The sequence below is a fragment of the Paenibacillus sp. FSL R5-0490 genome, from assembly GCF_001956215.1.
Lineage (GTDB): Bacteria > Bacillota > Bacilli > Bacillales > Cytobacillaceae > Cytobacillus.
Genome location: NZ_MRTQ01000025.1, coordinates 1 through 57,157 on the forward strand (window position 1 = coordinate 1; position 57,157 = coordinate 57,157).

The 57,157-nt window shown below is 42.3% G+C and carries 59 protein-coding genes, 1 riboswitch and 1 other annotated feature; of the genes, 40 read left to right on the forward strand and 19 right to left on the reverse strand.

Annotated elements, in window-relative coordinates; genetic code table 11:
- Positions 1 to 150: 150 nt before the first annotated feature.
- On the reverse strand, positions 151 to 1,599 hold the full coding sequence (gene cls / locus BK139_RS18720; protein ID WP_076261826.1) for a cardiolipin synthase: 1,449 nt from the start codon (positions 1,597 to 1,599) through the stop codon (positions 151 to 153).
- An 87-nt stretch (positions 1,600 to 1,686) separates the two neighbouring features.
- A complete protein-coding gene (gene ytzI, locus BK139_RS18725; RefSeq protein ID WP_076261828.1) occupies positions 1,687 to 1,869 on the reverse strand; it encodes a YtzI protein in 183 nt (60 codons plus the stop codon).
- 126 nt (positions 1,870 to 1,995) lie between these two features.
- Between ytzI and BK139_RS18730 the strand changes: the two genes are divergently transcribed.
- A complete protein-coding gene (locus BK139_RS18730; RefSeq protein ID WP_076261831.1) occupies positions 1,996 to 2,433 on the forward strand; it encodes a Dps family protein in 438 nt (145 codons plus the stop codon).
- A 111-nt stretch (positions 2,434 to 2,544) separates the two neighbouring features.
- On the opposite strand, the gene BK139_RS18735 is transcribed toward BK139_RS18730, so the two are convergent.
- Entirely contained in the window at positions 2,545 to 2,802 is a 258-nt protein-coding gene (locus tag BK139_RS18735; protein WP_076261833.1) for a DUF6154 family protein, read from the reverse strand.
- A 279-nt stretch (positions 2,803 to 3,081) separates the two neighbouring features.
- On the opposite strand from BK139_RS18735, the gene BK139_RS18740 reads away from it, so the two are divergent.
- Positions 3,082 to 3,411 (forward strand): hydrolase, encoded by a 330-nt coding sequence (locus tag BK139_RS18740; protein WP_076261835.1) that lies wholly within the window; start codon positions 3,082 to 3,084, stop codon positions 3,409 to 3,411.
- A 25-nt stretch (positions 3,412 to 3,436) separates the two neighbouring features.
- Here BK139_RS18740 and BK139_RS18745 read toward each other — a convergent pair whose 3' ends face one another.
- Positions 3,437 to 4,306, reverse strand: a complete 870-nt coding sequence (locus BK139_RS18745; protein WP_076261837.1) for a DUF6612 family protein — start codon at positions 4,304 to 4,306, stop codon at positions 3,437 to 3,439.
- A 164-nt stretch (positions 4,307 to 4,470) separates the two neighbouring features.
- Between BK139_RS18745 and ytkD the strand changes: the two genes are divergently transcribed.
- Positions 4,471 to 4,938, forward strand: a complete 468-nt coding sequence (gene ytkD, locus BK139_RS18750) for an RNA deprotection pyrophosphohydrolase (RefSeq protein WP_076261839.1) — start codon at positions 4,471 to 4,473, stop codon at positions 4,936 to 4,938.
- Between the two features lie 25 nt (positions 4,939 to 4,963).
- Here the strand turns inward: ytkD and BK139_RS18755 are convergent, their stop codons facing one another.
- Genes BK139_RS18755 through BK139_RS18765 form a run of 3 tightly spaced genes read right to left on the reverse strand, consistent with a single transcriptional unit; the run spans position 4,964 to position 7,548 of the window.
- Positions 4,964 to 5,773, reverse strand: a complete 810-nt coding sequence (locus tag BK139_RS18755; protein WP_076261841.1) for an ABC transporter permease — start codon at positions 5,771 to 5,773, stop codon at positions 4,964 to 4,966.
- Positions 5,751 to 6,530 (reverse strand): ABC transporter ATP-binding protein, encoded by a 780-nt coding sequence (locus BK139_RS18760; RefSeq protein WP_076261843.1) that lies wholly within the window; start codon positions 6,528 to 6,530, stop codon positions 5,751 to 5,753. Before BK139_RS18760 ends, BK139_RS18755 begins: the two co-directional genes overlap by 23 nt.
- 22 nt (positions 6,531 to 6,552) lie before the next feature.
- Entirely contained in the window at positions 6,553 to 7,548 is a 996-nt protein-coding gene (locus BK139_RS18765; RefSeq protein WP_076261845.1) for an ABC transporter substrate-binding protein, read from the reverse strand.
- A gap of 155 nt (positions 7,549 to 7,703) precedes the next feature.
- On the opposite strand from BK139_RS18765, the gene BK139_RS18770 reads away from it, so the two are divergent.
- Together BK139_RS18770 and BK139_RS18775 are read left to right on the forward strand one after the other, a co-directional pair.
- Entirely contained in the window at positions 7,704 to 8,489 is a 786-nt protein-coding gene (locus BK139_RS18770) for an alpha/beta hydrolase family protein (protein WP_076261847.1), read from the forward strand.
- Positions 8,490 to 8,574: 85 nt separating this feature from the next.
- Entirely contained in the window at positions 8,575 to 8,817 is a 243-nt protein-coding gene (locus BK139_RS18775) for a DUF2584 domain-containing protein (RefSeq protein WP_035330406.1), read from the forward strand.
- A gap of 272 nt (positions 8,818 to 9,089) precedes the next feature.
- Here the strand turns inward: BK139_RS18775 and pckA are convergent, their stop codons facing one another.
- Positions 9,090 to 10,676, reverse strand: a complete 1,587-nt coding sequence (gene pckA, locus BK139_RS18780; RefSeq protein ID WP_076261850.1) for a phosphoenolpyruvate carboxykinase (ATP) — start codon at positions 10,674 to 10,676, stop codon at positions 9,090 to 9,092.
- Between the two features lie 218 nt (positions 10,677 to 10,894).
- Between pckA and BK139_RS18785 the strand changes: the two genes are divergently transcribed.
- The 3 genes from BK139_RS18785 (at position 10,895) to asnB (ending at position 15,190) form a co-directional block, all read left to right on the forward strand.
- Positions 10,895 to 11,269: a thiol-disulfide oxidoreductase DCC family protein gene (locus BK139_RS18785; RefSeq protein WP_048007828.1), complete on the forward strand. Its 375-nt coding sequence runs from the start codon at positions 10,895 to 10,897 to the stop codon at positions 11,267 to 11,269.
- Positions 11,270 to 11,374: 105 nt separating this feature from the next.
- Positions 11,375 to 11,490, forward strand: a riboswitch (SAM riboswitch).
- Between the two features lie 309 nt (positions 11,491 to 11,799).
- Entirely contained in the window at positions 11,800 to 12,993 is a 1,194-nt protein-coding gene (gene metK / locus BK139_RS18790; RefSeq protein ID WP_009333385.1) for a methionine adenosyltransferase, read from the forward strand.
- A 292-nt stretch (positions 12,994 to 13,285) separates the two neighbouring features.
- Positions 13,286 to 15,190 carry an asparagine synthase (glutamine-hydrolyzing) gene (gene asnB, locus BK139_RS18795; protein WP_076261852.1) on the forward strand — a complete coding sequence of 635 codons (1,905 nt, stop codon included), beginning with the start codon at positions 13,286 to 13,288 and terminating at the stop codon, positions 15,188 to 15,190.
- A gap of 41 nt (positions 15,191 to 15,231) precedes the next feature.
- On the opposite strand, the gene BK139_RS18800 is transcribed toward asnB, so the two are convergent.
- Complete coding sequence (locus BK139_RS18800; protein WP_076261854.1) at positions 15,232 to 16,080, reverse strand: C39 family peptidase; 849 nt, start codon at positions 16,078 to 16,080, stop codon at positions 15,232 to 15,234.
- 74 nt (positions 16,081 to 16,154) lie between these two features.
- Positions 16,155 to 16,676, reverse strand: a complete 522-nt coding sequence (locus BK139_RS18805) for a gamma carbonic anhydrase (RefSeq protein ID WP_076261856.1) — start codon at positions 16,674 to 16,676, stop codon at positions 16,155 to 16,157.
- Between the two features lie 172 nt (positions 16,677 to 16,848).
- Here BK139_RS18805 and BK139_RS18810 point away from each other — a divergent pair, with 172 nt between their 5' ends.
- A complete protein-coding gene (locus tag BK139_RS18810; RefSeq protein WP_076261859.1) occupies positions 16,849 to 17,652 on the forward strand; it encodes an alpha/beta hydrolase in 804 nt (267 codons plus the stop codon).
- A 52-nt stretch (positions 17,653 to 17,704) separates the two neighbouring features.
- Positions 17,705 to 18,799: a tetraprenyl-beta-curcumene synthase family protein gene (locus tag BK139_RS18815; protein WP_076261973.1), complete on the forward strand. Its 1,095-nt coding sequence runs from the start codon at positions 17,705 to 17,707 to the stop codon at positions 18,797 to 18,799.
- Between the two features lie 39 nt (positions 18,800 to 18,838).
- Here the strand turns inward: BK139_RS18815 and mnmM are convergent, their stop codons facing one another.
- Both mnmM and mnmL read right to left on the reverse strand, forming a co-directional pair.
- Positions 18,839 to 19,411 (reverse strand): tRNA 5-(aminomethyl)-2-thiouridylate-methyltransferase MnmM, encoded by a 573-nt coding sequence (gene mnmM / locus BK139_RS18820; RefSeq protein WP_076261861.1) that lies wholly within the window; start codon positions 19,409 to 19,411, stop codon positions 18,839 to 18,841.
- Positions 19,408 to 20,376 carry a tRNA modification radical SAM protein MnmL/YtqA gene (gene mnmL, locus BK139_RS18825; protein ID WP_076261864.1) on the reverse strand — a complete coding sequence of 323 codons (969 nt, stop codon included), beginning with the start codon at positions 20,374 to 20,376 and terminating at the stop codon, positions 19,408 to 19,410. Before mnmL ends, mnmM begins: the two co-directional genes overlap by 4 nt.
- Before the next feature lie 203 nt (positions 20,377 to 20,579).
- Between mnmL and BK139_RS18830 the strand changes: the two genes are divergently transcribed.
- From BK139_RS18830 to BK139_RS18840, 3 genes are all read left to right on the forward strand, one after another.
- Positions 20,580 to 20,843 carry a YtzC family protein gene (locus BK139_RS18830; protein WP_076261866.1) on the forward strand — a complete coding sequence of 88 codons (264 nt, stop codon included), beginning with the start codon at positions 20,580 to 20,582 and terminating at the stop codon, positions 20,841 to 20,843.
- A 17-nt stretch (positions 20,844 to 20,860) separates the two neighbouring features.
- Entirely contained in the window at positions 20,861 to 21,040 is a 180-nt protein-coding gene (locus tag BK139_RS18835) for a glycogen biosynthesis protein GlgD (RefSeq protein WP_175609158.1), read from the forward strand.
- A gap of 206 nt (positions 21,041 to 21,246) precedes the next feature.
- Positions 21,247 to 22,428, forward strand: a complete 1,182-nt coding sequence (locus tag BK139_RS18840; protein ID WP_076261871.1) for an MDR family MFS transporter — start codon at positions 21,247 to 21,249, stop codon at positions 22,426 to 22,428.
- 64 nt (positions 22,429 to 22,492) lie between these two features.
- Here the strand turns inward: BK139_RS18840 and BK139_RS18845 are convergent, their stop codons facing one another.
- Positions 22,493 to 22,828, reverse strand: coding sequence for a hypothetical protein (locus BK139_RS18845; RefSeq protein WP_286149057.1), 336 nt, complete (start codon positions 22,826 to 22,828; stop codon positions 22,493 to 22,495).
- Between the two features lie 161 nt (positions 22,829 to 22,989).
- Between BK139_RS18845 and BK139_RS18850 the strand changes: the two genes are divergently transcribed.
- The 7 genes from BK139_RS18850 to BK139_RS18880 all read left to right on the forward strand — a co-directional run bounded on the left by BK139_RS18850 (position 22,990) and on the right by BK139_RS18880 (position 31,261).
- Positions 22,990 to 24,351 (forward strand): sigma-54 interaction domain-containing protein, encoded by a 1,362-nt coding sequence (locus BK139_RS18850; protein WP_076261873.1) that lies wholly within the window; start codon positions 22,990 to 22,992, stop codon positions 24,349 to 24,351.
- Between the two features lie 326 nt (positions 24,352 to 24,677).
- A complete protein-coding gene (locus BK139_RS18855; RefSeq protein WP_076261875.1) occupies positions 24,678 to 25,997 on the forward strand; it encodes a GntP family permease in 1,320 nt (439 codons plus the stop codon).
- A gap of 57 nt (positions 25,998 to 26,054) precedes the next feature.
- Entirely contained in the window at positions 26,055 to 26,831 is a 777-nt protein-coding gene (locus BK139_RS18860) for a 3-hydroxybutyrate dehydrogenase (protein ID WP_076261979.1), read from the forward strand.
- 137 nt (positions 26,832 to 26,968) lie between these two features.
- Positions 26,969 to 27,487 carry a CBO0543 family protein gene (locus BK139_RS18865; protein WP_076261878.1) on the forward strand — a complete coding sequence of 173 codons (519 nt, stop codon included), beginning with the start codon at positions 26,969 to 26,971 and terminating at the stop codon, positions 27,485 to 27,487.
- A gap of 154 nt (positions 27,488 to 27,641) precedes the next feature.
- Positions 27,642 to 27,865, forward strand: a binding site (T-box leader).
- A 219-nt stretch (positions 27,866 to 28,084) separates the two neighbouring features.
- Entirely contained in the window at positions 28,085 to 30,502 is a 2,418-nt protein-coding gene (gene leuS / locus BK139_RS18870; protein WP_076261881.1) for a leucine--tRNA ligase, read from the forward strand.
- Between the two features lie 167 nt (positions 30,503 to 30,669).
- Positions 30,670 to 30,975 carry a rhodanese-like domain-containing protein gene (locus BK139_RS18875; protein WP_076261981.1) on the forward strand — a complete coding sequence of 102 codons (306 nt, stop codon included), beginning with the start codon at positions 30,670 to 30,672 and terminating at the stop codon, positions 30,973 to 30,975.
- Positions 30,976 to 31,078: 103 nt separating this feature from the next.
- Entirely contained in the window at positions 31,079 to 31,261 is a 183-nt protein-coding gene (locus BK139_RS18880) for a sporulation protein Cse60 (RefSeq protein ID WP_076261883.1), read from the forward strand.
- Between the two features lie 30 nt (positions 31,262 to 31,291).
- Here the strand turns inward: BK139_RS18880 and BK139_RS18885 are convergent, their stop codons facing one another.
- Positions 31,292 to 32,560, reverse strand: a complete 1,269-nt coding sequence (locus tag BK139_RS18885; protein ID WP_076261886.1) for a BaiN/RdsA family NAD(P)/FAD-dependent oxidoreductase — start codon at positions 32,558 to 32,560, stop codon at positions 31,292 to 31,294.
- A 229-nt stretch (positions 32,561 to 32,789) separates the two neighbouring features.
- Between BK139_RS18885 and BK139_RS18890 the strand changes: the two genes are divergently transcribed.
- Together BK139_RS18890 and BK139_RS18895 are read left to right on the forward strand one after the other, a co-directional pair.
- A complete protein-coding gene (locus BK139_RS18890) occupies positions 32,790 to 34,406 on the forward strand; it encodes a putative polysaccharide biosynthesis protein (protein ID WP_076261888.1) in 1,617 nt (538 codons plus the stop codon).
- Positions 34,407 to 34,497: 91 nt separating this feature from the next.
- Positions 34,498 to 35,217, forward strand: a complete 720-nt coding sequence (locus tag BK139_RS18895; protein WP_076261890.1) for a pseudouridine synthase — start codon at positions 34,498 to 34,500, stop codon at positions 35,215 to 35,217.
- A 64-nt stretch (positions 35,218 to 35,281) separates the two neighbouring features.
- Here the strand turns inward: BK139_RS18895 and BK139_RS18900 are convergent, their stop codons facing one another.
- A complete protein-coding gene (locus BK139_RS18900; RefSeq protein ID WP_026041817.1) occupies positions 35,282 to 35,503 on the reverse strand; it encodes a DeoR family transcriptional regulator in 222 nt (73 codons plus the stop codon).
- A gap of 455 nt (positions 35,504 to 35,958) precedes the next feature.
- Here BK139_RS18900 and BK139_RS18905 point away from each other — a divergent pair, with 455 nt between their 5' ends.
- The 5 genes from BK139_RS18905 (at position 35,959) to dat (ending at position 41,694) form a co-directional block, all read left to right on the forward strand.
- The gene (locus BK139_RS18905) at positions 35,959 to 37,233 is read left to right on the forward strand and encodes a M48 family metallopeptidase (protein WP_076261892.1); all 1,275 of its coding nucleotides are present in this window, start codon (positions 35,959 to 35,961) and stop codon (positions 37,231 to 37,233) included.
- A 106-nt stretch (positions 37,234 to 37,339) separates the two neighbouring features.
- Entirely contained in the window at positions 37,340 to 38,056 is a 717-nt protein-coding gene (locus BK139_RS18910) for an ABC transporter ATP-binding protein (RefSeq protein WP_076261895.1), read from the forward strand.
- A complete protein-coding gene (locus tag BK139_RS18915; RefSeq protein ID WP_076261897.1) occupies positions 38,046 to 39,224 on the forward strand; it encodes an ABC transporter permease in 1,179 nt (392 codons plus the stop codon). Before BK139_RS18910 ends, BK139_RS18915 begins: the two co-directional genes overlap by 11 nt.
- A 97-nt stretch (positions 39,225 to 39,321) precedes the next feature.
- The gene (gene pepV, locus BK139_RS18920) at positions 39,322 to 40,740 is read left to right on the forward strand and encodes a dipeptidase PepV (RefSeq protein ID WP_076261900.1); all 1,419 of its coding nucleotides are present in this window, start codon (positions 39,322 to 39,324) and stop codon (positions 40,738 to 40,740) included.
- Positions 40,741 to 40,824: 84 nt separating this feature from the next.
- On the forward strand, positions 40,825 to 41,694 hold the full coding sequence (gene dat, locus BK139_RS18925) for a D-amino-acid transaminase (protein WP_076261903.1): 870 nt from the start codon (positions 40,825 to 40,827) through the stop codon (positions 41,692 to 41,694).
- A gap of 49 nt (positions 41,695 to 41,743) precedes the next feature.
- Here dat and cysK read toward each other — a convergent pair whose 3' ends face one another.
- Entirely contained in the window at positions 41,744 to 42,676 is a 933-nt protein-coding gene (gene cysK, locus BK139_RS18930; RefSeq protein ID WP_076261906.1) for a cysteine synthase A, read from the reverse strand.
- Positions 42,677 to 43,158: 482 nt separating this feature from the next.
- On the opposite strand from cysK, the gene thpR reads away from it, so the two are divergent.
- The 5 genes from thpR (at position 43,159) to BK139_RS18955 (ending at position 49,173) form a co-directional block, all read left to right on the forward strand.
- Positions 43,159 to 43,737, forward strand: coding sequence for an RNA 2',3'-cyclic phosphodiesterase (thpR, locus tag BK139_RS18935; RefSeq protein ID WP_083675412.1), 579 nt, complete (start codon positions 43,159 to 43,161; stop codon positions 43,735 to 43,737).
- Between the two features lie 65 nt (positions 43,738 to 43,802).
- On the forward strand, positions 43,803 to 44,780 hold the full coding sequence (locus BK139_RS18940; protein ID WP_076261908.1) for a nuclease-related domain-containing protein: 978 nt from the start codon (positions 43,803 to 43,805) through the stop codon (positions 44,778 to 44,780).
- The gene (locus BK139_RS18945) at positions 44,770 to 45,738 is read left to right on the forward strand and encodes a diacylglycerol/lipid kinase family protein (RefSeq protein ID WP_076261910.1); all 969 of its coding nucleotides are present in this window, start codon (positions 44,770 to 44,772) and stop codon (positions 45,736 to 45,738) included. The genes BK139_RS18940 and BK139_RS18945 overlap by 11 nt, the downstream gene beginning before the upstream one ends.
- Positions 45,739 to 45,801: 63 nt before the next feature.
- The gene (gene pulA, locus BK139_RS18950) at positions 45,802 to 47,952 is read left to right on the forward strand and encodes a type I pullulanase (RefSeq protein WP_076261912.1); all 2,151 of its coding nucleotides are present in this window, start codon (positions 45,802 to 45,804) and stop codon (positions 47,950 to 47,952) included.
- Positions 47,953 to 48,399: 447 nt separating this feature from the next.
- A complete protein-coding gene (locus BK139_RS18955; RefSeq protein WP_076261915.1) occupies positions 48,400 to 49,173 on the forward strand; it encodes a phosphotransferase family protein in 774 nt (257 codons plus the stop codon).
- A gap of 3 nt (positions 49,174 to 49,176) precedes the next feature.
- Here BK139_RS18955 and BK139_RS18960 read toward each other — a convergent pair whose 3' ends face one another.
- Positions 49,177 to 49,455, reverse strand: coding sequence for a YtzH-like family protein (locus BK139_RS18960; RefSeq protein WP_076261918.1), 279 nt, complete (start codon positions 49,453 to 49,455; stop codon positions 49,177 to 49,179).
- 224 nt (positions 49,456 to 49,679) lie between these two features.
- Between BK139_RS18960 and trmB the strand changes: the two genes are divergently transcribed.
- Together trmB and BK139_RS18970 are read left to right on the forward strand one after the other, a co-directional pair.
- Complete coding sequence (trmB, locus tag BK139_RS18965; RefSeq protein ID WP_076261920.1) at positions 49,680 to 50,318, forward strand: tRNA (guanosine(46)-N7)-methyltransferase TrmB; 639 nt, start codon at positions 49,680 to 49,682, stop codon at positions 50,316 to 50,318.
- Between the two features lie 143 nt (positions 50,319 to 50,461).
- Positions 50,462 to 51,304, forward strand: coding sequence for a YtnP family quorum-quenching lactonase (locus BK139_RS18970; RefSeq protein WP_076261922.1), 843 nt, complete (start codon positions 50,462 to 50,464; stop codon positions 51,302 to 51,304).
- Positions 51,305 to 51,350: 46 nt separating this feature from the next.
- Here the strand turns inward: BK139_RS18970 and BK139_RS18975 are convergent, their stop codons facing one another.
- The gene (locus BK139_RS18975) at positions 51,351 to 51,665 is read right to left on the reverse strand and encodes a PepSY domain-containing protein (protein WP_076261924.1); all 315 of its coding nucleotides are present in this window, start codon (positions 51,663 to 51,665) and stop codon (positions 51,351 to 51,353) included.
- 220 nt (positions 51,666 to 51,885) lie between these two features.
- Between BK139_RS18975 and BK139_RS18980 the strand changes: the two genes are divergently transcribed.
- Positions 51,886 to 52,959 (forward strand): M42 family metallopeptidase, encoded by a 1,074-nt coding sequence (locus BK139_RS18980; RefSeq protein WP_076261927.1) that lies wholly within the window; start codon positions 51,886 to 51,888, stop codon positions 52,957 to 52,959.
- A 54-nt stretch (positions 52,960 to 53,013) separates the two neighbouring features.
- Positions 53,014 to 53,526, forward strand: coding sequence for a DUF84 family protein (locus BK139_RS18985; protein WP_076261930.1), 513 nt, complete (start codon positions 53,014 to 53,016; stop codon positions 53,524 to 53,526).
- A 20-nt stretch (positions 53,527 to 53,546) separates the two neighbouring features.
- Here the strand turns inward: BK139_RS18985 and BK139_RS18990 are convergent, their stop codons facing one another.
- On the reverse strand, positions 53,547 to 53,993 hold the full coding sequence (locus BK139_RS18990; protein ID WP_076261932.1) for a YtoQ family protein: 447 nt from the start codon (positions 53,991 to 53,993) through the stop codon (positions 53,547 to 53,549).
- A gap of 162 nt (positions 53,994 to 54,155) precedes the next feature.
- Between BK139_RS18990 and BK139_RS18995 the strand changes: the two genes are divergently transcribed.
- The 4 genes from BK139_RS18995 to BK139_RS19010 all read left to right on the forward strand — a co-directional run bounded on the left by BK139_RS18995 (position 54,156) and on the right by BK139_RS19010 (position 57,147).
- Positions 54,156 to 54,668, forward strand: a complete 513-nt coding sequence (locus tag BK139_RS18995) for a hypothetical protein (RefSeq protein ID WP_076261935.1) — start codon at positions 54,156 to 54,158, stop codon at positions 54,666 to 54,668.
- A gap of 175 nt (positions 54,669 to 54,843) precedes the next feature.
- Positions 54,844 to 55,866, forward strand: a complete 1,023-nt coding sequence (locus tag BK139_RS19000; protein ID WP_076261937.1) for a PTS sugar transporter subunit IIC — start codon at positions 54,844 to 54,846, stop codon at positions 55,864 to 55,866.
- The gene (locus BK139_RS19005; RefSeq protein WP_076261939.1) at positions 55,863 to 56,180 is read left to right on the forward strand and encodes a thioredoxin family protein; all 318 of its coding nucleotides are present in this window, start codon (positions 55,863 to 55,865) and stop codon (positions 56,178 to 56,180) included. Before BK139_RS19000 ends, BK139_RS19005 begins: the two co-directional genes overlap by 4 nt.
- A gap of 166 nt (positions 56,181 to 56,346) precedes the next feature.
- Complete coding sequence (locus BK139_RS19010) at positions 56,347 to 57,147, forward strand: DUF1444 domain-containing protein (RefSeq protein ID WP_076261941.1); 801 nt, start codon at positions 56,347 to 56,349, stop codon at positions 57,145 to 57,147.
- The last annotated feature ends 10 nt before the right edge of the window (positions 57,148 to 57,157 follow it).

Consider the following 57,157-nt stretch of genomic DNA (forward strand, 5'->3'; position numbering starts at 1 on the left):
GGCTTATGACCTCGAGCCCCTAGGAGCCGCAGCTAGATCGGGCAGTTTGACCCCCACTTATCCTCCTTTGATTCCTCTGAGTCTTGAAGTGGGGGGCTTACTGCCCGTTAGACTGCGATAAAGAAAACGGGCTGATTTTTTCAGCCCGTTTTATAATATTGGCGAAAGCAGCCTTGAAATGGATTCTTTCAACTTTATTTTCAAGGACCTATTTCTGTAATCTCCTGCAGACAGGTTTGTTGAAAGCTGGACATCTTCCTTAAAGCTCTCAGTCAGTTCTTTTGAAACATCCTGATCGTAAATAAAAGCATTTACCTCAAAATTGAGCCTGAAGCTTCTAACGTCTATATTTGCAGTTCCTACCGATGATACTTTTTCATCCACAATCAGGGTTTTTGCATGTATGAAGCCATTTTCGTATATATAGATATTTGCATTTACTTTTAGCATTTCCCCAATATAGGAGTAAGTGGCCCAATAAACAAACATGTGGTCAGGTTTATTCGGAATCATAATATTTACTTCCACCCCTGACAATGCAGCTATTTTCAAAGCATCCAGAAGGCTTGCATCAGGAATGAAATATGGGGTTTGGATATATATGGACTTACGTGCAGATGAAATCATTTTAATATAACCATTTTTAATTTGTTCCCATTCAGAATCCGGACCGCTTGTAACAATCTGCATCCCTACACTATCCTGAGACCCGCACAGCGGAAAAAACTCAGGAGCATAGAAAATGTCATGGCGGTGGGAAGCCTGGTTCCAGTCCAGGATAAAGCGGGTCTGCAGAGAATGGACAGCACTTCCTCTAATTCTTAGATGGGTATCACGCCAATACCCGAACTTTGGATTCAGCCCGAGATATTCATCCCCGACATTGAAACCGCCAACATACCCAATCCGTCCGTCAATGATGGCAATTTTCCGGTGGTTCCGGTAATTGATTCTTAAATTGATAAAATGCAGCCGCGAAGGGAAAAAGGCCTCAATTTCTCCCCCTGCAGCAATCAGCTCTTTAAATGCCCTTTTATGCAGGCTCCTTGAGCCAAGTTCATCATAGAGAAGCCTGACTTTAACACCTTCCCTGGCTTTTTCCGTTAAGAGAGTGATTAAGCTTTTCCCAAGATTGTCTCTCTTGAAGATATAATATTGCAGGTGGATATGATCGGTTGCACTTTTTATATCCTCTACAAGCGAATTGAACTTATCTTTCCCATCTGTAAAAATTCTGACCTCGTTATCCTGGGTCAATACCGCATCATTGTTGACAAGGTGCATATAGATGAGGTCTTTGGAGTTTTCAATGACTTCATTGCGAAAATGGAAATCCTTTTCCTTAATTCCTCTGATTTGGTTGTTCAGCAGTTCATCAATTCCAATTTTTTTGCGGTCTTCCCACTGGAACATCTTTCTTCGGGTTAAATTCTGTCCAAAAAAGAGGTACATGAAAAAACCAAGAAGAGGAAGAAAGAACAAAACCATGAGCCATGCCCAAGTGGCACCTGCATCCCTTCGTTCCAGAAAGATAACAAATACAGCCAGAATAATATTTAAAACTAGAAATACTGTAAGCATCATGGAGTATATATCCATCTTAATGTCCTCTCCACATGTATTTTTCCGTCCATTTAAAAAGAAAACCTCCGGCTGTACGGAGGCTGTTTATATAATAGCGTATGCTTACGAACGGTTTTGGTTATCTTCTTGCTCCTCTGTAGCCTCTTTTTGTTCCTTCTCGCTGTCAGGAAGCGGATCAATCGGGTCTACCGTATGCTTGAATTGGTAAGCCTTTGAAGTAGTAATGACGCTCAGCAGCAGAACCACAATCACGATAATGATCGATATGACTAATACCGTATACATATTTCTCCCCCTTTTCACTCAATATTCTACCATGAAAGCAGCCCAGTAATGAAAAATTTCGCCATGGTCTTGTACAGGTTTTAATCCTCTCAATGTGGGTATTCTATTGTTGGGAGGATGATTATTATGAGTAAAGAATTAGTAAAAGCTGTTAACCAGCAAGTAGCAAACTGGACAGTCTTATATGTAAAGCTTCACAATTACCATTGGTATATTAAAGGGAAAAACTTTTTTACCCTTCATGCAAAATTTGAAGAGCTTTATAATGAAGCCAACGTACATGTAGACGAACTGGCTGAGAGAATCCTTGCTCTTGAGGCTAAACCGGTTGCAACGATGAAGGAAGTTCTGGAGACCAGTTCCCTTAAAGAAGCGACAGGCAAAGAAAACGAAGAACAAATGGTTCAGTCTGTTGTTGACGACTTCGAAAAAATGGTAGACGAGCTTCAGGAAGCAATCGAACTTGCAGAAGAAGCCAAAGATGAAGGAACAGGCGACATGCTGATTGCTGTAAAGCAAAGCTTGAAAAAACATATCTGGATGCTTAAAGCATACCTTGGATAATAAACAAAGACTGGCTGCAAAGCTGGTCTTTTTATTTTATAATAAAATAAAAAAGCGGCTTCACGCCGCCTTCGAGTATGGATCGTTATTCTAAATTCGGATATGTATAGGTTAGTGTATGTTCCGGTGGTGAATGATCGGGCTTCTGCGCTGACCGTAATTTTCACTGGCAAATTTCCCTTTTAAGCTCTCGATCAAATAAAGCCCCATTAAATCATATAACTCCTGATTATCAAGGTCCTTGATAATATTCAGCAGGTCTTCTCTGTTCATTTCTTCTAAGAAGGCAAAAGCGAGCATATCGATGTCTTCTTCATCACCAGTCAGCTTATTCCTGTAAAGTTCATATAGTTCATCAATCAGTTTCATGATAACACCTCCTTAAAACTCTCCGGTTTTCTATAGTATACTTAATTTAATACCCCTGATGCAGAAAAATATTCACCCCATGACAATTGGAAAAGCTGACTTCCAATTTGTTTAACTTAGTATATGTCAGCTTCAGAAGAATGATCGTAATTTTGTATAATTTTATCATAAATGTGGGATACGATAACTATAGAAATGAAAAATATTGTGATATGTAAAGAAAAACTAACCGGTGTTGAATCTGCGTCACAGCAATGAACAATAAAGGGGCTGACAGGATTGGAAGGAAATAAAAAGACATATTATATAACGCTTGGTTCGGGTGAGATATCTCAAAGTGCCACTGGCTCCACCTGGAATTATAAAATTGAGGCAAATGATGATGAAATTATTGCACTAAGAGAATATTTTGACCAGAACTATTCAACAGAATGGCAAAACTTTTTCAGAGCCCATGTTCCTTATGTTCAATACCATTATGACCGTGAAAACGATGCCTATGACGAAACAATGAAAAGAATATATGGAATGATATATGATCTTGGGGATGATGAAGCAAGAAAGCATATTGAAAGCATGGGAATCCTGACAGAAGAGGAACATAAATAAAAAGCTGAGGCGCACCTCAGCTTTTCTACATTTCCATTTCTACAGCTGTATCAAGAACTTCCTGTGGAACGGCAATAGCCTCAACTTTATTATAGTTTGAGTATTGTCCGTTCATGTTCTGCTTCATGGAGATTTTCTGGCCTTCAGCCGTGATTTCCATGTCCATAATCATATTCAGCACGCTCGGGTAAAAAGTTTCTTTATCAATCACAATCTCATATTCCACGCCCTTGATGTTCATGTTTTCAAGCATTTCCCCATTGGCGGCCAATTCAGGCGGGAGTGTTTCTGCTGCCGTTTCCTTCACGAAATCATTGAATTTTTCTCCATCGGCTTTCAATTTCAGGATATAGCTTTTTGCATCCTGTTCAAAGGTGAAATCGTCCACAAATTCCTGCAGTTTCTTCAATTCCTCACCAGGATTTGTCTGCTGTCTGGACATTTGAAGCAAATCATCAGACATTTCTTTAGGGAACTTCATCCACTGCTGTCCGGCAGCATCATAAAGAAACATGCCTTCTTCCGTAAAATAGCTTTCAATATCATAGGATTCTTCTGCTCCTGCCATGGACATAGTCATTTTTTGATAAAAAGCCATCGGGTCTGTTGTGACATTCATGTCAATGACAGAATCGATATTCATATTTTCCCCTTCAGCACCAGAGCTCATTTCCTGGCTCATATCCATTTTTACTGAGAAGCTTTTTAGCTCTTCCGAAGCCTCCGTTGATTTCTTTAAAACTTCCTCCAATGTCATTTCAGAAGCTTCTTCTGTTTTTGCTTCTTCCTTTTCTGTGCCGGCTGCTGATTCATTAACAGGTTTGGCCGTTTCATTGCATGCAGTCAGCATTAAAATCATGAAGAAGCCGGTAAGGATTGCGAGAGATTTTTTCAAGATATACACTCCTCTATTTATGTTAGTCACCTAATTTTACGGGAAAAAAAGGAGAAAAGTTTCAAAAATATGTAATTTAATACTTTAGCCCCAGAAGTTTTTAAAAACTAGATTTACCTTTATAATGGAAACATCAACATTAATTTATTGAGTGAGGGAATAGCATGGAAACCTTTTTGGATGAAAACGGCGGGAAAGTGCGCTTTTCTTTTAATAAAAGAGCATTCGAAACCGAGCCTGAACATGTTTTGGTCATTTGCCGCTATGGTGATCAATGGCTGCTGACGAATCATAAAAAAAGGGGATGGGAATTTCCTGGCGGTAAAAGAGAACAGGGTGAGTCTCTGGAAGAGGCAGCCAGAAGAGAAGTATATGAAGAAACCGGAGCAGACTTATTTAATCTGAATTTTATTGGTGAATATGAAGTTAACCTGGGCAATGAGCGTTTTGTCAAAGCTATATTTTTCGCAGAGGTGAAAAGCCTCAACAATACAAATCAATATTTTGAAACAAACGGTCCCATCCTGACAGGGGAAAACCTGCTTGAAGACAGGTGGAGCAGTCAATACAGTTTCATCATGAAGGATAAAGTAGTTGAAAAGAGCCTCGAAAAAATTTTGAAGAAAAAATAAAAAACGGCATGCGATTTGCCGTTTTTTATGAACCATTCTTAATTAGTTTTCTCTCCAGGAGTTCAACCAGCTGATACATTACTGTTGCGAAAACAGCAATCACAAGCAATGAAAGCATAACAAGGGTGAAGTTAAATACCTGGAATCCGTAGATAATCATGTATCCAAGACCTTTTGAGGATACAAGAAATTCACCGACTATTACTCCGACCCAGGATAACCCCACATTCACCTTTAAGGTTGAAATGATGGTCGGAAATGAAGCGGGCAAAATGGCTTCCCTGAAGGTTTGAAATCGACTTGCCCCAAAGGTTTGAAGCACTTTAATATAATTGGGGTCTACTTCTTTGAAAGATGTATACACGACAATGGTTGTGATGATGATCGAGATAATCGCACCCATTGCAACGATCGAAGTAAAGCTCGGGCCTAAAGCTACGATTAAGATAGGGCCAAGAGCAACCTTTGGCATTGAATTCAGGACAACCAAATAGGGATCCGCTATTTTTGAAAGCATGGGTGACCACCAGAGGATGGCTGCCAGAAATGTGCCTAAAAAAGTGCCTAAAATGAATCCAAATACGGTTTCAGACAAAGTGTAGCCTAAATCCACCATCAAGGTACCATCCTGTATTTTGGTTAAAAACAATCCCCATACTTTAGAAGGCGCACTGAAAATCAGCGGGTCAATCCATTGCTTTTGGCTTGCCAGCTCCCATCCTGAAAAAAACACGATAAAGATGACAGCCTGATAGAAGCGGACCCACTTCTTCTCGCGGTTCAGCGACCGGATATACTTCTGGTGGAGGAATTTAACGTTCTCCTGCGGGCTCAAGGGACTCCAGCTCCTTCCATATAGTTTGAAAAATCGCTGGATATGCTTCATGATTTCTTGCGTTAAAAGGGGTTTCATCTCTTAATTCTTTTGGTATTACAAATGTCTTATGAAGCTGTCCGGGCCTTGCGGAGAAGAGAAAAACACGATCACTCATGCTGATTGCCTCACCAATATCATGTGTAACCAGTATGGCTGTTTTTCCGAAAGATTTAAGCGTGTCAGAGACCAGATCCTCAAGCTTAAGTTTGGTTTGATAATCCAATGCGGAAAAGGGTTCATCAAGCATAAGCAGCTTTGGGCCGGTTGCAAGTGTTCTTACAAGGGCAACCCGCTGGCGCATTCCCCCTGAAAGCTGTTTCGGAAACTGTGACTCTACACCTTTTAGTCCCATCTCCTGAAGGAGCTTAAGTGCATAAGCTTTTTTGTCCGGAGTGAGGCTATTCCCGATTTTCAGCCCCAGCAGTATATTTTCTTCAATGTTCTTCCAGGGAAAAAGATAATCCTGCTGAAGCATATAGCCTATTTCTTTTTCTGCTGTTTCAACCCGCTTTCCTACAAGTGTGACAGTGCCTTCTGTGGGTTCAAACAGGCCTGCTATGATAGAAAGCAATGTTGTCTTACCGCATCCGCTTGGACCGAGGAAGGAAACAAATTCTCCTTCCTCCACTTCAAGCGAAACATCGGAGAGGGCCGTGACAGCAGAGGTTTTCGTAAAATAAGTGTGGTGGACAGCATCAACTTTCAGAAATTCCATGTCGGCCTCCTCTTTCGTTTAGTTATTTCATTACCCCTTCAGCAATCTCTGTGTTGACAAGTGTGCCATGCTCTAAGCGCTTAGGGAGCTCTCCTGCTTCTTCCATAATGTTCTGCAGGTTATCCCATTCTTCCGTATCCAGTATTGGATCTGTTGCAAAAGATCCCTGGCTCTTATATCGGTCTACTACCATTTCAATGATTTCAAGCTCAGTGTTGTCAAAATATCCTTGAATAGCTTCTGCCGTTTCTTTCGAGCTATGCTGCTCAACCCATTGCTGTGCTTTATAAATCGCTCTTGTGAATTTCTCGACTGTTTCCTTATTTTCATCAATATAGCTTTGTTTCGTCATGAATGTGGTATAAGGTATATGTCCGGATTCGGTTCCAAAGGAAGCAACAATATATCCTTTTCCTTCTTTTTCAAATACACTTGCAGTAGGTTCAAAAAGCTGGACAAATTCACCGGTGCCGGAAGCGAAAGCCGGAGCAATATTGGCATAATCAATATTTTGGATTAAATCCAAATCCTGGTGCGGGTCAATGCCATGCTTTTTCAATACAAACTCGCCGGCCATCTGCGGCATGCCGCCTTTACGCTGCCCGAGAAATGTTTTGCCTTCCAGCATATCCCATGAAAAGTTATCGATTTTATTGCGTGAAACCAGGAATGTTCCGTCCGTTTGGGTAAGCTGTGCAAAGTTAATGACCGGATCATTGGAGCCCTGTGCCGAAACGTAAATGGAAGTTTCTGAACCTACTAGCGCAATATCAGCGCTATCCGACAGGAGCGCGGTCATTGTTTTATCTCCTCCGGCTGTTGTTGTAAGCTCTACTTTAAGTCCTTCCTCTTCAAAGAAGCCTTTCTCAAGGGCTACATATTGTGGGGCATAGAAGATGGAACGTGTCACTTCAGCAATACGGACGGTTTGCATTTCATCCTTTCCGCAGGCTGCCAAAGGAACGATCAGTATCACTGCAAGCATAAGCAACATGCTTGTTTTCATCCATTTTTTCATAAGTCATAAGACCTCCCTTATGCTAAAAAGTCAGATTAAAAAGCCTAGGATATCGTATGAAAATCAAAAAAATGTGTGAATGCCCATGGAAATATTTTTAGAGGAAGGTCTAAAAGCTCAGACTAAAAGGAAGCCTCAAGAGGGAGGATGAGAAAATGGAATTCAGTAACGGCCAAATCATCAATAAACAGAGATTCCCTTCGCCAAATCCGGCAATTGAATTATCTGTTGTTACTTATCAGGCAAATGGATTACATATAAAAGGGCTGCTGGCAGAGCCAAAGGGAGAGGAGCTATATGATGGATTCCTTTACCTGAGAGGAGGCATCAAAAATGTCGGGAAAGTACGGCCTTCCCGGATTGTCCAGTTTGCCTGTGAAGGTTTTATTGTATTCGCGCCTTTTTACAGAGGAAATCAAGGGGGAGATGGAAACGAAGACTTTGCAGGGGAGGACAGGCAGGACGCGTTTGCTGCGTTTACCCTTCTTCAGGAGCATGCCCGGGTAAAAAGAGTTCATATATTTGGTTTTTCCCGTGGCGGCGTAATGGCATTGCTAACTGCAATCGAGTTTCCGCAAGCCGCATCCATTGTAACATGGGGAGGAGTCAGTGATATGTTTCTCACCTATGTGGAGCGCAAGGATCTCCGGAGAATGATGAAACGGGTAATCGGCGGAACTCCGGTAAAGTTTCCGGAACGGTATAAATACCGTACCCCGCTTTTTCAGCTGGAGCAGCTGCAGTCGCCTGTCTTAATCATTCATGGAGAACAGGATCACAATGTTTCGGTGGAGCATTCCTATCGCCTCGAAAAAAGACTGAAGGCTCTTAATAAAGAAGTGGATAGCTGGTACTTCCCTGAATATACCCACTACTTTCCTCCAGCCGTGAACCGGAAGACGGTAGAGGATCTAGGTGCGTGGATGAAAAGTCATGAATGACGAATGATTTTCGCTTAAAGGCTTTCAGAGCATGAAAAGCTGGGGTAAAATAGAGGAAAGTATAAAGAATGAAGGAGAGATACCAATGGGTATGCCTTTAGAGCTGAACACAATGATCGTGACAAAGGGAAGGGAAAAAAGACTTGATGAGAATTACTTTTCACTTGTCAAAGAAGGGTACAGATTATATCCCCTCGATATCCCGGTCGAAGTAAAAAGAACAATTGACGGCGACCTGAACGGAATGGGAGTCATCCGAAAAGTGGAATGGGAAAACAGCCGGACACTCATTACTTATCAGCTTGTTTCCTTAAACTCAACAAACTAGAAGAGCGCGCCTGGACAGAGTCCGGCGTTTTTTTGATTTGGAATGTTTTTGAAGACTGCATTCCTAATACTAAAAAAGAATTGCCGCGCAAACGGCAATTCTTTCTCTAAAATGATAAGAAAGTATTAATTTTAACTTTGAGAACTGTCTAGCTCCAGCGCCTACCCCCTCGAGGTCACAAGCCAATCCTCCCAAAAAGGCGAAGAACGCCTTTCTGTGAGGCTCGTCTTGTGCTTGTCGGGGGTGGGCAAGGCGCTTGCGCCTTTCTTATATTATGCGATTGGTCCGCCTTTTTCTTCAATGTCAGATGAAACGCTTGTGAATTTCTTGAAGTTTTCACGGAATTTAGCAGCAAGCTCTTTTGCTTTCGCTTCATAAGCAGCCTGATCTGCCCATGTTTTGTTTGGCTGAAGAACTTCATCAGGCACTCCTGTAACGTGCTGAGGAATTTCCAGACCGAAAATTTCGTCCTTGATTGTTTCTACGTTGTTTAGTTCACCTTCGAGTGCAGCTTCCACCATAGCACGGGTGTAGGCAAGCTTCATGCGTTCGCCGACTCCATACTCTCCGCCAGTCCATCCTGTGTTTACAAGGAAGACTTTTGCATTATGCTCATCGATTTTCTCGCCAAGCATTTCAGCATAACGATTTGCAGGAAGCGGTAGGAAAGGTGATCCAAAGCATGTAGAGAACGTTGCCTGCGGTGATGTAATGCCGCGCTCAGTTCCTGCAAGCTTGGATGTATAGCCGCTTAAGAAATGGTACATTGCCTGCTCTTTTGACAGTTTAGAGATTGGAGGCAATACGCCAAATGCGTCAGCTGTTAAAAATACGATTGTATTAGGATGTCCGGCAATGCTTGGGTCAACGATATTATCGATGGCCTGAAGCTGGTAGGCCGCACGTGTATTTTCAGTTAAAGTGCTGTCATCGTAATCTGCAACCCGGGTTTCGCTGTTTACCACTACATTTTCCAGCACAGCTCCAAAGCGGATTGCATCAAAAATTTGCGGTTCTTTTTCACGGGATAGGTTGATGCATTTCGCATAGCATCCGCCTTCAATATTGAATACGCCATTCGCAGACCAGCCATGCTCGTCATCACCGATCAGCTTGCGGTTCGGGTCTGCAGATAAAGTTGTTTTTCCAGTTCCGGATAAGCCGAAGAATAAAGCCACATCACCTTCACGTCCAACGTTTGCTGAACAATGCATCGGAAGGATTCCGTTTTCTGGAAGCATGTAGTTCATAACAGAGAAGATGGACTTTTTCATTTCACCTGCATATTCTGTTCCGCCAATTAAAACAGTGCGGCGCTCGAATGAGATGATAATGAATGTTTCGGACTTTGTGCCGTCAACAGCAGGGTCTGCTTTGAAGTTTGGAGCAGATATGACTGTGAACTCTGCCTGATGATCCAATAGCTCGTCTTCTGCCGGGCGAATGAATAACTGGTGTGCAAAAAGGTTATGCCAGGCATATTCATTGATCACCTGGATAGGCATGCGGTGTTTTTTATCAGCACCTGCAAAGCCTTTGAACACAAATACTTCTTCTTTTTCTTTTAGGTAATTGATTACTTTATTATAAAGATTGGAGAATGCTTCTTCAGAGATGGGCTGGTTTACGCTGCCCCAGTCCATTTTATCTTTATTTGATGCTTCTTCAACAATGTATTTATCTTTAGGGGAACGCCCTGTATACTTTCCTGTAGTAGCGCGTACAGCACCAGTGGAAGTAAGGGACCCTTCATTGCGGTTTAAAACTTTTTCTACAAGCTGAGGAACGGATAATTGCACTTGAATGTTGCTGCCATTTAATAATTCACTCAATTCGTTTGATATGCTTACAGAGTTCATCTGATGAATACCTTCCTTTTTCCCGATTTTTTTATGAAAGTGATTACATCTCGAAATTAGTATAACACATTGAAATGATTAGTCTATACTATTACGAAACTTTTTTGTCTCTGTTATTAAATTGTCACAATTGGACAGGTAATCTCCTTTGATCGCCTTATAACCGATATATGCTATTATAGAAGAAAGTGTTAATTTTACCATGGGACTGATCTAAAATGAAGACAATTGCCCTATATGATGGAACTTGCTCGTTATGCAAGGAAACAAAGAGAATATTTAAGAAGCTCGATTGGCTGGATAAAGTGGAATGGATTTCTCTGCAGGAATATGAGAAAATGCCGGGTTCTTTATCATTCTCCAGACAAGATTTGCGCAAAGAGCTTCATCTTATTACCCCCTCGGGCAGCGTGAAAAAGGGGTACTCTGCAGTACGGAGACTGCTGCTCCTCTTTCCTGCATCCTTTTTGATCAGCACCTTTTTATATTTACCTTTCACTGAACTTCTGGGCGATCCTGCCTACAAATGGATTGCGAAAAACAGGCAAAAATTTCTAAAGAAAAAGTGTGGCGATGGAAGCTGTTCCCTATAAAGGGGAAGCTTACATTTTGAAGCTGAAATTTAACGGTGAAAAATAATGAAAATCTGTTGACATGGTTCGATAAAATACGGTATGATTCAACCTTGAACGGATACTCTCTTATCCCGAGCTGGTGGAGGGACAGGCCCTATGAAACCCAGCAACCTGCTAAAGGCAATAATCAGCAAAGGTGCTAACCTGACGCAAGGACGTAATTCCTTGAACGATAAGAGTGAAAGGCGCGAATCGATTTGCTTTCAACCTTTTCACTAAATGAGAAGGTTTTTTATATTGCAATGAAATGAACGGCTTTTGGAATGTACTATTTATGTGAGTTTTTGGCATGATTATGAATAATGGATACCTGGCATTCTTGCCGGCGCTGTCTATTTTTCTAATAAAAACTCCATGTTTATTTCATACTACTAAGGGAATGAGTTCCGTATCAAACAGAGATCCATGAAATGACAGGGAAAAATTATTTTTCCGCTTCCCCATTTCTTATTTCTCGCTCAATTTTCTATTTATAAGGAGGAAGCCAGATGTCAACAAAACGTCGTTTGTTTACTTCTGAATCAGTTACTGAAGGTCATCCGGATAAAATCTGTGACCAAATTTCTGATGCAATCTTAGATGCGATTTTAGCTAAAGATGCGAATGCCCGTGTTGCTGCAGAGACTTCTGTAACAACTGGACTTGTATTAGTTGCAGGTGAAATCACAACATCTACATACGTAGATATTCCAAAAATCGTTCGTGAAACGGTAAAAGAAATCGGTTATACCCGTGCTAAATATGGTTTCGATTCTGAAACATGTGCAGTTTTAACTTCCATTGATGAGCAGTCTGCAGATATCGCAATGGGTGTTGACCAGGCACTTGAAGCACGCGAAGGGCAAATGAGCGATCAGGAAATTGAAGCAATCGGTGCAGGAGACCAGGGCTTAATGTTCGGTTTTGCCTGCAACGAAACGAAGGAGCTTATGCCTCTTCCGATTTCTTTGGCACATAAGCTTTCCCGCCGCCTGACTGAAGTTCGTAAAGAAGAGATCCTTCCTTACCTTCGTCCGGATGGAAAAACTCAGGTAACCGTTGAGTATGATGAAAATGACAAGCCTGTCCGTATTGACACAATCGTTATTTCTACTCAGCATCACCCTGAAATCAGCCTGGAGCAAATCCAGCGCAACCTGAAGGAACATGTTATTAACCCGGTTGTTCCTAAAGAACTAATCGATGAGAATACAAAGTACTTCATCAACCCGACTGGACGTTTTGTTATCGGCGGACCACAAGGGGATGCTGGTCTGACTGGACGCAAAATTATTGTTGATACCTACGGCGGATATGCACGCCATGGCGGCGGCGCGTTCTCCGGTAAGGATCCTACAAAGGTTGACCGCTCAGCTGCATATGCTGCACGTTATGTAGCGAAGAACCTTGTAGCAGCCGGTTTGGCAGAAAAAGTTGAAGTTCAGCTTGCTTATGCAATCGGTGTGGCACAGCCTGTTTCAATCTCTGTTGATACATTTGGAACTGGCAAAGTGGATGAAGATGTATTAGTTGATTTAGTAAGAAAGCATTTTGATCTTCGTCCTGCAGGAATTATTAACATGCTTGGCCTTCGCCGCCCAATTTACAAGCAGACAGCTGCTTACGGACATTTCGGACGTACAGATGTTGACCTTCCTTGGGAGCGTACTGACAAGGCAGAAATTCTTCGTTCTGAAGCTTAATAGAAAAGCGGGAGTTGCATTTACAGTGTAACTCCCGCTTTCTTTTTTGCGTCATAATACATATAGGGTGTAATTCACTTTTCGGTCTTTATGCTCTATAGTCGTTTATAATTTTATGGTATCGTATAAACTTCGGATAATGGCTTAATTTTCCGTACAGAAACATTTTATATTCTGCGTGCTAATTATTAGCGATTAGTGGTAGTATTATAGGGTATGTTTTCTAAGACAAAGGAGCCGCCTGAGGCTATATCTAAATATTGAGAATAGAATGGAGTAGGTGACGTACATAATGTGTGGTTTTATTGGTTGTGTACATGAAAAAGCACAAAATTACCGTGACGCAGATAAAGAACAATTCCAAAATATGAATGATATCATTACTCACCGGGGTCCGGATGACTCAGGATACTATTTTGATGATCATATTCAATTTGGCTTCCGCCGGCTGAGCATTATTGATATTGAAAGCGGACACCAGCCGCTGACTTACGAGAATGAACGTTATTGGATCATCTTTAATGGTGAAATCTATAATTATGTGGAACTTCGTGAAGAACTTCTCAAAGCGGGCTTAAGCTTTGAAACAAGCTCAGATACAGAAGTCATCATTGCCCTTTACAGCCATATGAAAGAAAAAGCTGTTGAAAAATTGCGCGGTATGTTTGCGTTTGTCATATGGGATAAACAGGAGCAATCTTTATATGGAGCCAGAGATCCATTTGGGATTAAACCTTTCTTTTATTACGATAAGGGAGACAGCACGTTCTTTGGATCAGAGAAGAAGAGCATTCTATTGGCGCTTCAGAATGATGTATTAAACTATGACTCCCTGCAGCATTATCTGACCTATCAGTTTGTGCCTGAGCCAAACACGATGTCAGAAGGAATCCACAAACTGGAGCCAGGCCATTATTTTACTAAAAAAATCGGTGCTCCTATGGATATTAAGCGCTATTGGAAAGCTGCTTTCCACCCCGTGCAGAAATCAGAAGCTGATTTTACAAAAGAAATTAGAGATGTGTTATTCGACTCGGTCAAGATGCATATGCGTGCCGATGTTCCTGTAGGTTCTTTCCTTTCAGGCGGAATTGATTCTTCCATCATTGCGTCGATTGCGAAGGAATTCCATCCTGCTATTAAAACATTCTCTGTCGGTTTTGAACGCAATGGCTTCAGCGAGGTGGATGTAGCGAAAGAAACAGCAGAAAAGCTTGGTGTTGAAAACATCAGCTATATCATTACTCCTGAGGAATACATGAATGAGATTCCGAGAATCATGTGGCATATGGACGATCCGCTTGCCGACCCGGCATGTGTACCTCTTTATTTTGTGGCAAGAGAAGCACGCAAGCATGTAACGGTTGTGCTTTCAGGTGAAGGAGCCGATGAGCTGTTTGGCGGCTATAACATTTACCGTGAACCACAATCTCTGGAAGTCTTCAATAAAATTCCTGCCATCGGCAAAAAGCTTCTTCGCATGATCGCAAGCATGATGCCAGAGGGAATGAAGGGTAAAAGCTTTATCGAACGCGGTGTCACGCCCATGGAAGAGCGCTACATCGGAAACGCAAAAATGTTTACAGAACAAGAGAAGCGCAATCTGCTTCATGTCTATAAAGGCAGCTTAAATTATACGGATATCACGAAACCTTTATATGAAGAAAGCTGCGGCTATGATCCGGTTGATCGCATGCAGTATATCGACATTCATACCTGGATGCGAGGAGATATTTTATTAAAGGCGGACAAAATGACGATGGCTCATTCTCTCGAGCTTCGAGTTCCGTTCCTTGATAAAGAAGTGTTTGAAGTGGCTTCCAAAATCCCGACCAGCCTGAAAACGGCAAATGGCACTACGAAGTATATTCTTCGCAAAGCTGCTGAAGGAGTCGTTCCGGATCATGTACTGAACCGCAAAAAGCTTGGGTTCCCTGTGCCAATCCGCCACTGGCTGAAGGACGAGATGAATGAGTGGGCGAAAAATATCATCCGTGAAAGCAATACAGATCATCTGATTAATAAAGAGTATGTATTGCAGCTGCTTGAAGACCATTGTCAGGATAAAGCGGACAACAGCCGCAAAATCTGGACAGTTCTAATGTTCATGGTTTGGCATCAGGTATATGTGGAGAAAAAATACTCCTTTGAAAAAGAATATTTGTTAGATAAAGATTTGCAGCCTCTTAAAGGCTAAACAAAAGCGTCCATCAGGAATACCCTGGTGGACGCTATTTTTTATGGGATATAGGTAATAGCCTGCTTGCCCATCTGGACCCATGCTTTTTCAAAATCGTTTATGGGTGCTTTTTTATTTTTTTCGCCTGTGAGCGGGTCGTTGAAGTATATGTATTCCTGATCATAGCCCGTTATCAGGACTGAATGCTCTTTATAGGTAATCTGAATCTTTCCGCTTGGTGTATGCCAGGTTTGAAAAAAGTCATCAGTAAGCTGTTTATAGGCTGTGTTGATAATTACCCATATAGGTCTTCCATCTGACAAATGAATTTTCAAGTCTTCAAAATCGGATCCGGTAAGGTCTTCAATGGAGCCGGGTATGTACTTTTCAGCAAGCTCTTTTATGGGTTTATGATAAACACCCAGACCGGGATTATCAAAGGAGTACATATCGCCTATGAAGCCATCATTCGGGTGCCCGAAATAGATTTTTCCGTCTTCTATGCGATAAGGTTCAGGATTTTTCTTTATTTCTTTAGCCAGTGTCATTTTATCAGCCTGGACCCCTGCATGCTGCAGAAGCATGGATAAGCTCGTGACTTCGCATCCTCTGGGGAGCTCAGGAAACTGATTGATTGCGGGCACATCTATAATTATTTTTTCCTTGATCTTAATAACAGACGTGCTGTTTCCAAGGAAAGCAGTGGCTTTTTCAGCTGGTTCAGACAGCCACGATTTTATTTTGTTCACGGCTGATGGAGGCTTGCTTCCTGCAAGGCTGTCATAAACAAATGCTGCAGAAACAAGGATGAAGACAAGTAAAAACATGGGTGCCGTTTTTACTATGGTTTTTCTGAATACCACTATTAATAATAAGAATAGAACAATTGCCCCGATATAAATCTTCAATTCCTTCACCCGCCAATAGCTGTTGCCTTATATTTTAATATCGGCCTATTTCCCATTCTATTAAGGCTGGAGAGTTATTTTGGCTTTTTCTGCAAAGACTTATAGTACTGGCCTTTTTCAGCGTATTCCCTGCTGATCCGTTCCATATCTTTAATATCCTCCGGTGTCAGCTCACGGATTACTTTTGCAGGCCTCCCGAATGCAAGTGTATTGGGCGGAATTTTCTTTCCCTGTGGAACAAGGCTGCCTGCACCAATAAATGCTCCCTCCCCGATTTCTGCCTGATCTAAGACAATTGAGCCCATCCCAATTAGAGCTTTCTTGCGGATAATGCAGCTATGAAGGATTACCTGATGGCCTACTGTTACTTCGTCTTCCAATATCAGCGGGTTATTTGGGCTCTGATGCAGGACGGAATTATCCTGGATATTGACCTTCCTGCCGATGATCGTTGGTGCTATATCTCCGCGTATGACGGAGTTGAACCAGACGCTGGAATCCTCCCCAATTTCAACATCGCCGGTAATGGTAGTGAAATCTGCAATAAATGCGGATTCTGCAATTTTAGGTTCTTTATCTTTAAATGGATAGATCATGTGAAAAACACTCCTGTATTTAGTTGGATTATTTTGATTTTATCATATGAGACATGATAAACGTTATTTTGGCAAAAGAGTTTTTTAAGGGGCTGATTCATGAACAATTTTTGCATCTAGGCTATAATATATTTACATAAGATCGTACGTAAAAAGGCAGGGAGGATTGACTATGTGGAAGTGGGAAACTGAAGGAGAGGCAAAAGGCGTTATTGTCATGATTCATGGGGCAATGGAGCATCACCGCCGTTATGGCTGGTTGATTGAAATGTGGCGCTTGGCCGGTTTCCATGTCATTATGGGAGATCTTCCCGGCCAGGGAATGACTACAAGATCCAGAAGGGGCCATATTGATTCCTTTGATGAATATATAATTGAAGTTAAAGATTGGGTACAGGCTGCCTATGAATTTGAATTGCCGGTGTTTCTTTTGGGACACAGCATGGGCGGACTGATTGCCATTCGCCTGCTGCAGGAAGAAAGAATGAATCTCGCTGGAGTGATTTTGTCATCCCCATGTTTAGGTTTAGTTCAGCAGCCTTCGAAATTACTGAACTTCTTATCGCTTGGACTCAATTCAGTGATGCCGGGTCTGAAAATGGATGCAGGATTGTCAGTGGACATGGCAACGCGTAATCAGGATGTCCTTGATGCTGATTTAAATGATTCACTGTATGTGACAAAAGTTTCGGTCAGATGGTACAGGGAACTTGTTTATGCCATAAAGCTGGCCTTTGAGAATCTTGATAATATCCAAGATGTACCCCTTCTTGTAATTCAGGGCGGCGATGATAAAATCGTGAATAAAACAACTGTCAGAGAATGGTTTAACCTTGCGCCTTTCTCAGAAAAAAGGTTCAAAGAGTGGCCAAAGTGCTACCACGAAGTCTTCAATGAACCTGAACGTGAAGAGGTATTTGAATATGCGAAGGATTTCGTGAACAGCCAATTAAAGGCGCTGGGTTATGTGGTTTAATGATTTCCTTAAGATATTCACCAGACCTGATCAAAAGGAGGTATCTGCTGTCATGAGTGTCCCTTCCATGCCAATTAGCCTGATGTCACATGTCTATCGGAAGGTTCTGCCTGTTGTCCATAAGGAGCTTGCATATTGGAAGGGCCGGGCGAAAGCAATTCCTGATCCGGAGTTAAGAAAGCAGGCTCTTGCCAGCATTGAACATAAAACCTTCCACTGTGAAGGCGGAGCTATTATGTCATTGATGGCAATGGAAAAATATGAACAAGCGATTAAGTTCATTGTCGCTTATCAGACAATCAGTGATTATTTGGACAATCTTTGCGACCGGAGCACATCGCATGATCCCGGAGATTTTGCGGCACTTCATGAGTCAATGGAGGATGCCCTGGATATTGACGCAGAAGGGAAAAATTATTATCGGCTGAGAAGTGAGCAGGATGATGGAAATTATCTTGCAGATTTAGCAGCATCCTGCAGGGAAGTGCTGTCGAGTCTCGAGCAATATTCCCATATTAAAAGACATCTGCTTGAATTATGCCGTTACTATTGTGATCTGCAAATACATAAGCATGTTGCAGTCGAAGAACGAGTACCCCGCCTGCAAAACTGGTTCGACCAGTATCGTTCAGATATACCCGAGATGGAATGGTATGAGTTTTCTGCCTGCTCGGGTTCGACACTAGGGATTTTCTGCCTTGTTTCCTACGCACTGAGAGATGATTTTAAAGCGGAGCATGCGGTTAATATAAGAAATGGATATTTTCCTTACATCCAGGGCCTCCACATTTTGCTTGATTATCTGATTGATCAGGAAGAGGACAAGGCCGGGGGAGACTTGAATTTCTGCTTTTACTATGAAAGCGAAGAGAGATTGTTTTCGAGATTGAAGCACTTTGTTGCAGAGGCAGACAAGCATACGGAAAAGCTGCCTCATAAACATTTTCATAAACTGATTAATCGCGGCCTGCTGGGGGTCTATCTCTCTGATGATAAGGTCCGGAAGCAGCGGAATGTCAGAAGATTAGCCAAAAGCATGATCAGGACAGGCGGAATGGTGAGCTATTTCTTTTATGTGAATGGAAGAGCTTACCGGACAGTGCAGAAGGTGATGCCTTCTGGTTTTGCAAAAGTCTTTGTGAAATAAGTAAAAGCCTGCAATTTTTTTGCAGGCTTTTACATTATATTAACGTTTCTCAATAGCAACGATAAACGGCGGGTTATTTTTTTGATTAATAAACTGATACTGCAAGACATGGACGAGGCTTTGATCCAGCTGCTTGACATATCGGAGCAGGTAATCGCGCTCAACAGCACCTTCAATATGGCCGTGATAAATCACCAAAAGAATTATCCCTTCCGGAGCCATCAGTTCCAGGAGCTGATCGATCGCAGAAATGGTTGTCTGAGGACGGGTGACAATATCTTTATCGCCACCGGGCAAGTAACCTAAATTAAATATGGCTGCCGTTATTTTTCCATGGTGGACAGGCGGTACATTCTCGAGAATGTGTTCATGACCTGTATGGAAAAGAGTAGCCCTGTCTGACAGTTCGTGATCAGCCAGGCGTGTTTTTGTATTCAGGACAGCCTCTTCCTGAATATCGAATCCGTAAACTCTGCCGTTTGACCCCACCAGATCAGCCAGAAATACGGTATCATGTCCGTTGCCCAGAGTGGCATCAATAACGATATCCCCAGGTGATACTGCTTTCTCAAGCAGCTGTCTTGCATATGGCAAGATTCTTTCAAGCTTCATGACAATGCCTCCACTTCGCTTGGATTGTAAAATTTACCTTGCCAGCTGTTTCTTCGCTTTAATTCTGCATCAATGCCATTAAGGACTTCCCACTTATTAACACTCCACATCGGCCCAATCATCAAGTCGATTGGCCCATCACCGGTGATGCGGTGTACAATCATTTCCGGCGGTAAAATTTCCAGCTGGTCACAAACTAAATTTATATATTCATCAAGAGACAAAAACTCAAGCATGCCTTTTTCAAATTGTTTAACCATCGGGGTTCCCTTCAATAAATGAAGGAGATGGATTTTAATTCCCTGTACATCCAGCTTCGCAACCTCCCGGGCGGTTTCCATCATCATTTCCGGCGTTTCAAGCGGAAGCCCATTAATAATGTGGGAACAGATGCGGATTCCGTGTTTGCGGAGCTTGTTTACTCCCTCCACATAGCACTGATAATCATGTGCGCGGTTAATTAAAAGGGCAGTTCTTTCATGTACAGTCTGCAGTCCAAGCTCTACCCAAAGGTAAGTCCGCTTGTTAAGCTCTGCCAGATAGTCAACTACATCATCAGGCAGGCAGTCGGGGCGGGTCGCAATAGACAGCCCGACAACCCCTTCCTGCTCAAGCACCCGCTCGTACATATCACGAAGCACTTCAACAGGGGCATGTGTATTTGTAAAAGCCTGAAAATAGGCCATATATTTTCCGTCTTTCCATTTATGATGCATTTTTGTTTTGATTGCATTAAACTGTGTGTCCAAATCATCAGTGCGGTTCCCGGCAAAGTCTCCAGAACCGGCGGCGCTGCAGAACGTACACCCTCCATGTGCGACCGTGCCATCTCGGTTTGGGCAATCAAAGCCCCCATCAAGTGCCACTTTAAAAACCTTATGGCCAAATTCACTGCGTAAATGATAATTCCATGTATGGTACCGTTTATTATCGGATGCATATGGAAAAGGATTTGCTTTATCCACAATCATCCCTCCTTAATCAAAGAGTAATCTATATGGTGAAAATCATTATGAATGCTTTCATAAAATTAATCTTATCATGACGCAAAACCTTATAAAAGGGGAATTGGCAGGAAATACAGTGGTAAGGATTACGGAAAATTGAACAAACTAATTCATGAAGCATGCAAGCTTCTAGACCCATTCTTCAAGGAGGGGAACATACAATGGCAACCCGTGAATCGATGGATACACTTATTCAGCAGTGTGAGGATGCAATCCGTTTTGCGCAGGAGCAGTTTGAATCGGGAAGAACGCAGGAGCATTATAATGATTTCGAATACTCCAATGCACTTCAGTCCCTGGAAGCTGCCTATAATGATATAACCCAGATGGCCCACAGCGCCAACTCCCAGCAGAGGGAACAGCTTCACCGGATGAGGCTCCAGCTGCAGCAGCTCCAAAATCAGATGATAATTCTTCCTCATTAAGGAGTGGTTCACAGATGGTGAAAAAGCGTTCAAAACAAAACAATCCGGAACAAAAGACCCGCAATGGCGCCAATAGCCAGGATGTTGAATTTGGCCGGGATTTTGATATGGTAAAGCAGTCGAAAAAGAACTATGAGAAATCAGGCGGTCAGCCTGTTAAATCAAAATTCCATCCTGAACCGGAACAATCTTCATAAATAATTGTGGCAAGGCCCCGATCCACCGAGGATCGGGGCTTTACTTTTTAAACGAAAAAAAAGAAGTATTCTGTCTATTAAAATCGATTGAAAACCTATTGCAAGGACAGGAAAAACCGACTAAAATTATTTTGGATTTCGAAATAGTGTCCGGGAGTTAATGTACCGGCTAAACATAAAAAATACCGAAAAAGGGGCGTTATCTTATGCCGCGGACCTTGTGGCTTTTAATTATTGGGATGGCAGTGAATGTAACCGGATCTTCTTTTTTGTGGCCTCTTAACACAATCTACATCCATGACTACTTAGGGAAATCCTTATCGGTAGCCGGCCTGGTTCTGATGGTGAACGCAGCAGCCAGTGTCGCAGGAAATTTAATAGGGGGAAGTCTATATGATAAAATAGGCGGCTATCGTTCGATTCTTCTTGGAATTGTCATTACGGTAATGGCGCTCCTGGGCTTGACCTTTTGGCATGGCTGGCCTGCATATGTGGTGTTCCTCACATTTGTGGGATTTGGATCCGGGATTGTTTTTCCTTCGATGTTTGCAATGGCAGGATCAGTCTGGAAAGAAGGAGGCCGCAAAGCTTTCAATGCCATCTATGTAGCCCAGAATGCCGGCGTTGCCATTGGTGCTGCTCTTGGAGGTCTTGTAGCCTCGTACTCTTTTCAATTAATTTTTCTGGCCAATACTGTCATGTATATCCTTTTTTTATTGATTGCAGTTTTTGGCTACCGGGGAATAAACACAGTTTCGGGTCAGCAGACCTCCATCCTTCAGGAAAATGGCATGGTTAAAAATCATACCAAGCTTTATGCGCTGCTCATATTATGTGCGGGCTATTTATTGTGCTGGGTTGGATATGTCCAATGGCAATCGACTATTGCCGCCTATACCCAGGAGCTGAACATTTCTTTAAAGCAATACAGTTTACTGTGGACTATTAATGGAGCCCTGATTGTTTTAGGACAGCCGGTTATCAGCGCAATAGTAAAATGGTTTAAAACATTAAAGGTTCAGATGGTGGCGGGAATGGTTATATTTATTGGCTCGTTTGCTGTTGCGGCGATCGCAGAGCAGTTCTCCGCATTTGTCACAAGCATGGTTATTCTGACAGTAGGCGAAATGCTGATATGGCCAGCTGTTCCGACCATTGCCAACCAGCTTGCTCCTAAAGGGAGAGAAGGGTTTTACCAGGGAATCGTAAACAGCACAGCTACAGGCGGAAGGATGATCGGTCCTTTACTGGGGGGGATTCTGGTTGATCTTTATGGAATCTCCATGCTGTTTGCTGTATTAATGGTTCTATTTGTTTTTGCCATTCTGACGACTCTTGTATATGACCGGAAATTAAAGGAGTCTAAAGAATTGGCGCATGCTTCATAACAATAAGCGAAAGAATGAAACCTGCAGTTTTGAGCTGCAGGTTTTATAGTTTCAAGTAATTAATTTAACCTGCGCCTTCAAGAGAGTTCTCTTTTTGGGTAGCGCAAAATACAACCTCATTGAAGAAGCTTTTCAGAATCAGCCATCTCGCCGGATAAGAATGGATAAAGTCTTCAAGGACCTCTTCAGAATAAAGAAGCAGGATATCCAGCTCTGCTTTCTTTTTCTTCAAATCATACAATAGGGCATGTGGAATGGTGTAGTAGTCGTTCAGCTGCCATTGATTCAGCTTTACTGAATAAATATTATGGTTTTCAATATAGGATTCCAATGCCTGTTTTTGCAGCTGAATACATTCTTCTTTGGACTTGTTTAAGTACTGCCAATGAGGATTGATCATATATATGCCTTTCAGCTGAAGCACCTCCCATGTCTGCGCGGATTACTAATGGTATGGACAGTAAAAGCAAATGGAATACCTATTGAAATGAATTTGTTGTCAGAAAAATATGATAAAATAGTGTTTACTATATTCGAATGTTCAAAATGAGGGGATCAAAAATGAAAAGTGCATTATTTGATTTGCCTGTTCAAATGGTTGAAACCATTGTAGAAAACGCCTTTGGATGGCTTGTCGTTGTAAATAAAGAAGGAACGATCATTTACATCAATAAAAATTATTGCGATTTCCTTGAGGTGGAGAGGGAACAGGTTCTGGGGAAGCATGTATCGGGGGTTATTGAAAATTCACGAATGCATATAGTGGCAGAATCAGGAAAGGAAGAAATTGCGGACCTGCAATTTATAAGAGGCAACTATATGATAGCAAACCGCATTCCCATTTTTTCTGATGGCGAGGTAATTGGCGCATTCGGGACGGTTTTCTTTAGGGATACAAAGGAATGGATGCAGATGAACAGCCATGTAAAGAGCATGCTCACAAAAATCCAGAGCTATATTCAGGGAATTGATCCAAGTGTAAAATACAGCCTCGATGATATATTAGGAAGCTCAAGCCAGATTCACAGCCTGAAAGAAAAGGTGAAAATGGTGGCAGCCAGTGACATTTCCGTTTTAATCCGCGGGGAAAGCGGGACCGGCAAAGAACTGTTTGCCCACAGCATTCATCAGCTAAGCAACAGAAGCCATCAGCCATTTGTAAAAATTAACTGCGGGGCCATTCCTGAACATCTGCTGGAGTCTGAACTGTTTGGCTATGAAGAGGGAGCTTTTACAGGGGCGAAAAAGGGCGGCAAAAAAGGAAAATTTCAGCTAGCAGATGGAGGAACCTTGTTTTTAGATGAAATCGGGGATATGCCGCTTAATATGCAGGTGAAGCTATTGCGTGCCCTTCAGGAAGGCGAGATCGAAAGTGTTGGATCGACTGCTCCGGTTAAAGTGGATGTCCGGATTATTGCTGCAACTAACAGACCGCTCGAAAAAATGATGGAGGAAAAGCGTTTTAGGGAGGATCTATTTTATCGGATTAATGTAGTGCCGTTCATGGTTCCTTCTTTGCGCGACAGGATGGAGGACTTACCGCTTCTAATTGACAGCTTTATCAAGAAAATAACGAAAAAATCGGGAAAGCGAATAAGTGCAATTGAAGAGGAAGTCATAGAAAAGTTCCATCAATACAGCTGGCCCGGAAACATCAGGGAGCTTGAAAATGTAATAGAAGCATCTATTCACCTGACAAGCAATGAAACTATCACGACAGAATCATTGCCGGATTATATGAAAGAAACTGCTGTATATCCGGTTGGAAAAAAGAATCTGAAGGATATTCTTGAGGAAACAGAGAAGCGGATTCTGTCACAAAGCTTGAGCAAATATAATAATGACCGAATAGCAGCAGCAAACGCTCTTGGCATCAGTAAATCGTCCATGTACGAAAAGTTAAAGAAATATGGAATTGTATAGGTGTAAAAAGTCCAGAAATCCGGAATGCATTCCAAAATTCTGGACTTTTTTGACTCTAGGAATCATTAATGCTGATAGCCCTCTGTTAGACGGAATTATCTGAAAACTATTCTATTAAATTGGAGGACTTGCTCCCTGCCCGTTCCAGATTTCCGGAAAAATAATTCATTAAATGTTCACCATTCCCTTCACCCAGGAAGTATTTTATGTTGGCACACTTCTTGCATTAATTTTCAGAAGAAGTTATTTTTCTATTTTTGAAAACGCTTGCAAGAGGAGGGGTGACAAGTTTATTTTCTTATATTTAAAACAAAGGGGGAAATGAAATGCTAAGTATGATTGGGTTAATAGGCGGGCTTGCACTGCTGATATACCTGACGATGCGGGGAATGAACCTGCTGGTGGTCGGTCCATTATCTGCGCTGTTTGTAGCTCTTTTTAGCGGTATGCCTTTATTTCCGCAACTGGCAGGTGAAGGAGAGGCTAACTTGGTCGGGAACTATATGTCCGGCTTTTCGGGATTTGTCACATCATGGTATCTGATGTTCCTATTGGGTGCTATTTTTGGAAAGGTAATGGAGGATAGCGGTGCAGCTGACAGTGTATCCAAAATGGTCGTGGATAAGCTTGGAATGAAATATGCCGTTCTTGCCATAGTCGCTTCCTGTGCCATTTTAACTTATGGCGGAGTCAGTTTATTCGTTGTCGCCTTCTCTGTGTATCCGATGGCGTTGAGTTTATTTAAGCAGGCAAATCTGCCGAGAAGATTTATCCCTGCAGCACTGGCTTTTGGATCTGTAACATTTACGATGACTTCTGCAGGTTCACCTGAAATTCAAAACTGGATTCCGATTGAATTTCTTGGAACGACTCCATATGCGGGCTGGGAAGTCAGCTTAATTGTGGCTGTGTTCATGATGATCTTCGGCTACTGGTGGCTGAAGCGAATGATTACCAAGGCTGTAAACAAAGGAGAAACGTTTGAATCTCGCAAGCAGGATCCTGTAACAGAAAATAAGGATTTACCGCATCCAATTATGGGTGTTGTACCATTGGCTGTCGTTTTAATTATTTCCTTCGTTTTTCATGATTCACTTGCACAATCTGCACTTATTCTTGCCTTGCTGGGTGGAGTCATTGCCACATATCTATTGAACCGAAAGTATTTCACTAATTTCTGGAATGCTGTGTCTGATGGAACATTAGGTGCATTGATTGCTATAGGTAATACGGCTGCTGTCGTTGGGTTTGGCGGCGTAGCAAAAGCAGTGCCGGCATTTGCCACAGCGGTTGATTGGATGACGAGCATTCCTGGCAGTCCGCTGATAGGCGGTGCCATAGCTGTAAGTGTGATCGCAGGGATGACTGGGTCAGCTTCAGGCGGCCAGGCAATCGCCCTGCCAATTCTGGCCCCGCATTATATGGACATGGGCGTTAATGCAGAAGCCCTGCACAGAACGGTTGCCATTTCTTCCGGAGCCCTGGACTCGTTGCCGCATAATGGCTATGTTGTTACCACAGTACGTGCAATCTGCGGTGAAACCCACCAGGCAGCATATGGAGCAGTAGCTGCTGTTACGGTAATTGTCCCGCTTATCGGAGTTGCGATTGCTATTATCCTGTTCTCACTTGGGTTGGGAATCTAATTTCAGCAGGGGCTCTTAAAATTGAGCCCCGGTTTTGTTTTTGAAAGGAGCTTATTCATGGTACAAAATAAAGTCGTTTTTATCACTGGTGCAGCGCAGGGAATTGGATATGAGATTGGTAAGAGATTTGCTGAACATGGCGCGAGAATTGTTCTGACAGATATTCAGGAGGATGCCGTGAAAAAGGCTGCAGAAAACCTGCAGAATGAAGGTTTTGAAGCGCTTGGGCTAAAATGTGATGTGACATCAGAGTCTGATATACAGGCGGCCATCAATGAAACTATCAGCCGATTCGGTGCTTTGGATGTACTGATCAATAATGCAGGGCTGCAGCATGTTTCCTTTATTGAAGATTTTCCCACTGAGAAGTTTGAATTTATGATCAAAGTAATGCTGACTGCTCCATTCGTGGCTATAAAGCATGCGATGCCAATCATGAAAAAACAAAAGTCAGGCCGGATACTGAACATGGCTTCCATTAACGGGCTTGTGGGGTTTGCTGGCAAGGCAGCATATAACAGTGCCAAGCATGGCGTCATCGGCCTTACAAAAGTAGCGGCACTGGAGGCTGCTGAACACGGAATTACGGTTAATGCCATCTGTCCGGGCTATGTAGACACACCACTCGTAAGAAATCAGCTGAATGACCTAGCTAAAACAAGAAATGTACCCATCGAAAAAGCACTGGAGGAAGTCATTTATCCATTAGTCCCGCAAAAAAGGCTGCTGACGGTGGAAGAGATAGCAGATTATGCGATTTTTTTGGCCGGTGATGCAGCTAAAGGAATTACGGGCCAGGCGGCAGTTATTGATGGAGGCTATACAGTTCAATAAAGGCATGCGCATAGCAATTTTTAGAGAGGGCAGAGAATGGCCCTCTTTTTCTCATGTCCAGTAATGCGAATAAAACCTTTGAAACTATGGGTATATTGTTGATACTGAAATGATGGCAGATAATTGGTGGAGATATTGTGTATTTATTATTGGTTGTACTTGTTTATGTTTTTTTTGCCTGGAAATTTGTTGATTGGAAAAGATGGAAAGAATACTATCCAACTGTCCAATTTTATATCATTGCCAACTTTCTATATAATTTTTTATTTTATAATCATACCCTATGGGCCTATAGAGCAGTTACGCTGGATTGGCTGAATCACACGTTTATTGAAATCACCTTCACTTTGTTGATTATTCCAGTCGTCGTCATGATTTACCTTCGCTATTTTCCGGAAAAAAATCTAAAGAAAAAGATTTTTTATATTGGCGTGTGGATCGTTTATTTCTCAGTGCTGGAGTATTTGTTTTCTAAAAAGGGATTGTTTGTTTATGATAATGGGTGGAATTTCTGGTGGTCTGTGCTGTTTAATCTCATCATGTTCATCATGCTGCGAATGCATTATAAAAAGCCGGGAATCGCTATGGCAGTTTCGCTGCCCATCATTGCGATTCTATTATGGTTCTTTCATCCGCATCTGATTGATTTGAAATAATGAATTGAATGGCTTCGTAAACTTTTGCCCTAAAGAAAGTGAAACATGGTGCACAATTTTAAAAGCCTTGCATATTCTAAGTATTAAATTCCTGTCAGGATAAGCCTACTTGCATCCTGGCGGGAAATTTATTACAATAGTCATATTCTTATACTAAAATGCTTAGATAAGGAGCAGTAGTGGTGCAGCGCCCGTTTTAAGAGAGTTGACGGCAGGTGCAAGTCAGCCGGGCACATCATGAACTCGCCTTTGAGCAGCAAGTGTGAAATACCAGTAATGCTTGCCGTTTTCCGCGTTAAGGATGAATGAAGCGAGTGACATGTTCACTAATGTGGGTGGTACCGCGGGAGATTTATACATAATCCTCTCGTCCCTTTTTTGGGATGAGGGGTTTTTTATTTTTTTTAGGCTGTCTCATAAGACATGTTTCTTACAGACTAAGTTTAACTTTCTGAATTGCTTTCCACTGCGGAAAGCAAGTGTCCGCAGCGGAAATCAAGTGTCCGCAGCGGAAATCAACGGGCATTATTCATAAGCTAAACAACGGTTTAGAAGGAGAGAGCCTGATTTTACTTTCATTAATAGGAGGAAACAAAAATGAGTTTCAATCATCAGCAGATTGAAAAAAAGTGGCAAGGCCACTGGGAAGAAAATAAAACATTCAAAACAACTGAAGATAAAGGCAAGCGCAAGTTTTATGCGCTTGATATGTTCCCATATCCTTCAGGCGCTGGTCTTCACGTTGGCCATCCGGAAGGATATACGGCAACAGATATCCTTTCCCGCATGAAGCGCATGCAGGGCTATAATGTCCTTCATCCGATGGGCTGGGATGCATTTGGCTTGCCTGCAGAGCAATATGCACTTGATACAGGGAATGACCCGGCAGAATTCACAGAACAGAATATCAACACCTTCCGCCGCCAGATTAAGGCGTTAGGCTTCTCCTATGACTGGGATCGTGAAGTAAACACAACAGACCCTGAATACTATAAATGGACTCAATGGATCTTCTTAAAGCTTTATGAAAAAGGGCTTGCTTATATCGATGAAGTAGCTGTTAACTGGTGTCCTGCACTTGGAACAGTACTTGCAAATGAAGAGGTTATCGACGGAAAAAGCGAGCGCGGAGGCCATCCTGTAGAACGCCGCCCAATGAGACAGTGGATGCTGAAAATTACGGCTTATGCGGATCGCCTGCTTGAAGATCTTGATCTATTGGATTGGCCAGAGAGCCTGAAAGATATGCAGCGCAACTGGATCGGACGCTCTGAAGGAGCAGAAGTGACATTCAATATTGAAGGTCATGATGGCACATTCACTGTTTTCACAACACGTCCTGACACATTATATGGTGCAACATATGCAGTACTTGCTCCAGAGCACGCGCTTGTTGATAAGATCACAACTGAGGGCCAGCAAGAAGCAGTTCAGGCTTACATTGACAAAGTAAAGAGCAAGAGCGATCTTGAGCGGACAGATCTTGCTAAAGAAAAAACGGGTGTCTTCACTGGTGCGTATGCGATTAATCCGGCCAACGGCGAAAAAATGCCGATCTGGATTGCAGATTATGTTTTAGTCAGCTATGGAACGGGTGCCATCATGGCGGTTCCGGCACATGACGAGCGCGACTATGAGTTCGCCAAGCAATTTGATTTGCCTATTAAAGAAGTCGTTGCTGGCGGAGATGTTGATAAAGAAGCATACACTGGCGATGGCGAGCATGTAAACTCAGGTTTCCTTGATGGATTAAACAAAGAGGACGCTATTGAGAAAATGATTGCCTGGCTTGAAGAAAAAGGTATTGGCACTAAGAAGGTTACTTACCGTCTTCGTGACTGGTTATTCAGCCGCCAGCGCTATTGGGGCGAGCCGATTCCAGTCATCCACTGGGAAGATGGCACAATGACTGCCGTGCCGGAAGATCAGCTTCCATTAGTGCTTCCAAAAACAACGGAGATCAAACCATCCGGCACTGGTGAGTCACCATTGGCCAATATCGATGATTGGGTTAATGTAGTGGATCCGGAAACTGGCAAAAAAGGCCGCAGGGAAACGAACACAATGCCGCAATGGGCAGGCAGCTGCTGGTACTACCTTCGCTATATTGATCCAAAAAATAGTGAAGCTCTTGCAGATCCCGAGAAATTAAAAGAATGGCTTCCGGTTGATATATATATTGGAGGAGCTGAACATGCGGTTCTTCACCTTCTATATGCCCGCTTCTGGCACAAGGTCCTTTACGATGTGGGAGTTGTCCATACGAAGGAACCGTTCCAAAAGCTATTTAACCAGGGTATGATTCTTGGGGAAAACAATGAGAAAATGAGTAAATCAAAAGGCAATGTCGTTAATCCGGATGAAATCGTAGAGAGCCATGGTGCAGATACTCTTCGCCTGTACGAAATGTTCATGGGGCCGCTTGAAGCTTCCATCGCCTGGTCTACAAATGGATTGGATGGCTCTAGAAGATTCCTTGACCGCATCTGGCGTTTGTTTGTGGAAGAGACTGGTGAATTAAGCCCGGGAATTCAGGACATTGATGAAGGCAGCAGTCTTGAAAAGGTTTACCACCAAACGGTGAAAAAAGTAACTGAGGACTACGAAGGACTTCGTTTTAACACAGCTATTTCTCAAATGATGGTATTCATCAACGAAGCTTATAAAGCAGATGTGCTTCCAAAAACTTTTGCAGAAGGTTTTGTTAAAATGCTTTCACCAATCGCTCCTCATATTTCAGAAGAGCTTTGGTCAAAATTCGGCCATGATGAGTCCATTGCTTATGAAGCCTGGCCGGCATTTGATGAAGCCAAAATGGTGGATGACGAGGTCGAAATCGTTATTCAAATCAACGGCAAAGTAAAAGCGAAACTAATGGTACCGGCCGATGCTAAAAAAGACCTGTTGGAGCAAATCGCAATGGGTGATGAAAAAGTAAAAGAGCAAATTGACGGAAAAACTGTCCGTAAAGTTATTGCAGTACCGGGCAAGCTTGTAAACATCGTTGCAAATTAAGTTATATGAGATGAAACCACCTCTAGTTGATCAGGGGTGGTTTTTTTGTATTTGTGTTAAAGAAACTTCTCATTTTTTTTTTTTGTGCCATATAGGGTATTATAGGAGTGGCAGCATTAGCAGATGCAAAGTGCTATTTAAAAAGATTTCCGGAAAGGGTGTTAGAATTGGATCGTATTGAAGAGATTACCACAGATGAATTGCAAAAAAAGCTGGAGGCTGGAGAGAAGCCCGAGCTTGTAGATGTTAGGGAAGATGAAGAGGTGGCATCCGGAATGATTCCTGGAGCCAGACATATCCGCATGGGCACGATTCCTGAGAATCTTGATAAATTTGATAAAGACACTGAGTACATCATTATCTGCCGCTCTGGCGGCCGCAGCGGAAATGTTTGTCATTACTTGCAGGAACAAGGATATAAGGTTCGCAATATGGCTGGCGGCATGCTGGACTGGCAGGGGAAAACAGAATAAATTACAAACGGGGCCAATTAGGCTTCGTTTTTTTTTGGAATGTTATTTTAAAAATTCCGAAAATTGTCCAAGCTAGTAAAAAATACTGGGAGGAAAGAACTCTATGATTAAGGTAAAGTTATTCGATCATGAGCATGAAAAAGACCTGGAAAAGGATATGAATCATTTTCTGGAGAAAATTGAGGAGAAAAAACTTCTGGATATCAAATATAATGTGGCCGCAGTGCATGAGGATGAAGACGAACAGATTTATTGTTTTACTGCCATGGTTATATATAGAGCCTAATGTATTCTAATGCATCAGGCTCTATTTTTATTACACGGTATGTGCAGATACAGCTGCGTTTAATCCGGCTAACCGGCCTGTTACAAGTGCCGAAGTGATATTGTAACCGCCTGTGTAGCCATGGATATCCAAAATTTCTCCGCAGAAGAAAAGACCTTCCATCATTTTTGAAGCCATTGTCTGCGGTTCGATTTCTTTGACGGAAACACCTCCGCCGGTCACAAAGGCTTTATCGAGAGGCAAAGTGCCGTTTACTTTAAACTGAAAAGATTTGCAGCCCTTAACAAAGCTTCTGATTTTTTCATTGGAAATAACAGCCCCTTGCGCAGATGGATCAATTCCGTTCTGCTCAAGAAGAAACAAAAGATACCTTTCCGGAAGAAGCCCTTTTAATAGGTTTTTAATGATTTTTTTCGGTTCTTCTTTAATCTTTTTGGACACTTCCTGAAAAAGAGGTTCTTCCTTTGTATCCGGGAGTGCATCCAGGTTCATGGTTACTTCTTTCAAATTCCACTTCTTCATCGCTTTCACCGCATACTGGCTGCAGCGCAAGACCGCCGGGCCGCTAATGCCGAAATGGGTGAAAATCATATCCATCCGATGCGTTATGAGCGCTTTTCCTTTAGGGTTTAGAACACTAAGTGCCACGCTTCGGAGCGACAATCCCTGCAGCGCTTTTTCTTTAATAAAGCTCTCTGAAGATGTCAGCGGGACCTCAGTTGGAAAAAGCTCTGTAATTGTATGGCCTGCTTTTTCCGCCCATGCATAGCCGTCTCCGGTTGAGCCGGTGTGAGGGACTGATTTTCCTCCGACGGCTATCACAACAGAGTCTGCTTCATAAACATCGCCTGTTTTTAATTCTACCGATTTCACCCTGCCATTTTCATAGTGAACATCCTGGATCGGGCTGTCTGTTTTGATATCGACCTTCAGTTCCCTCAGCCTTAAAATTAAGGCATCAACAACCGATTGCGCTTTGTCGGTAACGGGAAACATCCGCCCGTGATCTTCCTCTTTCAGCTCAATTCCCAAATTCTCAAAGAAGCGGATAATATCTTCATTGCTGAAGATGGAAAATGCACTGTACAAAAATCTCCCATTGCCGGGAATATGCTTAATGATTTCATCTACTGGGAGCCTGTTTGTGACATTGCACCGGCCTCCGCCGGAAATGGCAAGCTTCCTGCCAAGCTTGTTTCCTTTGTCAATGAGAAGGACCTTTGCCTTCTTTTCCGCAGCACCGATTGCTGCCATCAATCCCGAAGGACCTCCGCCTATCACTATTACATCATATTTCATGGTTTCACCAACTTATCTAAATTCGCTAAGTAAACAATAGATTCATTATAAATCAAATATCCTATTTCTAAAAATAATCCTTCATTATACGGTATTGCAAGTGGAATTTCCCCGGCAAGAAGAGTACACTACAAATAGTGTGTCTAAAAAGATAGAAAAATGACGAACGCAGCTCGGCATTCATATACAGTTCTAGATTACTGCGCAGCTTTTTTAAGGAAGGGATTATATGTCATCTAAGCTTTTAAAGGGAACCTTCATCCTTACGCTTGGCACCATTATTTCGAAGGTTCTTGGTTTGTTTTATGTTATTCCTTTTTATCAAATAGTCGGTAAGGAAGGGACAGCCCTTTATTCCTTTTCGTATACACCTTATACAATCTTTATTAGTATCGCAACTGCAGGGGTTCCGCTGGCAGTTTCAAAGTTTATCTCTAAATATAATGCAATAGAGGAGTATGCTGTCGGCAGAAAGCTGTTCAAGTCAGGTTTGGTGATCATGACGGCAAGCGGAGTCATCTCCTTCCTGCTCCTGTTCTTCCTTGCTCCAACGGTTGCCGAAATGACCCTGGCAGGGGAAGATGTGGAGGTAAGTGTTGAAGATGTAACAACCGTTATCAGAGCAGTATCATTTGCCTTGATTATTATTCCCTTCATGAGTCTGATAAGAGGATTTTTCCAGGGGCACCAGTCCATGGGGCCTACTGCGGTTTCACAGGTGGTGGAGCAGATTGTCCGCATCCTGTTTGTGCTTGCGGGTGCATATGTCGTTTTAAATGTTATGGAAGGCTCTATCACTACGGCAATCAGTGTCGCAACTTTTGCTGCCTTTATAGGAGGACTCGGTAGCCTCGGGGTGTTATTCTGGTATTGGTATAAGCGCAAGCCGCATTTGGATAAAATGCTTGAAGAAGATAAAGGAACAGTGGACATCTCTCTCAAGGGAATATATAAAGAAATCATTCTTTATGCTGCACCTTTTGTGTTTGTGGGTCTTGCAAATCCGCTCTTTCAATTCATCGATCAGATTACATTTAAAAGGGCGATGGACGCTATTGGCGAAGCAGGCAATGCTGTAGCAGCCTTTTCTGTTCTGAACTTTGAGACCCATAAGCTGGTCATCATTCCTGTCTCACTTGCCACAGCCTTCTCGCTGACACTTGTGCCGAGTGTGACGAAAGCATTCATGGAAGAAGACCGGGCTGACTTAAACCGCCAGCTGAACCAGACGTTCCAGGTGCTATTATTTCTGACTCTTCCTGCCGTGGCAGGATTGTCCCTGCTCGCAGAGCCCATTTTTACTCTATTCTATGAGCATAAAGATTTGGGTACTGAAGTGTTAAGAACTTACGCACCGGTAGCGATTCTCTTTGCTTATTTTTCGGTAACAGCAGCCATTCTGCAGGGAATCAATGAACAGCGTTTCACCATTTTGGGTTTGCTGACAGGCCTGCTTGTAAAGCTGTCATTGAATATTCCGCTCATAAAAATGTTCGAAACACAGGGAGCCGTATTTGCAACTGCACTTGGCTATATTGCGGCGATCTTAATTAACCTGTATGTAATAAAAACATATGCAAAATATCCATTCAAGCTTGTCTTAAGACGAGGTACGCTGATTGTATTATTTACTGCATGCATGTACATTGCTGCAGGCTTGGTTTATCAAATTACCACCAGCTTCTTATCGCCTGCATCCAGTGTCGGGGCTGTCATTATTGTCATCATCTGCGCAGCAGCAGGAGCCGGAGTCTATTTCTACCTAAGCTTCAGAACAAAACTAATCTATCTCCTGTTCGGATCAAGGGTTGATAGAATGCTGAAGAAATTAAGACTGAAAGCATAAAAAATAAAAGGTCTCCATGATGGGGGCCTTTTTAAAGAGGAAGTTTGTAAAAGCTTTCGCTCATTCAGAAATATTTCAGAGGAGGGTCATTATGAGAATAGACAAAATGCTCGCCAATCTCGGCTACGGCAGCCGCAAGGATGTTAAAAAGCTATTAAAGGATGGAGCAGTAACCGTTAATGATGAGAAAGTAAAGGATCCAAAACACCATGTAGATCCTGAACAGGATGCCGTTGTCATCAACGGCGAAAAAGTTGAATACAAGGAATTCATTTATTTAATGATGAACAAACCGCCTGGCGTCATTTCCGCAACAGAGGACTCACAATCTGAGACCGTGGTGGACCTGCTCGAAATGGAAGATCTTGTGTTTTCTCCTTTTCCGGTAGGGCGTCTCGATAAGGATACAGAAGGGCTTTTGCTGCTTACGAATGATGGCCAGCTGTCCCATCGCCTGCTTTCACCCAAAAAACATGTCCCCAAAACCTATTTTGCAGTCATAGACAGTGAAGTTACAGCAGAGGATATAGCCGCATTTCAAAAAGGGGTTATATTGGATGATGGCTATGAAACTAAGCCTGGGACATTAAAAATTCTTAAGTCCGGCATCACCTCTGATATAGAATTAACAATAACAGAAGGCAAGTTCCATCAAGTGAAAAGGATGTTCGAAGCTGTGGGAAAAAGAGTCATTTACTTAAAGAGACTTTCCATGGGCCCGCTCGAGCTGGATGAGACATTGGAATTGGGAGAATATCGGGAATTGACGGAAGAAGAGCTTGATAAGCTGATGAATTATGAAGTGGGATAAGACAGAAAAATCGCCCTGAGAGCAGGGCGATTTTTTATTTATTATGCTGGTTTTGCTTTGAGTATTAAGATGACATCTTTACTTTCTTTTGAGTAATAGTCCATTTGCCTCTGCTCGGACTCTTAACCAAGTCATTGTAGGCGAGGACATTTAAATCTCTTTGAATGGTGCGAGGAGTGATGCCAAATTCCTCTACAAGCTCCTGAGTTGTTACAGTTCCGCGCTTACTTATAAACATGTAGACGGATTTTACACGGTTTAACATCCGGTTAGTTGAAGGTTTCAAAAAACCACTCCCTATCCTTTTTTCAAACCCCATGGCAATTTTCTGCAACCGACAGCTACATTGAAGGTTAACCTTCAATCGTATGTAGTTTTCTTTTCCCCAGACAACCCCTTTATACTCTTGTTTTTAGTCAAGATGTCATACCTCTGACTATATTGTAACGTTATTATCTGATTATTTCTACTTCAAGGTTAAAATTTTACAAAATATTTATAATGGTGCTTCTTTTTTTAGTCTTTGCGTTCCCCCTTTTTTTAATGTATGTTTAATTCCCTAAATTACTGCGATTAAACTTCGATGCGAAAAGCATTATTTACTATACCTTATGGCAGAAGGGGTTTGTAATATGACAGAAAATTCTAAAATATGTTCTGGATTTCCCTATATCCTAAAATATGTTTTTTGATTATAATCAATTGGTATATTTATAAGTAAGATTGAAAGGAAGAAAAGTTATGGAAGCTCACACTCTGAGAGATCGCCTGGTATACCCGAAGGAAAGTATTTATTTTGCATTTGTTGCCTTATTTAGTATTGTGTCTTATATTTTTCTCGCATTTTCTATTATTGGGATTGTTATTATTTTAACTTTGATCCTTGTATCTCTCTTGTTCCATGGGATTATGATGGGCGGCATCAGAAGAAACGGGGTAAGAATAAGTGAGAAACAGTTTCCGGAGATTTTTGAAAAAGCAGTAATGACTGCGAAGGAAATGGGTCTGCAGGATCTGCCGGATATTTACGTAATTGAGTCTGAAGGGGTTCTAAATGCCTTTGCCACCAGATTTTTCAGAAGAAATATGGTTGTCTTATATTCTGGTATTTTTGAGCTGGTTGAGCGGGGAGCTGAAAAGGAAGTGCTGTTCGTCCTGGCCCATGAGTTCGCTCATTTAAAAAGAAAACATGTTATCATAAGTCTCCTGCTCCTTCCTGCTATGTGGGTTCCATTCCTGGGGAATGCGTACCTGAGAGCTTGCGAGTATACATGTGATCGTTATGCTGCCTTTTATATAAAATCCTTTGAAGCATCAAGGGATGCTTTAACCATGCTTGCCATTGGAAAAGACCTTTATCCTAAGGTCAATAAACAGGCATATATGGAGCAGCTTCAAACTGAAACCGGATTTTTTGTCTGGCTGAATGAAAAACTATCCACGCATCCGCACTTGCCAAAAAGAATATATGCCCTATCGAAGTTTTTTGCCAATGAATCTACAATTGAATTAAAAGAACCGAAGGGCAGAGTTTGGATTGGTGCAGCAGTGTCAGTCCTGTCTTTGACGATTTTATCCGCAGGACTCTGGTTTGGTTTTAAAACACTTGAAAAAATGGATTTATGGACTGAAACGGTTATGGGGATTGAAGGTGCCACCGCACTAATGAACGCAGCGAGCGAAAATGATACTGACATGGTTCACACATTATTGACTGATGGTGCGGATATTGAGGAAACAGATGCAGACGGCACTACTGCCTTACATTGGGCTGTTTCTTATGGCCAGTATGACAGCGCTGCTCTTCTGCTCGAAAGTGGGGCTAACCCTAATGTGATCGATAACTATCAAACCTCTCCTTTAATGAGTGCAGTGTTTAATGATGATATTGAAATGGCTGCGCTGCTTCTGGAGTATGGCGCTGATCCCTCTGTGAAAGATGCCGAGGGCTATACAGCCTATGATTACGCAAAGGACTTTGAAAATATAGAATTAATGGAAATCCTCCAGCCATAAAAAAACTGCCTCTTTGAAGGGGCAGTTTTTTTATGACTTTAAAAAATATTAAATTAGTGCAAACTTTTTCCTGTGATATTCGTATGTATAGTCAGGAGGAGAGAAAATGAATCTATTAAACGTGGAAATTGCATCTGCAGGCTATGAAAATGAAAAACCGATCATCCATAATATTCGATTTGATTTGCAGGAAGGGGAATTAATCGGCCTTATAGGGCCAAACGGCGCTGGAAAAAGCACAACGATAAAAACGATTCTGGGATTGATAGAGCATAAAAAGGGAGCAGTGGAATTTAAGCAGGGAGTGAAATATTCCTATATCCCGGAACGGCCTATTTTTTATGATGAGCTGACACTGTGGGAACACCTGGATTTTACAGCGGCAGTGGAAGGATTGCCGGAATTCCATTATAAGAAGAAAGCAGAGGAGCTCTTAAAAGAGTATAATCTGTCTGAACACGCACACAAGTTTCCCGGGACCTATTCAAAAGGAATGCAGCAAAAGGCTATGCTGATACTTGCGATGATTGCAGATCCGGATGTCTATATCATTGATGAACCGTTTATTGGGCTGGATCCTAATGCAATGAAACTGTTTCTGGAATCAATTGATCGGGAAAGGCAAAGAGGCGCAGGCATTCTCATGTCCACGCATGTTCTGGATACGGCAGAGAAAGTATGCAGCCGCTTCTTAATTGTGCATGAGGGGCAGTTGAAGGCTTCAGGCACATTATCTGATATCAGGCGGCAATGCGGTCTTCCCGCTGGGTCACTTTATGAATGTTTTCATCAGATCGCAGAGGGGAACCGCAATGAAAAATAATTCTCTCTTTCTCAGAAGGCTAATAGACAGCTGGAGTTATCAGTTTGGTATTTTCCGTTCCATTGCAGATTGGACCATTATGGTCTATCTCATTGTTCCGGGAACTGTCATCTTAGGAATGATCTATCGCTCCTGGTGGCTGGAAACTCCGGAATGGATTGCTGGCCTGCCATTGTTTCTCCTGTTCTTTCTGTTCTATATTTTTTCATGGGTGGGAAATTTCCGTCCATTTGTATTAGAGGCAGATAAGGTATTTCTGGTGAAAAATAAGACCCTCTTTATGGGAATGAGAAAATGGGGATTTGTTTATTCATTATTTTTTCAAGCAATGGGTACAGCAGCGATGATTGCTGTTTTTCTTCCCTTTTTAAAGAATAGATATCTTTTGGAATGGAACCAAATTGCTGTCTTCCTGCTCTTTTTCATCTCACTGAAATGGTCTATTATGATAGTTTCTTATTTTTTGAAAAGGATTGAAGGGAAATTAAAAAGATATGTGATCACTTTTGCTCTGTTTGTACTCTTAAGCTGGTTCAGCCAGCTTGTATATTCACTTTGGTCTATCGGTGCAGACTTTCCGGTGATAATAGCATCAGCAGTGCTGCTTTCCGGTGCATTAATAAGAGCTTCCCAGATGCTGAAAAAAATCTCGTCCTTAGAATTTGAGGTTATGCTTGAACAAGAAGAAAAAACAAAGTATATAAAATGGATTTTTATGATGGCTCCTGATCTGGAAAAGCCCGTTGTTTCAATGCGGACAAAACCGCTATTATTCAGAAACTCCAGACGGATCTTTAATAAGAGAACACCCATAACGGGACTGGCGGAATTATTTTTAAAGATTTTTATTCGAAACCCCTCGTATATTTTCGGTTATTTTCAAATCATTTCCGTGAGCGCTGCCGGCATTCTTCTTATACCGCCTCTATGGATAAAAGTGATTGTATCAGGTGTCTTTCTTTTCCTGATGTATTCTTGGCTCTCCCTTACTTGGGATAAAGCGATTATGTCTCATCCCTTTACTAAAAAATACAGTGAAAAGGATTTTTACTTTACTTCGAGAAATAGAACCGTCTTAGCCCTTTTCCTCCTCGCCATTTTACTGTTAGGGCTGTTTTTAAGCGCCTCAACGCTCGTCTTGGCAAGGTTCAGCTTTCCTGATGCATAATAAATGTATGTTTCATTAAACTATCCCATGAGCAAAAGGCGGACAAAATGGGTTATAATGGGGAAATCATAAATGTTCAAGTTAAGGAGGCAACTGTATGAACGTATTAGATTGGCAAAAAGAGGTTAATAAGAGAAAAGATGAATTAATAAAGGATACTCAAAACCTTTTAAGAATCAGAAGTCTGCTGGACGAAGAGAATGCAACAGATGATGCTCCCCTTGGTGAAGGTGTAAAAGAAGCGCTTGATTTCATGCTTGCACTTGGTGAAAAGGATGGATTCACTGCAAAAAACGTCGGCAGTCTGGCTGGTCATCTGGAATTCGGCGAAGGCGAAGAAATTGTTGGAGTACTTTGTCACGTTGACGTGGTTCCAGAAGGGGATGGATGGACAAGCGACCCGTTTGGTGCAGAGATTCGCGATGGAAAAATCTTTGCCAGAGGGGCGATTGACGACAAAGGCCCAACGATGGCTGCTTATTATGCCATGAAAATTGTGAAGGAATTAGAGCTGCCTTTAAGCAAACGGGTCCGAATGATTATCGGAACAGATGAAGAAAGCGACTGGCGCTGTGTGGAGCATTATTTCAAACACGAAGAAATGCCTTCCATTGGATTTGCTCCGGATGCAGATTTCCCAATTATTTATGCTGAAAAAGGCATCTCTGATTTTGATCTTGTCCAAATTGGATACACCGAAGAAGCAGACAGGGAAGTATTGGCAGAGGTTGTCTTTTTCCAGGCAGGAAGAAGATATAACATGGTTCCTGATTTTGCAAAAGCCAGTCTTGTGGTTCACCTTGAACATACTGAAGTGGTGCAAAGGTATATTAATTTCCTGAAAAAGACAGAGCTTGAAGGCAAGTATTACATAGATAATGGCGAGCTGATCCTCGAACTCCAGGGAGTCTCAGCACATGGGATGGAGCCTGATAATGGGAAAAATGCCGGTATACTGATGGCATCATTCCTGGCTTCTCTTCAGCTGGATGAGAAGGCATGTCAATATTTTCAGTTTGTATCACAATACTTATGTGATGATTCCAGAGGAAGAAAGCTTGGCATTGCATGCACGGATGATATTACAGGCGACTTAACCATCAATGTAGGCAAACTTTCATATACGAAGGAAAATGGCGGCCGTTTAGGATTTAATGTACGCTATCCCGTTACAAATGATATGGGAGAAACGAAAAACAAGCTTGAGTCTCTAATCGAAAACGAACATTTCAGATTGGAAAATTTCTCAGATGCCAAGCCTCATCATGTGGAAGAAGATGATGTTTTGATTCAAACACTGAAAAAAGTATACGAACAGCAGACTGGCGAAAAGGCAGAGCTTTTATCCATTGGCGGGGGGACATATGCACGCTCATTGAAATCAGGAGTTGCATTTGGCCCGCTCTTCCCGGGCAGGGAAGATGTCGCACATCAAAAAGATGAATATATGTTTATTGAGGATTTGTTAAAGGCTGCAGCCATTTATGCACAGGCGATTTATGAACTTGCGAAATAACTTTGAAACCTGATATGATGGCTGAAAGATTTTACATACAGCTGACAGATAGACATACAAATCATATACAGGGAGTGTCGGGAAATGGAATATGTCATTTTGAATGGTGATTTGATCGAACGTTCAAAAGCGAAAGTCGATATTGAGGATCGCGGCTATCAATTTGGTGATGGCGTCTATGAAGTAATCCGCGTCTATAACGGGAAAATGTTTACAGCAGATGAGCATCTTGAAAGGCTTCTTGAAAGCGGCAAGAAAATAGAGCTGAACATTCCTTATTCCAAGGATCAGCTTAAACAGATGCTTATAGAGATGATTGAGAGAAATAATCTTGAACTGGGTATTGTTTATATGCAATTTTCCAGGGGGACTTCTCCTAGAAACCATGCATATCCTGGTGCAGATGTTGCACCGGTGCTTACCGCCTATACACGTGAAACCACAAGGCCGGTTGAATCAATGAGAAATGGCGTTAAAGCTATTCTGATTGAAGACATCCGCTGGCTGCGATGTGATATAAAGAGCCTGAATTTGCTGGGCAACATCATGGCGAAGCAAAAAGCAGCCCAATCAGGCAGCTTTGAAGCCATTCAGCATCGCGGAGATACGGTGACTGAGGGAAGTTCTTCTAATATAGCCATTGTAAAGGATGGAACACTTTATACACACCCTGCAACAAATTTGATCTTAAATGGCATTACCCGCCGCAAGATCAATGAGATCTGCAGGGAAACTGGAATAGCACTTAAAGAATCAGCTTTTACTAAGGAAGATTTACTGGCCGCAGATGAAGTCTTTATGTCCAGCACATCAGCCGAAGTTACTCCGATTATCGAGATTGAAGGAAAGCTGATTGGAAATGGAAGTCCAGGACCCATCACAAATAAATTACAGAACCTTTTTGAAGAGTCAATTGAAAAACAGTGCGGCAGCTTGACGGTTAAAATTAGATAATACTTAAACGAAAGACCCCAGGAATATTTCTGGGGTCTTTTACCTTAGCTTATTCAAACTGAAACAGATCGCTTGAAAGATATCTTTCTCCAGTATCGCAGACGATGAATACGACAACATCGTCCGGCTTTAGCCTTTTTGCCACCTGGATGGCGGCATAGCAGGCAGCTCCTGAGGATGGACCGACTAAAATTCCTTCTTCTCTTGCCATTCTGCGTGTGGTATCATATGCTTCGTCATCTTTGATTTGATGGATTTCATCATAAACATCGGTATTGAGGATTTCCGGAACAAATCCGGGACTTGTGCCGACAAGCTTGTGCCTGCCAGGCTTTCCGCCTGATAGGACGGGCGAGCCTTTTGGCTCCACTACATGCACTCCCAACCCCGTATAATGCTCTTTCAGAACTTCACCTGTGCCGGTAATCGTCCCGCCCGTACCTGCCGTGGCAACGAAGGCAGACAGTGGTTTGCCGATTTCCTTCATAACCTCAATAATTTCGATGGCAGTTGAATGGCGGTGTGCATCAGGGTTAGCGCTATTTTCAAATTGCATCGGCACAAAACTGTTTGGAATCTCCTCAGCCAGTTCATTTGCTTTATTAATAGCACCGGGCATTTTGTCATCTCCAGGAGTCAGGACAACTTCTGCTCCATATGCTTTCAAAAGGTTGATGCGCTCTGCCGTCATAGTATCAGGCATAACCAGGATGGCTTTATAGCCGCGTGCAGCTGCATTCATTGCCAGCCCGATGCCGGTGTTCCCGCTTGTTGGTTCAATAATGGTTGAACCAGGTTTTAATTTGCCTGCTTTCTCCGCTTCGATAATCATATTATATGCCGCGCGGTCTTTTACACTGCGGCTTGGATTGTAGAATTCAAGCTTTGCATAAATGCTTGCGCCATTTTCAGGTGCCAGCTTATTTAATTTCACAAGTGGGGTATCTCCAATTAAGTCCGCAAGATTGTTGACAACTTTCATCTGACTCTCCCTTTCAAAAATGACTTTATTTAATAACAAGGAAGTTTACTATATAGAACTATTATCTTTGTTATTTTATCGCAGTCTAACGGTCAGTAAGACCCCCACTCAAGACTCAGAGGAATCAAAGGAGGTAAGTGAGGGGCAAACTGACCGTAAAGGCCGAAAAGAAGAACAAAGACTAAGAACGCCACGTCCTGTGGCAACGTCTTTGTGACCCACTTCCTGTGGGCCTCAACTAACAATCAGTGGGGATAAAGACCCCCCCCACTGATTGAAGTTTCACTTTATGTCCATTTGTTTAATTTCACCCTGATAAAGGAAATCTATACCTATCCGTTATATCCATCATACTAAAACAGACTATTCCAATCAAATCAAAAGGAATTGGAAGGAAGACAAAAATAAGAGGATAAACAGAAAGTATCTGCCAATTTCAACAGATGTTTGTTAAAATAAGTGGAAATATGGAGGAATATCAAGTGTCCAAACAAATGAATGCTCATTTTTTCTTTGCGGTGAAATTGCCGGATGAAACAAAGAAAAAATTGAAGGAATATATGGAATGTGCAAGTCTCAAACTGCCTTTTAGCCGCTGGGTCCATCATGAAGATTATCATATTACTTTAGCATTCCTTGGATCGGCCCCCGAAGAAAAACTGCAGAAAGCATCCAGTCTTATCTCTGATTCCATCAAAAACGAAAAGAGTTTTCCGCTGTACATATGCAAACTTGGCGTATTCGGAAAACAAGACGCGCCAAGAATTTTCTGGTGTGGAACACAGCAGGACAAACATCTTCAAGACTTAAGATTGAAAGTATATTCAGCCTGTCAGGAAGCGGAATTTGAGCTGGAGACAAGGCCGTTTAAGCCTCATATCACCATGGCAAGAAAATGGGCCGGCACTGGTCCATTTCAGCAAAGTCTGCTCGATGTTAACAGTCCTTTTAAAGACGGGCATCTGGAGTTTGAGGCTTCAGAAGTTGTTCTATATCAAACTCATCTGGATAAATCGCCGAAATATGAAAGCATTGCCATCTTTCCGCTTTTGGCGGAATAAAATAATTACATACTTAAAAAGTAAATGATAGATAGAAAGTTATTTACGAAAGCAGGGCTAGGAGAATGGGACAGTTAATTAAATTGCAGGATTATGTATCACGTTACCAGCAGGACATTTTTGTTTATCCCTCCCGTTTTGTCAGGCTGAAAAAACAGCAGTGGGATAAATGGCATAAAGCGTGGGAATCAAATGAATCCTTTACCCCTCAATCCGCGCAGCATGATACTGCGGGCACAGCGGACTGGTCCGGTGAAGAAAAAGAGCCGCTGATTGAAAAACTAAAGGGGTTATTAAAACGGAGCAGGAATGAAGAATTTGAGGAATATGATGCTGCCGGAAATGAAGTGAAAAAGGAGGAAGACGTGCTCGAATTTGAAGCCTCCTTTGCTGTACGTCCAGAAACAATTGAGAATCTAAAACACCAGTTTCTGGACCAGCTTTACCGGTTCCAGATGAAATGGGCAACCTCTACACTAACGGAGAAATCATTTCCCGAGAAGCACTACTATTATGATGAAAAGCTAAAGTACTTTCTGCAGAGATATCCGGATACGTATCTTGTCATGTATAATCCGATCTTTTTATTGAAAAGGGCTCCGGTTGAAACAGAAATTATTGTCATAGGGCCGACAGAGGTATGGTGCATCAGCTTTTTGGAGCAGGAAGATTCAGCGGTATTCACAGGTTCAAAGGATAGATTCTGGATAAAAAAGGGGAAAGGGGAAGAAAAAAAAGTCCTGAATCCACTGCTTGCATTAAATAGAACAGAAAAAATTATCCAAAAAATATTTGAAATTCATTCTATTGAATTGCCGGTTAAAAAAGCTGTTCTTACGCGAAATGGCTATATTGATTATCCTGCAGCACCGATAGATGTGCAGCTGGTCGAGAAAAGGAACTATGATCAATGGTTTCAGGCAATGAGAAGTCAGCGTTCTCCCCTCAAGCATGCTCAATTAAAAGGAGCACAGGCACTGCTTCAATATTGCCAGACTGCATCAGTCAAAAGGCTGGAGTGGGAGAATCGGAATGAATCCTGAAACGTTCCACGGGGATAAACCACTTATGTTCATTATTAATCCGCAGGCGAAAAATGGTTATTGCCTGAAAGTCTGGGGAAAAGTTGAGCAGATGCTGAAAAAGGCAAATATCTCTTACTATGCAGTCAGGACAGAATACCGCGGCCATGCAAGGGAATTGGCAAAGATTTATATAGAACAGGCAGGCGGACAAAGATTGTATCTTGTTGCTGTGGGCGGAGACGGAACGGTTCATGAAGTGATGAATGGCGCGGCGGGTCATCATAATGTAACTGTCGGTTTTATTCCAGGAGGGTCCGGGAACGACTTCTCGCGGGGCTTTGATATCCCTAAAGACCCGGAGGAATCTTTAACCGCAATACTTAAGGGAATCAGCCATCCTGTGAAGGCCGATATCGGAATGATTAGACACACTGATGGGAAAACAACATATTTTATTAATAATATGGGTGCAGGATTTGATGCACTGATTTCCCGGAAAGTAAACAGTTCAAAGTTGAAGGGTATCTTGAATCAGCTTTCTCTGGGCCAATTTGTATACGCTCTCTTTCTTATAAAAGAGCTGTTTTTCTATAAATGCTCTGATCTTGAAATCATCATTGACGGAAAAAAACATCAAATAAGGTCAGCATGGTTTATCACTATTTCCAATCAGCCATTCTACGGAGGCGGTATGAAGATTTCTCCGGATGCAAACCCTTTTGATGGAATTCTAAATGTTACGGTAGTCCACAATATATCCAGGATTAAACTTTTGTTTGTATTTGCCTCTGTCTTCAAAGGGAGACATATAGGATTTAAAGAAGTCGCAATTCTGCAGGGCAAAAATATCAGCATTCGTTCATCACACCCCATCCCTGCCCACGCAGATGGCGAGGTTATGGACAGCACACCGATTTCAGCAACTGTTTGCCCGGAATTCATTTCAATAATTAAAGGATATGTTAAAGAAGGGTGATGATTCTTAGGAGAGAGCTGCTCTTAAATTACCGTCCTACTAAGCAAAGGAGCTGAGTTCGGAATGATAACGATTGAACGGACTTTTAATGCATACCTGGATGAAATGCACATCATTACGATTCTACTTCCTTTCAGCTATCATCAGGGACGTTCTTCCGGTTTCTCTCTCCTTTCAGACGTGGAGGAAGAGTTTCCTGTAGACATATTGCAAAGCAGCCCGATTGAGGACGCTGTTAAATATACATGCAAAATAGACCATGATGTGGAATTCGGGAAACAATACTGGATAATGGATGAGTATGGCGGAAAAACAGACCTGCAAATCGGAGCGGTCATTCGAACAAGTGATTTTGATGAGAAGTTCTATTATGACGGACCACTGGGTATATCGTACAGCAAAGAAAAGACATGCTTCAGGCTCTGGGCTCCGACAGCCGCAATGGTAAAGCTGAAGCTAAAAGAAGCATTGGAGGGGGAAGAGGAGCTTTTTCCGATGACAAGAGGCGAGAAGGGAGTCTGGAGCTGTGAAGTAACCGGCGACCTGGATCGTTTTCTTTATTCTTTCCTGGTATGCATTAACCTGGAGTGGAAAGAAGCTGTAGATCCATATGCTGTGTCCTCGGCTATGAATGGTGAATATGGTGCTGTCGTCAATCTGGAAAGTACAAAAATAAAGAAGCCGGAGCTTCCACCGCTCCATCAGCCGACAGATGCTATTATATATGAAACACATATCAGGGATTTTACCATTCATCCAGGGAGCGGGGCACAACAGAAAGGCCTATATCTGGGAGCAGGCGAGACAAACACTGTTGGCAGTGACGGGGAGCCGACATGCCTGTCATATGTCAAACAGCTCGGTGTAACTCACATTGAATTTCTGCCTGTCCATGACTTTGAAGGTGTAAATGAAGAAAGTCCAAAAGAAGAATACAACTGGGGGTATAATCCCCTCCATTTTAATGTCCCGGAAGGAAGCTATTCTTCCAATCCCCTGGATCCCTATTCACGGATTAGAGAGTTGAAAGCTTTGATTCAGGCTGTTCATTCCCAGGGGCTTAGAGTCATAATGGACGTAGTCTACAACCATGTATATATTCGTGAGCATTCTTCTTTTGAAAAAATCGTACCGGGCTATTTCTTCCGCCATGATCAATATGGAATGCCTTCAAATGGCACCGGAGTTGGAAATGACTTTGCTTCTGAGCGCCTGATGGCCAGGAAATTCATTGCTGATTCTGTATCATACTGGATGAAGGAATATCAAATTGATGGTTTCAGGTTTGATTTGATGGGTATCCTCGATATCGAAACGATGAATGAGGTTCACAGAATTTCGGAATCAATTGACCCTGCTGCCATTATCATTGGAGAAGGATGGGATTTGAATACCCCTATACCGGAAGACCGGAAAGCAAGCATCCGCAATCAGGAAAAGCTGCCGGGAATCGGCCAATTCAATGACTGGTTCAGAGATTCCGTCAAAGGCAGCACCTTTAATTTATATGATAAAGGATATGCGTTAGGGAATGACCATTACTATGATGCGGCGAAGCAGGTATTGGCCGGAAGCATTGGCCTTGAAAAAAAGGAGAAAGGCATCTTCCTTTCCCCGTCGCAATCAGTAAATTATGTGGAATCCCATGATAATCACACTCTATGGGATAAAATCCTGGTTTGTTCTGAAAATGCGGATTCGATTACACAGCAAAAAAAGCACCGTTTGGCAACCGTAATGGTACTCCTGTCACAGGGAATTCCATTTCTGCATAGCGGGCAGGAATTTTATCGGACCAAAGGCGGGAATGGAAACAGCTACCGAGCTCCAGACTCCATCAATCAACTGGACTGGGAGAGAAAATCACGTTATTTTAATAATGTTGAATATATTAAAGGGATGATCAGCATTAGAAGGTCAATTCCTCTTTTCAGGCTTGCCGATGCCGGATTAATCCGGAATTCCATGCAGTTCATGGATATTAAAAAACCGCTAATTGGTTATGTCTTAACCAGCTCTGATCAAAATGCCGGGTGCAGCCATGCAGCAGTTATTATCAATCCTACAGCGACGGAAGAAGAAATCCTGCTTCCTGATGGGGATTGGGACCTTATTGCTGATGAACATACCGCCGGTAATTCCACCATACGCAAGATAAGCACCAGATTGACAATTCCGCCATTAAGTTCATATGTACTGGTTTGCAGAAAATAGTAACAGGCTGCTGCTTTTTTCTGCAAACATTACCCTTAATTAGAAAATACTGATATAACGACCGGAAAAAACATCATTTTTCCTGATGATATTCCGTAAACCTAAATAGTTGCACTTGACGAAAAAAGCCAGTAAGAATAAAATTTATAAAGATGGCTATTGTGAGGAACTTACATCAATAGCTCTTTTTTTATTTTTAAGTTCCCGTTACATGGCTGGTTTTATATTTGCTTATTACTTTTGTGCATTATTGGTGCTTTACTTAATTAACCTGATAAACAGCTATATTTTGCGAAAATGCATTATAGTCGAATAGAACATAACATTACTAAGCAACGGCCCTTTTATCGGCCATGGCAAAATAAGTCTTGATGCAAAAAACAGGGCTTATTTTTCAACTCAAGCTATTTAACAACCAATGGCTTACTAAATTGCAGGTGAACAATTTTGGAACATTTATTTGGACATGACTGGGAGATTGTTCCCGCCGGAGGGGCGACAGGGGAAGCTTTTTATGCAAAGAATGATGAGCAGAGGCTTTTTCTTAAAAGAAACTCTTCTCCTTTCCTGGCGGTTCTATCTGCGGAAGGAATCGTCCCGAAACTTATCTGGACAAAAAGAATGGAAAATGGGGACGTTATAACTGCCCAGCAATGGCTTAATGGACGGGAGCTGAAAGCTTCTGACATGAACCGGGAAAGCGTGGCAAAGCTTTTGAGGAAGATTCACTCTTCAAAGCCGCTGCTTGGTATGCTGACAAGAATGGGGAAGTCTCCGCTGCAGCCTGAAACTCTTCTGCATTTGATAGAGGAAGAGCTGGACTTTGATCTGAAGGAGCAGGATGCTGTTATTCAGTCAGTCGATTTCCTGAAAAAAGAAGTCTCGCATATCCGCTGTGAAGAAAATACGGTGTGCCACTGCGATGTGAATCATAACAACTGGCTGCTTGCGGAAAACAACCAGCTGTACTTGATTGATTGGGATGGAGCCATGATAGCAGATCCCGCCATCGACCTGGGCATGCTGCTATATTGGTACATTCCTAAAGAAGAATGGCCGAATTGGCTTGAGCGGTATGGCATTCAATTGACAGATGATTTGCTGCTCCGGATGAAATGGTATGTGATTGCACAGACTTTGACATCTATCCAATGGCATAAAAATAAATTCCGATTCCAGGAAATGGACAAGTGGCTTTCTTACCTGGATGAGCTTCTTTGAGATTTACGAAAATTGATCAATATCCTGTACCCATTGTGATAAATCATTCTGATGGGATTCAATGTGGGTATCCAATTGGGAAGAATTGATTCCATGCTGACTGTATTCATAAATTTCTTCTAATACTGTTTTTACGTTTTGTTTAATGTTTCCGTTGATCATTAATGATTTAACCAGGCGTTCCAATTGTTCACATTCTGAAATAGAGCCACAGCAATCTGTCTGATGATTGCTTAAAATATCTTTTAATAAATTTAATTGATCCTGGTGTCCAAGCGGCATGAAAAACACCCTTTCTTTTGAATCTGAAAATAAAAGCAAAAGGAATTCACTTTTAGGTTGTGGATTCCTTTTTTATTTATTCATGGGCGGAATGTAATTTAAGTGTATAAATGTCATCTGGTTAAACTACAAACAAGGGATGAACCTATTTAGCAAAAATAAAGTTGCATCACCGGGATGGGCATGATATTGTTTGAACGATATTAATTTTTAGGAGTGTCAATATGCGACAGCGAAATAAACCTTGGGCGAAGGATAAATTAGCCGAATATACTCAATACGTAATTTCAGAACCTGAAAAATATAAAGGAAAATGGAATGAAGCTTTCGATAAAAATCAGCCCCTTCATATAGAAATTGGGACAGGCAAAGGCCGCTTCGTAACTGGTATGGCAAAAGCAAACCCGGATATCAACTATATTGGAATCGAGCTGGCTGAAAGCGTGATTGTCACCGCTCTGGATCGTATCATCGAGGAGGAGCTTCCAAATGTAAAGCTTTTGAATGTGAATGCCAATGATTTGCGGGATTACTTTGAAAAAGGCGAAGTCAATCGAGTCTACCTCAATTTTTCAGATCCATGGCCGAAGAAGCGTCATGCAAAACGCAGGCTGACTTATAGAAGCTTCCTGGAAATTTATGAAGATATCCTTGTGGATAAAGGAGAAATCCACTTTAAGACTGATAACCAGGGATTGTTTGAATCTTCTCTTATGAGCTTTTCCGATTACGGCATGCTGCTGACGTTTGTCAGCCTCGACCTTCACAACAGTGATTATGAAGGAAACATCATGACCGAATATGAAGAAAAGTTTTCCTCAAGGGGAAGCCGTATATTCCGGTGTGAAGTGCAATACAGATAATTGAGTCTATCCATATGGATAGGCTTTTTTATTGATATTTCCCATAAATAATTTAAATATTTCTACAAGTAAGCGCTTAAATGTTATGATGTGGTAAAGGAAAGCGAGCGCTTGCTCAGAAATATTAAATGGAGGAGATATACATGGAAACATTGAAGTTAAAGAACATAAAGATGTCCTGGCTTCGCGGCGGTGTCACATATCTTGACGGCGGAGCCATGTTTGGTGTAGTTCCGAAGCCTTTGTGGTCAAAAAGATATCCATGCAATGAAAGAAATCAGATCGAGCTGAGAACAGATCCCATTCTTATTCAATTTGACGGCAAGAATATTCTAGTCGAAACAGGTCTGGGAAACGGGAAACTGGATGAAAAACAGAAGAGGAATTTCGGAGCGCTTGAAGAGTCGTTTGTTGAACAGGATTTAGCCAAGCACGGTTTGTCCCTCGGGGATATCGATTATATCCTTATGACGCATCTTCATTTTGATCATGCCTGCGGACTGACAAAACCGGAAGAAGGAAAATTCTCGTCTGTATTTCCGAATGCCAGAATCATCGCATCACGGGTGGAATGGGAGGAAATGAGAAATCCTAATATTCGTTCAAGAAATACATATTGGAAGGAAAACTGGGAGTCCATTCAGGATCAGGTGGAAGTTTTTGAAGAGGAGTGGACACTCGGCCCAATTAAAATGGTGCATACAGGCGGCCATAGTGACGGACATTCCATCCTGGTTATAGAAGATGAAGACGATATCGTCATTCATATGGCTGATATCATGCCAACACATGCCCATGCAAATGTTTTATGGGTCCTCGCTTATGATGACTACCCGATGGATTCCATCAGCGCCAAGGAAAAATGGATGGAATACGGCATGAAAAAAAACGCCTGGTTCACTTTTTACCATGATGCTTTTTACAGGGCAGTCAAGTGGGGTGAAGCAGGAAATATGCTTGAAAAAGTGGAAAAGCAAAAAAGCTAAAAAATCCCCATCCGGGGATTTTTTAATACAGCTCTGCTGCTGGCGATTAATGCAGCGGGAAGACGTCCAAAATGGCTCCAGTCTCCGCATCGGCAATGAACTCATACTGCTCGGCTTCCTCACCGGAAAATCTTGAAATGCCGCCCTTATAAACCTGATATTTCAAATGTCCCTTTTCATAAGGTTCAGCTTTCATTTGAATCCATGATCCGCTTATCGGACCTTCCTGTTTAAATGCATCCTTTGCATTAGCTAAAGCTTTTTCCGGGGAAACGGAAGTTTTCTGCGAAAGCAATTCCCTTGCTGCGTATCCGCTTGCCAAACCAACACCTACACCTAACATAAAAGATTTCCAATTCATAATTGCACCTCCCCAGGCTGATGATATAAGCAGTTCATTATTAAAATTTTCTGTTTTCCAAATCTATCTTACCAAAAATAGGCTGGAACTAAAATAAATATTGCATTTCGTCAGTCGAAATTTCCTGTATGAAATGGTGGAAAGACGTATGAAAGTTCTGTAAAATAAAATTATACATATCTGCATAGACAATCTATTGATTGAAAAAGGAGAAGAATATATGAACGAAAATACTTTGCAGCTTTTTAAAACATTGACAGAGTTGCCGGGAGCACCTGGAAACGAGCATTTAGTCCGGAAATTCATGCGCGAACAAATCAGCCAATATACAGATGAAGTTGTTCAGGATAAGCTGGGAGGCATCTTCGGAGTTAAAAGAGGGGATGAAGGCGGTCCGACTGTAATGGTAGCAGGACATATGGATGAAGTGGGATTCATGGTCACCAGCATTACAGATAATGGCATGATCCGTTTTCAGACACTTGGAGGCTGGTGGAGCCAGGTTTTACTGGCACAAAGAGTACAAATTATTACAGATCATGGACCTGTGACAGGAGTTATCGGTTCCATTCCTCCGCATCTTTTAGACGAAGCAAAGCGCACAAAGCCGATGGAAATAAAGAATATGCTGATTGACATTGGGGCGGATGACCGTGAAGATGCTAAAAGAATAGGCATTAAGCCAGGGCAGCAAATTCTGCCGATTTGTCCATTCACACCAATGGCAAATGAAAAGAAAATTTTGGCGAAAGCATGGGATAACCGTTATGGATGCGGCTTGGCGGTGGAGCTTTTAGAGGAAGTCCAGAATGAAGCTCTTCCTAATATCCTTTATTCAGGAGCAACAGTTCAGGAAGAAGTAGGCTTAAGAGGTGCACAGACTGCAGCGAATATGATCAATCCTGATATTTTCTTTGCGCTGGATGCAAGCCCTGCCAACGATATGACAGGGGATGAAAATGAGTTCGGGCACTTAGGCAAGGGAGCTCTGCTGCGGATACTTGACCGTTCAATGGTAACGCACCGGGGCATGAGGGAATTTGTACTGGATACAGCCGAAACGAATAACATCCCATATCAGTATTTCGTCTCACAGGGCGGAACAGACGCTGGAAAAGTTCATGTATCCAACGAAGGTGTTCCCAGTGCAGTAATCGGCATCTGCTCCCGCTATATTCACACACATGCATCCATCGTGCATGTCGACGATTATGCAGCGGCAAAAGAATTGCTTATTAAACTTGTAAAGTCTTGTGACCGTTCAACAGTAGATACGATCCGCCAGAACAGTTAATCAGATGAGACAGCATGTGCTGTCTCTTTTTCCTGTCAAAAGAAAGGAGCATTTATGAAAATCATCATTGGTTCAAAAAATCCTGCAAAGATTTCGGCAGTACAGGCGGCCTTTAGTGATTATGAAGCTGACATTATGTCCGAAGATGTGCTCTCGGGAGTAAACGATCAGCCATTTTCGGATGAAGAAACCATTAAAGGGGCCATTAACAGAGCTTATGGAGCACTTGAAATATCCGGAGGTCAAATCGGAATTGGGTTAGAGGGCGGTGTGCAAAAAACAGAATATGGGCTTTTTCTCTGTAACTGGGGGGCACTGGCGGAAAAAGGGCAGCCTCCGATTATTGCAGGCGGAGCCAGGATTCCTCTTCCTGATGCTGTTGCAGAAAGGCTATCAGCTGGCGAAGAACTGGGCCCTGTCATGGATGATTACGCCAAAAAAGAAAACATTCGTAAAAATGAAGGGGCAGTTGGCATTTTTACAAATGGACAGATCGACCGTTCTGCCATGTTCTCGCATGTCATGAAGCTTCTTATCGGGCAATATGAATATAGAAAGAGGGGATAGCAAGCGCTACCCCCTTTTTTTTATTCGGTTTCAAAGATGTACGACAGAACTTTCAATGCCTGGCTGACAGTTTCAACAGTAACATTTGCTTTGCTTGAAAGCTCTTTTAGAGGATGGTGAAGTTCCTTTGGACGGATAAGGATCAGCGGCTTTCCAAGTGCGGCAGCTGCGCTTGCATCCATGGCGGTGTTCCATTGCTTGTACTTCTCACCAAATAATGCAATCACCAGATCTGATTTTTGCATTAGAAGCTGTGTTCTTAAGTTATTAATGCCTGAAGCAGCTTCATCCCGAAGTATTGCATCCGGCTGCGTCCCGAGAATTTCCTCACCAATCATGTCAGAACGGTCATGATTTTCCATGGGACCTGTAAAATGAACAGGCAGCTGTAATAATTTCGCTTTTTCCTTTAGTTCATTCCGCCAATTGGAATGTATTTCGCCTGCTAAATAGACGGTTATTTCCATTCTTTTTCCTCCTTTATGCAATATTCTTATATTTTAACATTTCTTCTAGGAAGTAACGCAGTGAAAAGGCTGCCAATCCTGATATGCAGGGTTGTCAGACTATTGAGAAGAAATGTATGATAGGGAAGGATATGAGAATCCATGCAAGGAGGGGACAATAGAATGAGTAAAAGATTCACCGCAGCCTTGCTCTTATTTATTTCATTTATACTGCTCAGTGCCTGTTCAGCATCGTTGGAAGAAGAGCAAACCGCCGCAAAGAATGCTGCAGAGGAAGCATTTAACCAATCACCTGAAAAGACAAATCATAAGTTTGAAGATATAAAATATTATTTGCCTTTCGGCTATGAGGTAGAAGAGGAAAGCCCAAATAACATCATCCTAAAAAATGGCTCGAAACGCTATATCCTTTTTTACAACCAGCATGAAGGTCCGGACAGCAAGATTGTTTATGATGCTACCTTAAAGCAGAAAGATGAATTTGAAGTTAAAGAGACGTTTACAAAAGAGGGACATAATGGCTTCCTATTAATCAACAGCGGAAAAAAAGACGAACATGAATTGGTCGTCGGGATTGGCGGCGTAAAATTATCAACGCAGGCTAAAACCAGAAACTTATCCTCTGACGCCGCTGCGATGATGGAAATAGCCAATTCTGTTCAAATGAATAACTAAAGCGAGGGGCGCTGCCCTTCGTTTTTTTTTTTGTCTTAATAAGCAGCTGAACCTTTAATTGATATTATAGAAAGCCCCTGATAGAAGAACAATAAAAATACAGAAGATTTTATATTACAAGTGTCTTTACATATGTTATCTTATAAATGCAGAACTTTTACATAGGGGGAAAATTATGAGAGCTTTCCTGAATCGAAAAGGGGTTACCCTTTCAGCTAAAGTTTATTTTATAGATGCCCTGAGCAGCATGGCGCTGGGCTTGTTTGCTTCGCTGATCATCGGGCTGATTATTAAGACAATTGGCGAACAGACTGATATCAAATATTTGCAGGATATGGGCCTTCTGGCAATGGGGCTGATGGGGCCTGCCATTGGAGTGGCAGTTGCATACGGACTGAATGCTCCGCCGCTGGTTGTCTTTTCAGCCATTGCTAGCGGGGCTGCCGGCGCGGCACTCGGAGGCCCGGCAGGGAGCTTCGCTGCAGCCCTTATTTCCACAGAACTTGGAAAATTGGTCAGTAAGGAAACAAAAGTGGATATCATTGCAACACCGCTTGTTACCATTGCATCGGGTTATGTCGTATCTACACTTATTGGACCCGGAATTGACTTTGGGATGAAAAGCTTTGGCAGCCTGATCATGTGGGGAACCGAACAAAGGCCGATCCTCATGGGTATCATAGTCGCGGTATTAATGGGACTTGCCTTGACCGCTCCCATCTCTTCAGCTGCCATTGCGCTTATGCTTGATTTGCACGGAGTTGCAGCAGGAGCTGCCACAATTGGCTGTGCAGCACAAATGGTCGGCTTCGCTGTGAGCAGCTACAGGGAAAATAAAATGGGCGGTTTAATTGCGATAGGAATTGGAACTTCCATGCTTCAGGTGCCTAATATTATTAGAAACCCGCGCATCCTTATTCCGCCTACAATCGCAGGAGCGATCCTCGCACCGTTTGGCACGACCATCTGGCTAATGGAAAACAATGCTGCAGGGGCAGGGATGGGTACAAGCGGGCTTGTTGGCCAGATCATGACTTTTACCACGATGGGCTTTGGCCCGGACGTTTGGATGAAGGTCATCATCTTGCATATTATTGGACCCGCTCTCATCAGCCTGATATTATCTGAATATATGAGGAAAAAAGGTTGGATCCAATTTGGAGACATGCATATCAGCACAGGGGGCGTAAGAAAATGAAAAAATTGGAATCAATGGAGCAATTTAACGAGATGCGCAGCAGCGGGAAACACATTTTCATGTTTTCAGCAGACTGGTGTCCTGATTGCCGGGTGATTGAACCGGTATTGCCTGAAGTAGAAGCAAAATATAGTGACTATAATTTCGTTTATGTAGACCGCGATCAATTCATTGATCTTTGCATTGAGCTTGATGTCTTTGGCATTCCGAGCTTCATTGGATACAGGGATGGCCAGGAGCTCGGCCGCTTTGTCAGCAAAGACCGCAAAACACAGGAAGAAATCGAGAACTTTATTCAAACTCTGGAAAACTAGGCATGGCACTGATTTAATAAATGTCAGCTTCAGCGCCTGCCCCCTCGATTTGCAGTGGGGGGCAAGGTGCTTCTGCTTTTAAGCCCTCCTGCATCTTTTTTGAGCAGGAGGGTTTATTAGTGTAAAATGATAGTCGGAAATCAATCCCCAAAGGAGGGGCTTATATATGAAAATGGATAGCAGAAAAATGAAAAATGAATTAGAGCAGCGCTTAGCAAAAGAGAACCGGACTTTCTCTTTTGACAGGGAGAAAGACCAGCTTAGAATAGAAAATAAGGACACTGGAAAAGGAATTACCATCTCTCTGCCTGGCATTATAGCTAAATGGCAGGAGCAAAAGGAAAAAGCGATTGACGAAGTCGTTTATTATGTGGAGGAAGGCCTGGAAGCAATGGTGGAGGATGCTCATTTATCCGGCCATGAAAAAAATATTTTTCCGGTCATTCGATCAACTTCTTTTCCGGGTGAATCACAGGAAGGCATTCCTTTTCTGACAGATGAACATACTGCTGAAACCCGGATCTACTATGCCCTTGACCTCGGTAAAACGTATCGGCTTATTGATGCACAGCTAATGGGAAAAGAGGGATGGGATCCGGAAAGAATTAAAGAAACGGCTCTCTTTAATGTAAGATCTCTCTCGACCGATATGAAATCGGATACTGTAGCAGGCAATACTTTCTATTTCTTAAATAAGAATGATGGATATGATGCAAGCAGGATACTGAATGATTCGTTCATTAAAGAAATGAGCAGAAAAGCAGAAGGAACCATGGCAGTGGCAGTCCCGCATCAGGATGTACTAATCATTGCTGATATTAAAAATGAAACAGGCTATGACGTTCTCGCCCAGATGACAATGAGTTTCTTTGCGAGCGGCAGAGTGCCCATCACTTCCCTATCATTTCTATACGAGAATGGAGAGTTTGAACCAATATTTATTTTGGGTAAGAATAAAAAGAAATAGCTTTTAAAGG

Excerpts from the sequence above, each read along its gene's own strand:
- cls (WP_076261826.1), bottom strand. The coding sequence starts at position 1,599 with ATGGATATATACTCCATGATGCTTACAGTATTTCTAGTTTTAAATATT.
- ytzI (WP_076261828.1), bottom strand. The coding sequence starts at position 1,869 with ATGTATACGGTATTAGTCATATCGATCATTATCGTGATTGTGGTTCTG.
- BK139_RS18730 (WP_076261831.1), top strand. The coding sequence starts at position 1,996 with ATGAGTAAAGAATTAGTAAAAGCTGTTAACCAGCAAGTAGCAAACTGG.
- BK139_RS18735 (WP_076261833.1), bottom strand. The coding sequence starts at position 2,802 with ATGAAACTGATTGATGAACTATATGAACTTTACAGGAATAAGCTGACT.
- ytkD (WP_076261839.1), top strand. The coding sequence starts at position 4,471 with ATGGAAACCTTTTTGGATGAAAACGGCGGGAAAGTGCGCTTTTCTTTT.
- BK139_RS18760 (WP_076261843.1), bottom strand. The coding sequence starts at position 6,530 with ATGGAATTTCTGAAAGTTGATGCTGTCCACCACACTTATTTTACGAAA.
- BK139_RS18765 (WP_076261845.1), bottom strand. The coding sequence starts at position 7,548 with ATGAAAAAATGGATGAAAACAAGCATGTTGCTTATGCTTGCAGTGATA.
- BK139_RS18770 (WP_076261847.1), top strand. The coding sequence starts at position 7,704 with ATGGAATTCAGTAACGGCCAAATCATCAATAAACAGAGATTCCCTTCG.
- BK139_RS18775 (WP_035330406.1), top strand. The coding sequence starts at position 8,575 with ATGGGTATGCCTTTAGAGCTGAACACAATGATCGTGACAAAGGGAAGG.
- pckA (WP_076261850.1), bottom strand. The coding sequence starts at position 10,676 with ATGAACTCTGTAAGCATATCAAACGAATTGAGTGAATTATTAAATGGC.
- BK139_RS18785 (WP_048007828.1), top strand. The coding sequence starts at position 10,895 with ATGAAGACAATTGCCCTATATGATGGAACTTGCTCGTTATGCAAGGAA.
- metK (WP_009333385.1), top strand. The coding sequence starts at position 11,800 with ATGTCAACAAAACGTCGTTTGTTTACTTCTGAATCAGTTACTGAAGGT.
- asnB (WP_076261852.1), top strand. The coding sequence starts at position 13,286 with ATGTGTGGTTTTATTGGTTGTGTACATGAAAAAGCACAAAATTACCGT.
- BK139_RS18805 (WP_076261856.1), bottom strand. The coding sequence starts at position 16,676 with ATGATCTATCCATTTAAAGATAAAGAACCTAAAATTGCAGAATCCGCA.
- BK139_RS18810 (WP_076261859.1), top strand. The coding sequence starts at position 16,849 with ATGTGGAAGTGGGAAACTGAAGGAGAGGCAAAAGGCGTTATTGTCATG.
- BK139_RS18815 (WP_076261973.1), top strand. The coding sequence starts at position 17,705 with ATGAGTGTCCCTTCCATGCCAATTAGCCTGATGTCACATGTCTATCGG.
- mnmM (WP_076261861.1), bottom strand. The coding sequence starts at position 19,411 with ATGAAGCTTGAAAGAATCTTGCCATATGCAAGACAGCTGCTTGAGAAA.
- BK139_RS18830 (WP_076261866.1), top strand. The coding sequence starts at position 20,580 with ATGGCAACCCGTGAATCGATGGATACACTTATTCAGCAGTGTGAGGAT.
- BK139_RS18840 (WP_076261871.1), top strand. The coding sequence starts at position 21,247 with ATGCCGCGGACCTTGTGGCTTTTAATTATTGGGATGGCAGTGAATGTA.
- BK139_RS18845 (WP_286149057.1), bottom strand. The coding sequence starts at position 22,828 with ATGATCAATCCTCATTGGCAGTACTTAAACAAGTCCAAAGAAGAATGT.
- BK139_RS18850 (WP_076261873.1), top strand. The coding sequence starts at position 22,990 with ATGAAAAGTGCATTATTTGATTTGCCTGTTCAAATGGTTGAAACCATT.
- BK139_RS18855 (WP_076261875.1), top strand. The coding sequence starts at position 24,678 with ATGCTAAGTATGATTGGGTTAATAGGCGGGCTTGCACTGCTGATATAC.
- BK139_RS18860 (WP_076261979.1), top strand. The coding sequence starts at position 26,055 with ATGGTACAAAATAAAGTCGTTTTTATCACTGGTGCAGCGCAGGGAATT.
- leuS (WP_076261881.1), top strand. The coding sequence starts at position 28,085 with ATGAGTTTCAATCATCAGCAGATTGAAAAAAAGTGGCAAGGCCACTGG.
- BK139_RS18880 (WP_076261883.1), top strand. The coding sequence starts at position 31,079 with ATGATTAAGGTAAAGTTATTCGATCATGAGCATGAAAAAGACCTGGAA.
- BK139_RS18885 (WP_076261886.1), bottom strand. The coding sequence starts at position 32,560 with ATGAAATATGATGTAATAGTGATAGGCGGAGGTCCTTCGGGATTGATG.
- BK139_RS18890 (WP_076261888.1), top strand. The coding sequence starts at position 32,790 with ATGTCATCTAAGCTTTTAAAGGGAACCTTCATCCTTACGCTTGGCACC.
- BK139_RS18895 (WP_076261890.1), top strand. The coding sequence starts at position 34,498 with ATGAGAATAGACAAAATGCTCGCCAATCTCGGCTACGGCAGCCGCAAG.
- BK139_RS18905 (WP_076261892.1), top strand. The coding sequence starts at position 35,959 with ATGGAAGCTCACACTCTGAGAGATCGCCTGGTATACCCGAAGGAAAGT.
- BK139_RS18910 (WP_076261895.1), top strand. The coding sequence starts at position 37,340 with ATGAATCTATTAAACGTGGAAATTGCATCTGCAGGCTATGAAAATGAA.
- BK139_RS18915 (WP_076261897.1), top strand. The coding sequence starts at position 38,046 with ATGAAAAATAATTCTCTCTTTCTCAGAAGGCTAATAGACAGCTGGAGT.
- pepV (WP_076261900.1), top strand. The coding sequence starts at position 39,322 with ATGAACGTATTAGATTGGCAAAAAGAGGTTAATAAGAGAAAAGATGAA.
- dat (WP_076261903.1), top strand. The coding sequence starts at position 40,825 with ATGGAATATGTCATTTTGAATGGTGATTTGATCGAACGTTCAAAAGCG.
- cysK (WP_076261906.1), bottom strand. The coding sequence starts at position 42,676 with ATGAAAGTTGTCAACAATCTTGCGGACTTAATTGGAGATACCCCACTT.
- BK139_RS18940 (WP_076261908.1), top strand. The coding sequence starts at position 43,803 with ATGGGACAGTTAATTAAATTGCAGGATTATGTATCACGTTACCAGCAG.
- BK139_RS18945 (WP_076261910.1), top strand. The coding sequence starts at position 44,770 with ATGAATCCTGAAACGTTCCACGGGGATAAACCACTTATGTTCATTATT.
- pulA (WP_076261912.1), top strand. The coding sequence starts at position 45,802 with ATGATAACGATTGAACGGACTTTTAATGCATACCTGGATGAAATGCAC.
- BK139_RS18960 (WP_076261918.1), bottom strand. The coding sequence starts at position 49,455 with ATGCCGCTTGGACACCAGGATCAATTAAATTTATTAAAAGATATTTTA.
- trmB (WP_076261920.1), top strand. The coding sequence starts at position 49,680 with ATGCGACAGCGAAATAAACCTTGGGCGAAGGATAAATTAGCCGAATAT.
- BK139_RS18970 (WP_076261922.1), top strand. The coding sequence starts at position 50,462 with ATGGAAACATTGAAGTTAAAGAACATAAAGATGTCCTGGCTTCGCGGC.
- BK139_RS18975 (WP_076261924.1), bottom strand. The coding sequence starts at position 51,665 with ATGAATTGGAAATCTTTTATGTTAGGTGTAGGTGTTGGTTTGGCAAGC.
- BK139_RS18980 (WP_076261927.1), top strand. The coding sequence starts at position 51,886 with ATGAACGAAAATACTTTGCAGCTTTTTAAAACATTGACAGAGTTGCCG.
- BK139_RS18985 (WP_076261930.1), top strand. The coding sequence starts at position 53,014 with ATGAAAATCATCATTGGTTCAAAAAATCCTGCAAAGATTTCGGCAGTA.
- BK139_RS18990 (WP_076261932.1), bottom strand. The coding sequence starts at position 53,993 with ATGGAAATAACCGTCTATTTAGCAGGCGAAATACATTCCAATTGGCGG.
- BK139_RS18995 (WP_076261935.1), top strand. The coding sequence starts at position 54,156 with ATGAGTAAAAGATTCACCGCAGCCTTGCTCTTATTTATTTCATTTATA.
- BK139_RS19000 (WP_076261937.1), top strand. The coding sequence starts at position 54,844 with ATGAGAGCTTTCCTGAATCGAAAAGGGGTTACCCTTTCAGCTAAAGTT.
- BK139_RS19005 (WP_076261939.1), top strand. The coding sequence starts at position 55,863 with ATGAAAAAATTGGAATCAATGGAGCAATTTAACGAGATGCGCAGCAGC.
- BK139_RS19010 (WP_076261941.1), top strand. The coding sequence starts at position 56,347 with ATGAAAATGGATAGCAGAAAAATGAAAAATGAATTAGAGCAGCGCTTA.